Genomic DNA, 43662 nt, shown 5'->3' with positions numbered 1-43662 from the left:
AGGGCAGGATGGGCCTTGCCCAAACCGGCCCTGTTCAGGCTACAAGCGCGGCGGCGATGTCGGCGGCCAGACGCGCGTTGTTGCGCACAAGCGCGATATTGGCCACCAGCGAGCGGCCTTCGGTCAGCTCAAAGATGCGTTGCAGCAGGAAGGGGGTGACGCCTTTGCCCGTCACGCCTTGTTCTTCGGCTTCGCGGGTGGCCTGCGCAATCACCGGGGCCAGATCTTCGGCCGGGATTTCCTCAGAGGCTGGGATGGGGTTGGCAACCAGCTGGCCGCCGGGCAGGCCCATGGCGCCGCGCATTTTATGGGCGGCGGCGATTGCGGCGGCGTCATCCATACGCAGAGGCGCGGTGAGATCGGATTGCGCAGACCAGAAGGCCGGGAAGCTGTCCTGACCATATGCAATCACTGGCACACCATTGGTTTCCAGCACTTCCAGCGTTTTTGGCACATCCAGGATGGCTTTGGCGCCTGCGGCCACGACGGTGACGGGCGTGTGGCCCAGCTCGGTGAGGTCGGCGGAGATGTCAAAGCTCTCTTCTGCGCCTTTGTGCACGCCGCCGATGCCGCCGGTGGCAAAGATGGAAATGCCCGCAAGATGCGCGGCAATCATGGTGGCGGCGACGGTGGTGGCGCCGGTGCGACCCTGCGCCATGATCACGGCCATGTCGGCGCGGCTGACCTTGGCGACGCCTTTAGCCTGTGCGAGTGCTTCGAGTTGCGCGTCAGTCAGGCCGGCGTGCAATGTGCCGTTGATCACGGCCATCGTGGCCGGCACGGCGCCTTTTTCACGGATGTCGTTTTCGACCTGACGCGCCACTTCGAGGTTCTGCGGATAAGGCATGCCGTGGGTGATGATGGTGCTTTCCAGCGCCACGATGGGGGTGCCGTTTTTCTTGGCTTCTGCCACTTCGGGGGACAGGGTGATCAGGCTCATGTGGCGTGTTCTCCAGAGACGTATTTGGCGGCAGCGGTGAGAGCGCGTGCGAGCGCCTCTTCGCGGCTGCTGCCTTGAGATTCGGCCACGATATGTGCGGCCATGAAAGTGTCGCCTGCGCCGGTGACGCGGGTCACCATGACCGCAGGCGGTTGTTGGGTGATCACGCCGTCGGCCGTGCCATCAGAGGCGGCGTTGCCACCATCCGTGACCAGCGCACGGGCCGCGCCACGTTTGAGCAGGCCCTCGGCGGCGGCTTGGGAAGAGGAGAACTCGGTCTGGCACAGGGTGCCGGCCTCTTCGAGATTGACGTAAAGCACGGCGCGGGAATGGCGCAGGAAGGGCATGAGCCGTTCGGCTTTGCCCGGAGATGCCGGGGCCACGCGCAGGTCAGCCGCCGCAAACAGCGTGCTGCGCGCAATCTGATCCAGCAGGCGCTGGGTGAGGTTGCCATCCAGCGCAATCAGCCCGCCATAGGGGGCGGCCTCTGAGCCAAGCGTGCCGTTTTCCAGCGGGGCCAGAATTTTGTCGCCTGCGGCCTCAAGGGAATGGGCATCTGCGATGGCGGCAATCAGCCCGTTTTTGCCTTCTACGGCCATATAGGTGTCGGTGGGCAGATCGGCGGAGCGATAGACATAGTCCATGATCGCGCCCATTTCACGACAGGCGGTCATCAACTCATCGCCTTCTGCATCCTGACCAATGGCCGAAAGCGCGGCGGGACGCAGACCAAAGCGCGCCAGCGTCATGGCGATGTTCCAAGCCACACCGCCGGGCAGGCGGGTGATGCGGCCGGGCACATCAGAGCCCTGTCGCATGTGGCTGGGCGCGCGGCCAATGATGTCCCAGAGGACAGAGCCGATGCAGAGAATGTCGGGACGTGTGGTCATGGAGGCTCCTAGCGCGCAGGCGCGCGGGATCAGGCGGTGAAGGCGGCGTGCAGCTCTTTAAGCTTGGCCACGGGATCTTCGGCGCGCCAGATCTCTTCGCCAATACCAAAGAAATCCGTGAAGGGCGAGAGTTTGGCGATGATCTCAACGTCCAGCGCCCCTTCGGCCACAACCGGCACTTCAATCATCTGCGACCACCATTCAAAGAGGTCTTTTTCGGCCAGCGTACCATCGCCGAGCGCGGTGGCCCCGACGGGGCCGAAGCTGACGTAATCTGCGCCATGTTCACCGGCGGTCATGCCTTCGTGGGACGACGCCCCACAGAAAGCGCCGATGATGGCATCTGCGCCGAGTTCTTTGCGGGTTTTGCCCACCGAGCGCCCGGCATCGGTGAGATGCACCCCATCCAGACCAAGGCGTTCGGAGAGTTGCACATGTTCGTCAATCACAATGGCCACATCACGGGCATGGGCCACTTCGCGCAGGGCATCAGCGGCGCGTGACAGGCGATCTTCGTCGCGGGTGGCCAGCGCCATGCGCACGCAGGCGATATCCGCAGCATCCAGCACGGCAGCAAGTTGGTCGGGGAAACGGGAGAGTTCGATTTCTGGCGGGGTGATCAGATAGATCTGCGGCAGCTCTGTCTCGGACATACTCTGGTTCCTCGTGGTTTGATCGCGCCGCTATAGCGCGGTTTTTTTGGCTTGGCCATCGTGAGTTTCCGACTTTGCGGCGGGCTTTGCAAAAGAGATTTATGCCTCCGGCGGGGATATTTACAGTCAAATGAAGCCGGGGTGGCTTGTTTTGCAGGGGCGGCGGGGGTATCAGCGGGCGGATTTTTCAGGAGACAGCCATGACCACCGCGACACCGCAGCCCGCTTTTGTTCTTGTGCGCCCGCAGATGGGGGAAAACATCGGTGGTGCGGCGCGGGCGATGCTGAATTTTGGTCTTGATAAAATGCGGGTGGTGGATCCGCGCGATGGCTGGCCCAATGAACGCGCGGTGGCCATGGCCTCAGGCGCAGGAAGGGTGCTGGACGGTGCCTTTCTGACGCAGACCACGGCGGAAGCGCTGGAGGACTGTCACTATGTGTTTGCGACCACCGCGCGGGCGCGGGGGCTGACCAAACCTGTGGTGACGCCTGAGACGGCGATGAAACAGGCGGCGGAGCGCATTGCGCGCGGCGAAAAAGTGGCTGTGCTGTTTGGACCAGAGCGCGCCGGGCTTGAGAATGAGGACATTGCGCGGGCCAATGCCATTATCAATGTGCCGGTGAACCCGGAATATGCCTCGCTCAATCTGGCGCAATGTGTGTTGCTGACCGCCTATGAGTGGCGGCGTCAGTCTGCGGATATCGTGCATGAGCGCGTTGATATGACCAAAACCGACTGGGCCAATCACGCCGAGATGGAGGCGCTTGAGCGCCATTATGAAGAGCGGCTGGACGCGGCAGGCTTCTTCTTTCCGCCGGAGAAGGCAGAAGGCATGAAGATCAATCTGCGCAATATGTGGAGTCGTATGCCGATGACCCGTGCGGATGTGCAGATGCTGCATGGGGTGCTGCGACAGATGGTCCGCTGGAAGGAAAAGGGCTGATTTTCTGCCTGTCTTGCAAGGCACTGCAGGTCCGTAGCCCATATCAATTCGTACCCGAGAGTGGTTGAAGCTTCCGCGTGGCCAAATTAGGCTCACGCGCAAGAGCAGGAGTCAGCGATGAGCCAGAAACGCAGCATTTTTGAAGAGGTTGGCAGCGAGGGTCCAAAAGAGGCCCCCAAGGCTGTTGGCGTGATTGACAGCGGAGCCAAGGGCGCGCGGCGGGGCATTCGGCTCTGGCTGATGATCCTCTTTGTACTGGTGGTGCTGATGATCGCCGTGGGCGGGCTGACCCGGTTGACCGACAGCGGGCTTTCGATCACCGAATGGCGCCCTGTGACCGGGGCGGTGCCGCCGATGAGCGCGGCGGATTGGCAAAGCGAATTTGAGAAATACAAACAGATTGACCAATGGGCGATCGACAACAACTGGATGACGCTTGAAGATTTCAAGGTCATTTACTGGTGGGAATGGGGCCACCGTCAGCTGGGGCGTGTGATTGGTCTGGTTTGGGCGCTTGGCTTTCTTGGCTTTGCCGTGGCGCGGCAGATTCCAACCGGATGGACCGGGCGGCTTTTGCTGATTGGGGGGCTTGGGGGCCTTCAGGGCGCAATTGGCTGGTGGATGGTGGCCTCCGGGGTGACCTCCGGTGAAGGGGTCACGACCGTGGCGAGCTACCGTCTGGCGACGCATCTGGGGCTGGCCTTTCTGATCCTTGGTTTCATCACATGGTACATTTTGTTGCTGGGGCGCAGTGAACGGGATCTGATGCAGGCGCGGCGCGGCAAAGAGGCCAAGCAGTTCTCTCTGGCGACGGGGCTTTTGCATGCCACCTATGTTCAGATCCTGCTGGGTGCGCTTGTGGCGGGCATTGATGCGGGGCGGTCTTACAATGACTGGCCTTTGATGGCGGGGCAGGTCTTCCCTGCGGAGGCCTTTGATCTGGAGCCGCTGTGGCGCAATTTCTTTGAGAATGCCGGGCTTGTGCAGTTTGTGCACCGCAGCTGGGGCTATCTTTTGATGATCTTTGCCATTGTTGTGTGGCGGCGCGGGCAGGCTTCGGCGCATAAGGCCACCCGGTTTGCTTTCAATATGTCACTGGCGGCGGTGTTCCTGCAGATGGTGCTGGGCGTTGTCACGGTTCTGACGTTTGCCCATATGCATGTGGCCATCACCCATCAGATCATGGCGGTGATTGTTGTTGTGCTGATCCTGCGGGCGCGCTTTTTGAGCCATTATCCGATTGCCACGTCGCTGCGCGACGCAGCCTGAAACGACAATCCTGAAAGGGGAACAGAAGATGTCTGCATATGAGCAGTTGATGGCCTTTGAACACACCACTCAGGCGCTTGGCCAGGTGGCCGGGCGTCTTGGCTGGGATCAGGAAGCGATCATGCCGAAAGGCGCCGCCGGGCAGCGGGCCGAGGAAATGGCAGCGATGGAAAGCGTGCTGCATGCGCGCCGGATTGATCCCAAAGTGGGGGAGTGGCTGGCGGCGATTGACACAGCCCAGCTCGACGAGGTGGCCAAAGCCCATGTGCGCCACATTGCTAAAACCTATGCGCGCACATCGAAAGTTCCGGCGGATCTGGCGGCGGAAATTGCCAAGGTGACGAGCCGGTCGCAAGGGATCTGGGCGCAGGCGCGCAGTGACGAGGATGTGGCCGGTTTCCTGCCGACATTGCAGGAGGTGGTGAACCTCAAGCGTCAGGAAGGGCAGGCGCTTGCGGCAGGTGGTGACGTTTATGATGCCATGGTGGATGACTATGAGCCGGAAATGACGGCGGCTGAGATCGCGGCCATGTTTGATGCCATGCGCCCGCGTCTGGTGGCGCTACGTGCAGCAGTGCTGGCCGCCGAGGCCCCACAAAAGCTGAGCGGGCATTATCCGGCGGACAAGCAGATGGCGCTGACGGCCAAGCTGGCGGCCTCTTTTGGCTATAATTTTGACCATGGGCGGATTGATTGCGTGACCCATCCGTTCTGTTCGGGCTCCGGTCAGGATGTGCGGATCACAACGCGGACAAGTGAAAATGACCCGTTCAACTGTTTTTACTCCACGATCCATGAGGTCGGGCATGCGGCCTATGAGCAGGGCATTGATGATGCCTATCTGTTGACCCCGCTGGGGCGGGGTGTCTCCATGGGGGTGCATGAGAGCCAGAGCCGGATTTATGAGAACCAGCTTGGGCGTGGCCGTGCCTATACGGGCTGGCTGTTTGAGCAGATGAAAGCGGAATTTGGCGATTTTGGCATTGAGAGTGCTGAGGCGTTTTATGGCACGGTGAACCGGGTCAATGATGGCTATATCCGCACCGAGGCGGATGAGGTGCAATATAACCTGCATATCATGCTGCGATTTGATCTTGAGCGCGCCCTGATGCTTGGGGATCTGGCGGTAAATGATCTGGAGGCGGCCTGGAACGATCGCTTCAAGGCTGATTTTGGCTATGCGGTGGATCGGCCTTCCCATGGCGTTTTGCAGGATGTGCATTGGTCGGTGGGGCTGTTTGGCTATTTCCCAACCTATTCTCTGGGCAATGTCTACGCGGGCTGTCTGAATGAAGCGTTGCGGGCGGCGGTGCCGGGATTGGACGCGCAATTGGCGCAGGGCGATACTTCGGCCGCGACGGGCTGGTTGCGGGAGAACCTTCAGCGCCACGGTGGCCTGCGTGAGCCAGCGGCGACCATTGAGCATGCCACGGGTAAGGCCCCAAGTGGCGCGCCGCTGCTGGATTATCTGGAAGCGAAATTTGGCGAGATCTACGGGCTCTGAGTGTTTGTTGCAGAGTGTGAGTTCAGGGGAGGGCGCTTTGGCGTCCTCTTTTTGTTTGGGGCATGTGCCGTGTTGATCTGAAAAAAATGGGCGCGCCCAGTTGCAGATGGAACGCGCCCAGTTGGCTAGGTAACTTTAGTTGAGCGGCCTAGAAAGAGGGTGAAGGCGCTGAGGACGGACAACTGGGCTTGGGGGCGAGAACCGGGTGTGGGGTATTTTGATACAAAGTCCACCGCTCCCTAAAAGCACCACTGGGGTTGTTGCTGCTATGAAGATCCAGAAACGTATCGCAAGAAAGTCGGGTATTACCGCGCCGTCCTGGACGTAGAGCGACGTCAACGACACGACTGCCATGACCGACCAGAGCGCAATGAGACGGGGCGCAAACCCCAGACCGAGCGAAACAGCGGCCAAAATCATTTGCGCAGTAACGACATGCTTCATCCACTCAGCGCTCATGACTCTGTCAAGCGCGCCAATAACGGATTGTCCTGGAACGTCGAACCAGTAATAAATTACCTGTTCCGCGAGCAATACGACGATGACTATTCTGCAAAACAGAAGAGCAATATTCCTGGCAATCTGCGTGGGGATGGGCTGATCATTCATAATTGCCTCAAATTCAACTAGTTACACTTCGATACAATTTTTTTTGATTTTTATGAATCAATCTTTTCCTTCCAGCGCGCATGTTGCAATCGCAAATTGTGCAGCCATGAAATTGCATTTTTGTCGGTTGCTTAGGGTATTCCCTACTCTGGGTCGGGAAAGGTTGCCTTGCAGGCAGCGCCCTCCTTTTTGAAGGTCGCACGGATCCAATCAGTGACAGCGCGGATCGTTGGATCGGACTTTCGACTTTCGTGAAAACAGAGAAACAGCGGCACTTTCTTGACCATCGTCGGGTTGACGCGCAGGAGTTTGGCCGCATGTTCACGGGCCACCACCCTGGGCAGGACGGTGGAGCTGCCGCTGCTGAACATCATGCGGCTGGCATCGGCAAAGGTGTCAAGATGGTGGGTGGCCGGGCAGCCGAAAATGGTTTCACCGATGTCATCGACATGGAAGGCGTCTTCGGCTTCCCTCCCGGCAATCCAATGCGCGTGCTGTTCAGGCCGGGTGTCTTTGGGGGCGAAGGCTTCCAGTGTCATCTGACCGATGGCCTGTGTCATCAGGCGGCCCTGTTCGGGTTGCACTGATGTGATGATCAGGTCGTTTTGACCCAGTCCGCTGGCGGCTGCGCTGCGGTGCAGGGTGACATTCAGCTCTGGAGCGGATGCGGCCAGGTTTTCAAAATTAGGTAAAAGAATGCCTGTGACGATACATGCGGGGGCCTCGACGCTGATCCGACCGGAGGGGGTGCTGGATCGCTCCTGTAATGTGCTGAGCGCGTGTTCCAGTTGATGATGGAACTGTGCGACCAGCTCCAAAAATTGAGTAAGATCCGGGTTGGGGCGCCATCCATCGACATGTTTGCTGTAAACAGGCAGGCCGAGCGTTGCGGTGAGCCGGGTCATGCGACGCGAGACAGTGGCCGGATCGATTCCAAGCGTTTTGGCGGCCGCGGAGAGGCTTTTGGTGTCAATGACCGCTGAAAGGACACGCAGGTCATCCCAATTCAGGTCGTGTGCGTTCATCATGAAAAAGATACCATTTAAAAAATAATTGCGTGAGTGGTGCTGTGTCGAAGGTCACATATTTTGGTTGGTGCCAAACGCCTTTCAAGCTACCCGAAATTGAGCAGCATAACGAAAAACGGTCTTTGTCCTAGCGATGAAAGTGCTCGGTTTTGAGGGATTGCTGTTTCGTTAATACTGTCAACAATTCACACTTTCCTATGCCTTACATAGGAGTTCATTATGCGTTTTTAAGTCAAATTGTTTTTTAAAGCCGTGCCAGATCGGCGAAAAACAGGGGGATTTCTCCCCCTGTTTGTGCGCTTTACGAAACGTCAGCTCTCGGCTGTGTCGTCTTCATCCTGCTCGGCAATCCAAGCAACGGAGACCACTTCTTCGTTCTTGCCGGTGTTGAACACCCGCACGCCGCCCGCATTGCGGGAGCGGAAAGAGATGCCATCCACAGGCACGCGGATCGACTGTCCGGTGGAGGTGGCCAGCATGATCTGATCGCCCAGTTCGACCGGGAAGGAGGCCACCAGCGCACCACCGCGCATGGCTTTGTCCATGGCGGCGACACCCTGACCACCGCGTCCACGGACCGGATAGTCATGGCTGGAGCTGAGTTTGCCTGCGCCGCCTTTGGTGATCGTGAGGATCAGGTTTTCGGCGGCCGACATTTCGGCGTAGCGCTCTTGCGAGAGCTCTCCTGCTGGGGCGTCTTCGTCATCGCCACCGTCGTCAGTCAGGCCAGCAACCGCGCGGCGCATCTTGAGATAGGCGGCGCGCTCTTCGCTTTCGGCACGGAAGTGGCGGATGATGGACATCGAAACCACCTCATCATCGCCGTTGAGCTTGATGCCGCGCACACCGGTGGAGGCGCGGGAGTTGAACACGCGCACTTCGGTGGTGGGGAAGCGGATCGCCCGGCCAGAGTTGGTGACCAGCATCACATCGTCCTCTTCGGTACAGATGCGGGCGTTGATCAGCTTGGTGTCGGCGTGGTCATCCTCAAACTTCATGGCGATCTTGCCATTGGCTTTCACATTGGTGAAATCAGACAGGCGGTTGCGGCGCACCGTGCCCGCAGAAGTCGCAAACATGATTTGCAGATCGTCCCATTCGTCCTCGGGGCGGTCCACCGGCATGATGGCCGCGACAGAAACGCCCTGTGGAATTGGCAGGATGTTCACGATGGCCTTGCCTTTGGCGGTGCGCCCACCCAGCGGCAGGCGCCAGGTCTTGAGCTTATAGGCCATGCCATCGGTGGTGAAGAACAAGAGTTGCGTATGGGTGTTGGCCACAAAGAGGGTGGTGACCACATCCTCTTCTTTGGTCTGCATGCCCGAGATGCCCTTGCCGCCGCGTTTCTGGGCGCGGAAGTCGGCCAGCGGGGTGCGTTTGATGTAGCCACCGGAAGTGACCGTCACGACCATGTCTTCACGCTCGATCAGGTCTTCGTCGTCCATATCGCCAGACCAGTCGACGATTTCGGTGCGGCGTTCTACGGCGAAATTGTCACGCACTTCGCGCAGCTCATCGCTGATGATACCCATGATGCGCTCACGCGAGCCGAGGATTTCAAGGTATTCCTTGATCTTGGCGGCGAGTTCTTCGAGCTCGTCAGTGACCTCTTTCACACCAATCTGTGTGAGGCGCTGCAGGCGCAGCTCCAGAATGGCACGGGCCTGTGTTTCGGACAGGTTGTAGGTGCCGTCCTCGTTCATGGTGTGGGTTGGATCGTCGATCAGGCGGATGTAGCCCGCGATTTCAGCAGCCGGCCAGCGGCGCGTCATCAGCTTTTGACGGGCTTCTGCTGCATCTGCGGAACTGCGGATGGTTGCCACAACTTCATCAACGTTGGTCACGGCCACAGCCAGACCGCAGAGGATGTGGCTGCGTTCACGCGCTTTGCGCAACAGATAGGCGGTGCGGCGCGCAACCACATCTTCGCGGAAGTCGATGAAAGAGGTCAGGAAGCGGCGCAGAGTGAGCTGCTCGGGGCGACCGCCGTTCAGGGCCAGCATGTTGCAGCCAAAGTGCGTTTGCATTGGGGTGAAGCGGAAGAGCTGATTGAGCACGACTTCGGCGGTGGCGTCGCGTTTCAGCTCCACAACCACGCGCACGCCGTCCCGATCGGATTCATCCTGCACATGGGCGATGCCCTCGATGCGCTTATCCCGCGCGGCCTCGGCGATCTTTTCGATCATCGAGGATTTGTTCACCTGATAGGGAATTTCGTCGATGACGATGGCATAGCGGTCTTTGCGGATTTCCTCGACGCGGGTTTTGGAACGGATCACAACGCTGCCGCGGCCTTCAAGATAGGCTTTACGCGCGCCAGACCGGCCCAGAAGGATGCCGCCGGTTGGGAAATCAGGACCGGGCACATAGTCTATGAGCTGCTCAGAGGTCAGATCGGGCTCGTCAATCAGCGCCAGCGTGGCGTCAATCACTTCGCCCAGATTGTGCGGCGGAATGTTGGTGGCCATACCAACGGCAATACCGCCTGCGCCGTTGACAAGCATGTTGGGGAAGCGCGCCGGGAGCACGGTTGGCTCCTGGTCTTTGCCATCATAGTTGTCTTGGAAATCAACGGTTTCTTTGTCGATATCGGCCAGCAGTGCAGCCGCAGGTTTGTCCATGCGCACTTCGGTGTAACGCATGGCCGCCGGGTTGTCGCCGTCCATGGAGCCGAAGTTGCCCTGACCATCCAGAAGCGGCAGTGACATGGAGAAATCCTGTGCCATGCGCACAAGCGCGTCATAGATCGCGCCATCACCGTGGGGGTGATATTTACCCATCACATCGCCAACCGGACGGGCCGATTTGCGGTAGGCTTTCTCATGGGTGTTGCCGGTTTCATGCATCGCATAAAGAATGCGGCGGTGCACCGGTTTGAGCCCATCGCGCAGGTCCGGAATGGCGCGGCTGACGATCACGCTCATGGCGTAGTCGAGATAGCTGGCGCGCATTTCTTCCTCGATGGTCACAGAAGGACCGTCGTGGATCATCCGCTCATGGGTTTTTTCTTCATCGTTTTCAGGGGTTTTCGGCGTGTCGCTCAAGTCCCGATCTCGCTTCTTATTGGCGGTCAATATGTTGTTAGAACGCTTATATCAGAGGCGACATGTGGGGTGCAATGGGCCTGTCGGGCTTTGTGACATATTCCGGATACCATGCCCGTACCGCCGCCGGTGTGGGCGTCATGATGGGCATGAGGTTACCCCCCCCCCGCTCTTGGGGGGCTGGGTCGTGTTTACGTGCGCTCAGGCGGAGCAGCTCGCGCCGCCCAGAACGCAGAATTTTGCGCAATGCGGGTGATTGAGAAGCACCGGTTTTTCCGCATCCTTGAGCGTCGGGCCGAGATCAAACTCTTCCACATAGGGCAGGAGGGTGCAGGCCACGACGGAGGCATGATCAGAGCCTTTGCGGCGCACCACCATGCGGGAGCTGGCGCACATGATGTCATTGGGGGATTTGTTTAGGATGCCCCAACATTCGGTTGTGATTTCGGGCACTTCCACGGTTTCGTCCATTTCGGGAAACAGCATGGTCTGGCCGGGGTTATGCGCATCAATGGGGAAGTTGTGGGTCTCAAACAGGGCGGCGTAGCCTGCGCGGGAGTCCGCATCGGTTTCGCCCCAGAGGGTGCGGCCGGCGACTTTCATCTGAAAGCCTTCATCGCGCAGCCACTGCATGCCTTCCAGCATTTTGGCAAAAGACCCTTCGCCACGTTCGGCATTATGGTTGTCAGGATTCCAATGATCGATGGAAATGCGGAAGGTGAGTTTGTCACGGTAGGTTTCACGCAGCTCTAGCAGGCCCTGTTGAACGCGTTTGCGCATAAGCGGCTGCATCGCGTTGGTGAGGATCAGCACCTCATAGCCGCGATCCAGAGCGCGGCGGGCGATTTCAATCATTTCCGGATTCATGAACGGTTCGCCGCCGGTGAAGGCAATTTCGCCCACATTCCAATTCCGCTCATCAAGCTGATCAAGGTAGTCGCTGACCTCATCGGCGGTGATATAGAGCAGGGCATCATTGGTTGGTGATGACAGAATATAGCAGTTTTCACATTGAATGTTGCAAAGGGTGCCAGTGTTGAACCAAAGCGTTTGCGGATCACTGAGCTTTACATGGGCCCGTGTGTCGCCTTTTGCCGTGACAAAAGGATTTTCAAACTTGCCGAGATTTGCGTGATCTTTCATGAGACTGCCGATTTTTGGGTACCTCAGCGGTCATACCGAAAGTTTACCGCCATGGCCAAGGTTTGTGTTTATCTTCTGACACAGTTGTGATGCATGGTTGCGATGATATGGTTGCGGTGTTAGGGCTTCGGTAGCGCTAACGGAATACTGATGGCATCCGGCGCGATACGGAGAGCTTAGGCAGCACAGGGCTTAGAGGGCAAAGGGCTTATACGGATGGTGTCTCGTATTATTCCGGTGGAAACATTTGATCTGGTGATTTTTGGCGGCACGGGTGATCTGGCACGGCGCAAGATTCTGCCAGCTTTGTTCAAACGGTTCTGTTCTGGGCAGGTGCCTGATGGCAGTAAATTGATCGGCGCGGCGCGCTCTGATCTTACGACTCAAGCTTACCGCGCATTGGTGGCAGAGGCCCTGCTGGAGTTTGTTGGCGACATCGCCTCTGATGCGGAGACGGTGCGCGCCTTTTGTGAGCATGTGCATTATGTGTCTGTTGATGCGCGTGGAGAGACAGGCTGGTCCGCGCTGGCGGCGGAATTGTCACCGGAGACGGTGCGCGCGTTCTATTTTTCCGTCGGGCCAGGGGTCTATTCAGACCTGGCGCGGGGGCTTGAACGTCATGGTCTTGTGGGGCCTGAGACGCGGATAGTGGTGGAGAAACCCTTTGGTCATGATCTGGAGACGGCGCAGGCGCTGAACCGGGAATTGGCGCAGCATTTTGACGAGAGCCAGATTTACCGCATTGACCACTATCTGGGCAAGGAGACGGTGCAGAACCTGATGGCGGTGCGCTTTGGCAATATGCTTTTTGAGCCGCTGTGGAATGCGCAATACATTGATCACATTCAGATCACCGTGGCCGAAACCGTGGGGGTGGCCGGGCGCGGAGATTATTATGAAAAGTCCGGCGCCATGCGGGATATGGTGCAAAATCATCTGATGCAGCTTTTGTGCCTGATTGCCATGGAGCCGCCCGCGCAGTTTGAGCCCGATGCAGTGCGCGATGAAAAGCTCAAGGTTATTCGCGCGCTGGATGCGGTGCAGCCCCATCACATTGTGCGTGGTCAATATACGGCAGCGGATGGCGCGGCGGCCTATCGCGAGGACGTCGACAATCCACGTTCCAAGACAGAAAGCTTCGTGGCGCTGAAGTGTCAGGTCAACAACTGGCGTTGGGCGGGCACGCCGTTTTATCTGCGCACCGGCAAGCGGCTGCGGGCGCGCGACAGTGAAATCACGGTGGTGTTCAAAGACACGCCGCATTCGATTTTTGGCCCCGAAGCCGGACGGCATCGCAATGAGCTTAATATTCAGTTGCAACCCAATGAGGGCATCACACTGAACGTGACCATCAAGGAGCCGGGCCCCGGCGGCATGCGGCTTGTGGATGTGCCGCTGGATATGAGCTTTGCCGAAGCGCTGGGGCCAAAGGTTCAGGGCTCTTCTGATGCCTATGAGCGGCTGATCATGGATGTGATCCGGGGCAATCAGACGCTGTTTATGCGCGATGATGAGGTCGAAGCAGCCTGGGCCTGGACGGATCCGATCATCCATGGCTGGGAAGCGCGCGGGGATGTGCCCAAACCCTATGATGCCTTTGCCCATGGGCCGGATGATGCGGATCTGATGATGCGCAGGGAAGGGCGTGAATGGAGAGGATTGGACAAATGAATTTCAACACCTACCCGGATGCAGAAATGATGGCCATTGATGTGGCCAATGTGATTGCCGACGATCTGGCAGAGGCGCTGCATCAGAAAGACCGGGTGGTGCTGGCGGTGCCCGGTGGCACCACGCCGGGGCCGATCTTTGATGTTCTGAGCGCAGTGGATCTGGACTGGGACCGGGTGGATGTGGTGCTGACCGATGAGCGCTGGGTGCCGGAAGATCATGACCGCTCCAATTCTGCGTTGGTGAAGGCGCGGTTGTTGACCAATCGGGCGGTGGCGGCGCGGTATCTGCCGCTTTATGCGCCTGCACAGGCGCCAGAAGCTGTGCTTGCCGAGCTTGAGAGCGTGATTGCCGGGGCTTTGCCTTTGGATGTGGCGCTGCTTGGCATGGGGGCAGATATGCATACGGCCTCGCTGTTTCCGGGATCCGATGGCTTGGAAGATGCTTTGGCTGCGGATGCGCCGATCTTGATACCGGTGCGTCGCCATGATTTGCCAGATATTCGTATTACCCTCTCTGCACGTGTGTTAGACGGGGCCATGCGAAAGCATATTTTGATTAAGGGTGCGGACAAGCGCGAGGCGCTGAACGCCGCACAAAATTTGAAAGCGACAGAAGCGCCTGTTAAGGCGGTGTGTTCTGGCGCAGACGTGCATTGGACGGAGTAACGAGGGATGTGGACCACCTTGGATGGGATGCGCGCCGCAGCGCAATCGCGCAAGATTGCCGATTTGTTTGCGCAGGATGCAGAGCGGGCCACAGGGTTTGCCATCACCGCAGAGGGGCTGCGGTTTGATTACAGTAAGACATCCATGGATGCGGCAGGGCGCACAGCCCTGATTGCGCAGGCAGAGGCTGCCGGGCTTGCTCAGAAGCGCGCGGCGATGTTTGCCGGTGAGAAGATCAATGAGACCGAAGGGCGTGCGGTGCTGCATACGGCGCTGCGCAATCTGGGCGAGACGCCGGTGCTGGTGGAGGGGCAGGATGTTCTGCCTGAGATCCGCGAAACCCGTGCGCGCATGGCGCGGTTTGCCACTTCTGTACGTGATGGCAGCTATCCGGGCGATGGGCGGCGCATCACCGATGTGGTCAATATTGGCATTGGCGGATCAGATCTTGGCCCCCTGATGGCGGTGCTGGCGCTGGCCCCTTATCACGACGGACCCAAGTGCCATTTCATTTCCAATGTGGATGGCGCGGATGCGACCGATACGTTGGAGGGGCTGGATCCGCACACCACTTTGGTGATTGTCGCCTCCAAGACCTTCACCACGCAGGAAACCATGATGAATGCGCGCACGGCGCTGGCCTGGGCTGGGGGGGCTGCGGCGTTGGACCGGTTTGTGGCGATCTCTACGGCTGAGGCGCGCTGTGCGGAGTTTGGCATTCCGGCGGAGCGGGTCTTTGGCTTTGAGGACTGGGTGGGGGGACGTTATTCTGTCTGGGGGCCCATTGGCCTGTCGCTGATGTTGGCGATTGGGCCGACAGCCTTTGAGGGCTTTCTGGAAGGCGGGCAGGCGATGGACCTGCATTTTCAGAGCGCCGATTTTGCCGAAAACCTGCCAGTGATGCTGGCGCTGGTCGGGATCTGGAACCAGCAGGTTTGTGGCCATGGCACGCGGGCGGTTCTGCCTTATGAACAAAGGCTGACGCGGCTTCCGGCCTATTTGCAGCAGCTGGAAATGGAGAGCAACGGCAAGGGCGTGGCGATGGATGGCCGCCCGCTTGATCGTGTCGCGGGGCCTGTGGTTTGGGGCGAGCCGGGCACCAATGGGCAACATGCGTTTTATCAGTTGATCCATCAGGGACAGCAGGTTGTGCCCTGTGAGTTCCTTGTGGGGGCGGAGGGCCATGAACCGGCCCTTGGGGAGCATCACCGCGCGCTGGTGGCAAATTGTCTGGCGCAGTCTGAGGCGCTTTTGAAGGGGCGCAGCGAGGCGGAGGCGCGGGCGCAACTGGCAGCCAAGGGGCTGTCAGGGGATGCTTTGGACCAATTGGCAAAGCACCGGGTTTTCAGTGGCAACCGTCCCTCCACGACATTGGTTTACCCAAGGCTGACGCCTTTTGTTCTGGGACAGCTTGTGGCGCTTTATGAGCATCGGGTGTTTGTCGAAGGGGTGATTTATGGCATCAACTCCTTTGACCAATGGGGGGTGGAACTGGGCAAGGAACTGGCCGGAGGACTGCTTGAGGCTGTGGCCAGTGGGCAGGCGCCAGAAGCGGCCTCTGAATCCACAAAGGCGCTTCTGACGTATATTCGCAGCTTTCAGAGCTGAGGTCAGACCGTCAGCTTGAGTTCGGCAATGAGCGGCGCGTCATCGCGGGCCATGGTGTCCAGAATGTCTTTGTACATCCGGCGTTTGTGTTCGCCAAAAATGCCACGCCCTTTGGAGAAAGTGGCGGCGAAAGCCAGCGCAGCCTCCAAGGTGGCCTCGGCATCGGCGGCCGCTGTGAGGACGTGATCTGCTTCCAGCTCGGTTGCGGTTGCGCGACGCCCGGTGAGTTTCAGCTCATTGAAGCGGTATTCTGGAATGGCCTTGCGCACATAGGCAATCATGGAGGGCAGGAAGGGAATATTGATGTCCACTTCAGGGAAGCAGAAATAGCCGCGATCGGCGCGCATGAAGCGGAAATCACAGGCACAGGCCAGCATGGCGCCATTGCCAAAGGCATGTCCGGTGATGGCGGCGATCACCGGCATTGGAAAGGTGAGCAGCCGAGCAAAGACTTCGTTCATGTCATTCATGAAGCCGCGCATATCATCGAGATTGCCCGCCTGTTTGGCGGCCATCAACCAGTTGAGATCCACGCCCTGCGACCAGTTCTTCTCATCACTTGAGGTGATCACCACGGAGCGGATGGATTTGTCCTCTTCGGCTTGTTGCAGGGCCGCGAGCATGGCCTGAGCAAAGGCGGGGTTCTGGCGGTTTTCGCCATTGTTCAGGGTCAGCAGGGCAGTTTTGCCGCGGGTTTCATAGGTGACGATTGACATGGAAGGCTCATTGATTAGGCAATTTGCCTGAAACTTTACCTTCACGTCAGCTATGCGGCAAACATGACCTTACGCAACATCGCGCTGCGCGCCGCGTCGCTTTGGAAATCCGGTATTTGTGGAGGAGGTGGAGCGGGTAGAGGGAATCGAACCCTCACCTTAAGCTTGGGAAGCTCGCATGATACCATTTCACCATACCCGCGCTCTGGGCCGAAGAGCTACTTTTAACCAGAGGGAAGGTCAAGTGGGTCTCTGGGGAATATTTTAGGTACCAATTAAAGGGCGTGCGTTTTGTTGAGATCACGGCAAGTTGGGCGGATCATAGGGGGTGGCTGGGTCGGATTGGCGTTCCGCCACAGTGGGATGGATGTGTGAGCCCGGCGCAATGTAGCGCGGCTGGGCGAGAGGGAGATAATATCCAAGCCAGTCTTTTTGATCGGGATACCGGCTACGGCTGGCACGACGGGGAAAGATCTCCAGAAGGGGCCAGAATTTATGCAATTTCATCTGGCTGTGAAGCGGCGCTTTGGCATCGGGAGGCGAGATTGCGAGCCCCATGCGTTTGGTGACCTCATCCTCTCTGCCCAGCACATAGCGATTGTAGAAAATATCTCGGAACACAAGAGCGCTGTCACTGTCGAGCGCGTCCAACTCCTCGCGCATCCATTGCATGGTGATTTTGGCCAATCCAGCCTCTGTTTCGGGGACTGAGCCAGCCACATCTGTGTGGGTGCCGGCAAACCAGACCTGTTTGACATCTTGATCTGGTGGATCTGATTTCTTTTTGAAGCGGTTGCCATAGTATTTTTGTCCGGGTTTCCAGAACTGATGTCGAAAGAAGCGGCGGGTTTCGTCGATGGCGAGTACATGGCGCACCGCCTTGACGCTGGGATTTTCATCGACGCTCGAATGGCTGCCAAATTCGATCAGGCTGCCCCATCGCAGGCGGATGCGGATCATGGAGCTGACCGTATCCCAGAGGCCAAGAAAGCGGATGGAAGGGTGGCGCATATGAAAGAACTGTTCGGAGATACGCAATGTCGCATAGTCTTTTGAGGTGCTGTCTGTGTGCAGTTTGCGCCAGGCTTTGAAGACCGGACCGACCAGATGCAGCTCATGCGGGGCAACCAGCCCAAAATCATTGATAAAACCTGCCAACACACGCGCGGTATAAGCCCCGCGGGAATAGCCAAAGAAATAAAGCTGATCGCCGTCTTGGTAATTCTCACAGAGAAAAGCATAGGCATGCAGGACATTCTGATGCAGGCCAAGGCCTGCGGCCAGCCCTAAAAGCAGTTTGATTTTTGAAAAATAGCCGCGCGCGAAAGGTCTGGTGGAGAGTGTGCCAACACCGGGCTCGTAGTAGACCAGTTGCTGATTGTCATGTTTGAGGCATTTATAAATACGGAGAATGTTGCTTTCGTTTTTCTCGACTTCGTTGCCCGTGCCGTCCAGACAGATGATCAGTTTGCGCGCCATTCAGTCCACTCCCTCAAGCGCCGCAATCCTAGGGCTGAAGGGGGTGCGGGACAATTCTGGAATGAGATACCTTGCTATCCCCGCGGCCATTAGGCTTGCCGCAGGGATGTAGGTGCCTGTGTTAGCCCCGGCGGCGTCTGCGGCGGCCGCCAGATGCACCTTCGCCGCCGCCGGTGTTGAAGCTGACCTCTGGCAGGGTCACCACCTCGCGCAGGATCGGGAAGGGATCTGCGGAGTTGGGCAGGGCAGAGGCGTTGACAAAATGCTCCTGAAAGCGGGGCTCTACGGCGGTTTCGATTTTCTCAATTTTGCGCACAAGCGTTTCGATGCTGTTGCGGGCGTCTTTGTTGAGCAGGGCGATGCGTGCGCCGGTCCCGGCCGCGTTGCCGGCGGATGTGACTTTTTCCAGCGGACAATCGGGGATCATGCCCAACACCATGGCGTGTTTGGCGGAGATATGTGCGCCAAAGGCCCCGGCCAGCACCACACGATCCACCTCTGTCACACCGCGCTTGTCCATCAGCAGGCGCGCGCCGGAATACAGCGCGGCCTTGGCCATCTGAATAGCGCGGATGTCGCCGTTGGTCACGGTGATGGGCTTCTGGTCGGCGTCGCCCTCCCAGAGGGTGTAGGAATTGGTGCGTCCATCAAGGAAGCAGCGGGCGGAGCCGGTCTGTTCCGCGGAGCCGATCAGGCCAGAAGCATCCACGATGCCTGCGATGCGCATCTCGGCGATCACTTCGATGATGCCGGAGCCGCAGATACCGGTGATGCCGGTGTCTGCAACGGCAGTGGCAAAGCCCTCTTCATCAGACCAGAGCTCACAGCCGATGACGCGGAAGCGGGGCTCTTTGGTGGCGGGATCAATTTCCACGCGCTCAATGGCACCGGGGGCGGCGCGTTGGCCCGCGCTGATCTGGGCCCCTTCAAAGGCCGGACCAGTGGGCGAAGAACAGGCCAGAACGCCGTTTTTGTCGCCGAGCAGGATCTCGGCATTGGTGCCCACATCCACCACAAGCGCGAGGTCTTCGGATTTGTCCGGTGCCTCGGAGAGCGCAACGCCTGCGGCATCCGCCCCCACGTGACCTGCGATACAAGGCAGCAGATAGGCGCGGGTGCCCGGCGCAATGGTGAGGCCCAGTTCAGACGCTGCAAGCGAGAGCGCATCGGAAGTGGCCAGCGCAAAGGGGGCCTGACCCAGTTCAAACGGATCAATGCCAAGGAACAGGTGGTGCATGACCGGGTTCATCACAAAAACTGCATCAAGGATATGCGCGGGGTCGACCTCGGCGTCTTTTGCGATGTCGATCACAAGTTGGTTGAGACCTTCGCGCACGGCCTCTGTCATTTCCAGATCGCCGCCTTTGTTCATCATGGCATAGCTGACGCGGCTCATGAGGTCTTCGCCAAAGCGGATCTGAGGGTTCATGAGGCCCGAAGAGGCGACCACTTCGCCTGTGGCAAGATTGCAGAGGTGGCCGGCAATGGTGGTGGAGCCCAGGTCAACGGCGAGGCCATAAAGCGGGCCTTCAAAATAGCCCGGCCAAAGCGCGATGATGCGCGGGGTCTGTGCCTTGTGATCCTGATGCAGCGCGGCGGTGACTTTCCATCCGCCTTTGCGCAAAATCGGCTGCAATGGGCGCAGCAGGTGAGTGTCTATCTCTATCTCTGCAAATCCCGTGCTGGCCTTGAGCGCAGTGATGAGCCGCTCAAGATCACCAGAGGGTTTGTGCATGTCGGGTTCTTCCACCTCGACATAGGCCAGCTGAACGGTGCTGTTGAGGGTGATGTCGCGGACCTCGGCACGTTTGCGCACCACCTGTTTGTGCACCTGGCTTTCGGCGGGCACATCGATGACCACATCGCCCTGCACGGTGGCCTGACAGCCAAGGCGACGGCCCTTGGTGAGGCCACGTTTGTCATCATAGCGCTGTTCCACCGCGTTCCAGTCGGAGAGCGCGTCTTCGGAGACGGTGACGCCATGTTTGGGGAATTCACCATAAGACGGCGTGATCTGACATTTGGAGCAGATGCCACGCCCGCCACAGACCGAGTCCAGATCGACGCCAAGCTGGCGCGCGGCGGTCAGAATAGGGGTGCCAACCGGGAAATTTCCACGTTTTCCGGAAGGGGTGAAGATCACAAGTGGGTCACTGCTCATCAGTCTGCCTCGGGTCTGTTCGCTTGGTGCTCAACATAGCTGTCTGTCTGGGGAGTTAAAGCCAAAGAGCGGCATGGATTAACACAGGGGCGGCATGAAGGAGATTTTGCCGCAGGGGGTGCGCAGCCATAGCTCCGCCTGTTGCGGTGGGTTTTGCCCCGTCTGGCTGTGCATTTTGCGAAGTTTTTGCCCCTGCGCTTCGCCGGGGGCGGATTAGGGGTTTTCCGCAGGTCAAGGCCGTGCGATAGGGACGTGCCAAATGATGACCCGCAACTGGAGATGTGCGATGGAGATTCGTGAGGCCCTCACTTTTGATGATGTTCTACTGGTGCCGGCGGCGTCGTCGGTGTTGCCGGCAACTGCGGATACGCGCACCAAGGTCACAAAGTCCATTGATCTCAACATTCCGCTGCTGAGTTCGGCGATGGATACGGTGACCGAAAGCCGGATGGCGATTGCCATGGCACAGGCCGGTGGCATGGGCGTGATTCACAAGAACCTGACTGCGGATGAGCAGGCACGCGAAGTGCGTCGCGTGAAACGCTTTGAGAGCGGGATTGTTTATAACCCGGTCACGCTGACCCCCAATCAGACGCTGGCAGATGCCAAAGCGTTGATCGAGCGCTATCGCTTTACCGGTTTCCCGGTGGTGGATGAGCAAGGGCGCGTGGTGGGCATCGTGACCAACCGCGACATGCGTTTTGCCCAGAGTGACGACACGCCTGTTCATGCGATGATGACCACCCATGATCTTGCGATGCTGGCGGAGCCTGCGGATCTGGAAGAAGCCAAGAGCCTGATGCGCGCGCGGCGCATTGAAAAGCTTCTGGTGCATGATGGGCAGGGCAAGCTGACCGGCCTGTTGACGTTGAAAGACACCGAGCAGGCGGTGTTGAACCCGACGGCCTGTAAAGATGATCTGGGACGTTTGCGCGTTGCTGCCGCGTCTTCGGTGGGGGACAGCGGATTTGCGCGTTCCGAGATGCTGATTGATGCGGGTGTGGACATCGTGGTGGTGGACACGGCGCATGGGCACTCCGCAGGCGTGATTGAGGCGGTGAAGCGGATCAAAGCGCAGAGCAATGCTGTGCAGGTGATTGCGGGCAACGTTGCCACCGGTGAGGCCACACGTGCTTTGATTGATGCGGGTGCGGATGCGGTGAAAGTTGGCATCGGGCCGGGCTCGATCTGTACCACACGCATGGTGGCCGGTGTGGGTGTGCCCCAGCTGACCGCGATTGATGACTGTGCGACCGCCGCCGGTGATGTGCCGGTGATTGCGGATGGCGGCATCAAATTCTCCGGCGACTTTGCCAAAGCGATTGCGGCCGGTGCGAGCTGTGCCATGGTTGGCTCGATGATTGCGGGCACCGATGAAAGCCCCGGTGAGGTGATCCTTTATCAGGGCCGGTCGTTCAAATCTTATCGCGGTATGGGCAGCCTTGGCGCGATGGCGCGTGGTTCGGCGGATCGGTATTTCCAGAAAGACGCGGCTAGCGATAAGCTGGTGCCGGAAGGGATCGAGGGGCAGGTGCCTTACAAAGGCCCAGCTGGCACTGTGGTGCACCAACTGGTGGGTGGTCTGCGTGCGGCGATGGGCTACACCGGCAATGCCACGGTTGAAGAGATGCGCAAGAACAGCAAATTTGTGAAAATCACCGGGGCGGGGCTCAAAGAGAGCCATGTGCATGACGTGCAGATCACGCGTGAAGCGCCAAATTATCGTATTGGCTGAATACTTGGCACCTTTGGCGGTGCCGCAGAACGGTAAAAAAGGGCTGGCCCATGTGGGGCAGCCCTTTTGCTTTGCATGTCGCGCTTAGAAGTCTGTCCAAAGCTCCTCTGCAGCATTGCCGTCAGTGACAATTGGCACAGATTTTTGCACCGCTGGTTGTTTTGGCGCAGGTTGTGCCTTTTGTTTGGTGCTGCTGTCCTTTGCCTTGTCCTCATGCCAGTCCTGCTCGGAAACCTCAGGGGCGGTGGCGTTGGTTGGCTTGGCGGCTGTGCGTTTGTCCAGAGTGAAGTGATTGACCAGATCCGTCATGCTGGTGGCATCCGATTTCAGCAGGTGGGTGGCGGCGGTGGCCTCTTCGACCATGGCGGCGTTTTTCTGGGTCACCTGATCAAGCTGAGTCACGCCGGAGTTGATCTCTCCGAGGCCAAGGGACTGTTCAGCGGCTCCCTCGGCAATGTCAGAGACCATCTGAGAGATATGCACCACGCGGTCGACGATTTTGGTCAGCGCTGTGCCGGTCTGCCCCACAAGCACAACCCCACGTTCAACGTGTTTTGAGGAATCGCTGATCAGGGTTTTGATCTCATTGGCGGCCTCAGACGAGCTTTGTGCGAGTTTGCGCACTTCAGAGGCCACAACCGCAAAGCCACGGCCGGCATCGCCCGCGCGGGCGGCTTCAACGCCTGCGTTCAGGGCCAGAAGGTTGGTTTGGAAGGCGATGTCATCAATCACGGAGATAATCTGTGAAATATGAGAAGAGCTGTTCTCAATCTCGGTCATGGCATCAACAGCGTTGCGCACCACTTCGCCGCTTTCTTCAGCCTCCTGTTTGGCCTCCTTCATGGTGGTTTCCACAGTGCGCGCGCCGTCGGCCGCGGCTTTCACCGAAGTGGTCAGATCATCTAGTGCTGCAGCGGTTTCCTCCAGTGTTGCAGCCTGGCCTTCCGTGCGTTGGGACAGCTCATCGGAGGCATGGCTGATCTCTGTTGCGCCGCTGTTGATTGACTTTGCAGCATCCACAACGTCGCTGAGGGTTTCGCTGAGGTTGGTCAACAGGTCGTTGAAGTCCGTGCGCAATTTTTCGTAGGCGGTTGGGAAGGTTGTGTCGATTTTGGCGGTCAGATCGCCCTTGGACAGGGTCGAGAGATGTTCAGAGAGCGTTTGTACAACTGTGTTCTGCTCGGCCGCAGCAGCTTTTTGATGTTCCTCCAGCTCCTTTTGGCGAACGAGTGCATCTTTGAAGACATCCAAAGTGCGGGCCATTTCGCCCAGCTCATTCTTAGACTCTGTGAATGGAATGTCAGAGGCGGTATCCCCTTTGGCCAGATTATCCATGCGTGTGCGCAGTGCGCCCATCGGTCCTGTGACGCTGCGCGTGATGAAAAAGGCCGAAGTTGCGAGTACCACAAGAATGCCTGCAAGAATTACCAGCGCTTTGTTGCGAATTTTCGCCATCTCCGCTTCGATGTCGGACAGGTATGCACCAGTACCAATAATCCAGCCCCAGGGCTCATAGAGATAGGCAAAGCCCACTTTAGCCTCTTGAATATCGCTGTCTGGCTTCTGGAAATGATACACGACGGTGCCACTGCCGTTTTCGACGGCGACTTTTTTCATTTCCTCAAAGATTTTGACGCCATTCACATCCTCCAGCGCCTGCTGGCTTTTGCCGATCCACTGTGGCCGATGCGGATGCGCGCGCATTGTGAAGTCGAGATCAAACGCATACATGTATCCCGATTGGCCGTAAGAAAGGGCCTCCAGTTGGTCGCGGGCCATTTCTTGTGCAGTGTCTAACGAGTATTTGCCTTCCTGCACCCCGGCCTCCAGATTGACCAGCAGCGATGTTGCAGCCTCGGTCAGTTCCAGCAGACCTTTGTTGTACATATTCTCTGCAGTGTTGCGCATGTGGTTCTGCATCAGAACAGTAAGAGTGATGGATAACGCCAGCGCCACGACAGCAAGTGCCGTGATACGGGCAGATATTTTAGTCAGGAAGGCAGGCATAACGAAGGTATCTCTTGATTAATATCGGATCGGACCTGCATCCTTCCGGGCACACACTTAAAGAAACCTTATGGTTGGCGCTTTTCCCTACGGCAGATACGTATTTTTTCGTGTGGTGGCGGGGGAGGCAGGTTGTTTTTGAAAGCTTCTGCTGTATTTGCCTGTTTTTTGTGCGCTGCGGTCTCGCTTGCGGAGGCGTGGCAAGGTGCGGTAGGTGCGGCTGGTGCACATTCAGAGGAAGGTCCGATGACACCAGCAGCACGCGTTCAGGCGGCAATTGAGATTTTGGATCAGGTACAGGCGGGCACGGTTGCGGAGCGCGCTCTGACCAATTGGGCGCGCAAGAGCCGCTTTGCGGGATCAAAGGACCGAGCTGCCATTCGCGACCATGTGTTTGACGCGCTGCGCCAGCGCAACTCTGCGGGCTTTCTGGGCGGTGGGTCTGATGGCCGCGCTTTGATGTTGGGGGTGCTGCGGGCCAAGGGGGAGACCCTGGAGGAGGTGTTTAGCGGTGCAGCTTATGCGCCGGCGGCATTGCAAGCCGGTGAAGCCATTGCCCCAGAGGGCGAGACACCGCTTGATTTGCCGGATTGGCTCATTGACCCGTTACAGGAGAGTCTGGGGGCGGCGTTTGAGCGCACCGCAGAAGGCATGCGGCACCGTGCGCCCATTGTGCTGCGTGTCAATTTGGCAAAGACATCGGTGACGCAGGCGCAACACGCGCTTGAAGCCGAGGGTATTCTCTCCGCACCAATGGCGATGGTGGAGACCGCGCTGGAGGTTATGGAAGGCGCGCGGCGGATCAAGCAATCAACGGCCTTTCTGGAGGGCTTGGTCGAGCTTCAGGATGGGGCAAGTCAGGCGATGGTGGCGGCTTTGCCCTTGCGTGACGGGATGAAGGTGCTGGATTATTGCGCCGGGGGCGGTGGTAAATCTTTGGCTATGGCGGGGCGCGTGCCGCGCGCGACGTATTTTGCGCATGATGCGGATGCCAATCGCATGCAGGATATTGCTCCACGCTCCAAACGGGCAGGGGCAAAGATATGTTTGCTGAATGCACCCGTTGAGGCGGCGCCTTTTGATCTGGTGTTGTGTGACGCACCTTGTTCTGGCAGCGGTACATGGCGGCGCACGCCGGATGCCAAATGGCGCTTTACGGAAGAGGCGTTGCGGGATCTGGTTGCGGTGCAGGCAGAGATCTTGGATGCGGCACAGGCTTTGGTCAAAAAGGGCGGCGCGCTGTGTTATGCCACATGTTCGTTTTTGCGGGCGGAGAACACGGATCAGATCGCCGCGTTTATGCAGCGTCACCCGGAGTTTACGCTGGAATGGCAGCGCAGTTACGGATTTGATGATGGCGGTGATGGTTTTTTTGGCGCTGTTTTGCGGCGCGCGTGAAAAACCAAAGCACTTTTCAGCATTCGTTAATGCGCAATTAAGATAATTCTACGTAAACTACTCGCGAAGAAGATTAAAAGGTGCAGACGTGACCCATCCGTCCGAGGCCGCACGGCCCTTGCCCCGCTTACAAATAGCGCCCTCTCATCACGCAGGAATACTTGCCGTGGCAGCCATTGCCATGGCGGTCACGGCTTTGGTTCTGGACCAGGGCATGCTGCGGCTTGCCATGATTTTGGCCAGTGGCCTTTTGGGGGGCGCTTGGGCTGCCACAGTTTTATTTGCCCTCAAGAAAGCGGCCGGGCGTCGCGCTGTGCTGGACCTGTTGCAGCGTCTGCAGGAGCAGGCGGATGACAAGGTGTTTGCCACCGATGGTGATGGGCGTTTGCTTTACGCCAATAAGGTTGCGCATGACGCAGGTGACGGTGCCCATGACCTTATGATCGATGTGCTGGCCGGGCAGGTGCTGGATGCGGAAACCAAAGTGGCAGATGCCATTGAGGCCTGTAAGACGTCTGGGCGTTTCGAGGAAGAAATTAACCTTCGAAACAGCACGGTGAAGCTCAAAGCTCAAGTGGTTGAGGCAGGGATTCTGGTCTGGGAAGTTCAAAAAGTTCAGGTGGTTTCTGATATTTCCGCCAGCGCTGGGAATACCCGTTTGCCCATGCTGACCGTTGGGCGTTCAGGGACGGTTTTATTTATGAATGCGGCCGCGCGTCAGTTGCTGGGGGAGCGGAAAAAGACCTTGGTGGATATCTTCGGTGCGGGCGCCGATGATCTTAAGGATGCCAATCTGGTGCATACGGCCACAGGGGAGCAGCAGTGCCTTGTGGCAGAATATGATACCACGGCCGGGCGGCGCGAGGTCTATATTCTGCCAACGGAAACGCAGGCAGTGCGCGATGGCGAAGTGCAGTTTGATGAGCTGCCTGTGGCGCTTCTCAAGCTTGAGCCGGAGGGGCGCGTCATTCTGGCCAACCGGGCGGCGCGCAATCTCTTGCAACAGGAGCTCTCCGCAGAAACGGTGATGAGCGATCTGATGGAAGGGCTGGGCCGGTCGATTCGTGATTGGCTGGTGGATGCAGCCGATGGGAAGACCGCCAATCTCAGCGAATTCCTGCGTCTGAAGCGGGAAGACAAAGAGGTGATCGTGCAGGTCAGCCTCAACCGTGTGGTTGAGGGCGGCGACGCGGCGTTGATTGCGGTTTTGAGCGATGCCACGGAGCTGAAGTCACTAGAGGCACAGTTTGTGCAAAGCCAGAAGATGCAGGCGATTGGACAGTTGGCAGGCGGTGTGGCGCATGATTTCAACAATCTGCTGACGGCCATTTCAGGGCATTGTGATCTGCTGTTGCTGCGTCATGATCAGGGCGATGGCGACTATGCTGATCTTATCCAGATCAATCAGAACGCCAACCGGGCCGCCGCGCTTGTCGGGCAGTTGCTGGCGTTTTCGCGCAAACAGAACCTGCGCCCAGAGGTGCTGGACCTGCGCAATACGCTTGCGGATTTGACTCATCTTCTCAATCGGCTGGTGGGCGAGCGTGTGTCGCTCAACCTTAATAATGATCCGGTGCTGCCAGCCATTCGCGCGGACAAACGCCAGTTGGAACAGGTGTTGATGAACCTTGTGGTGAACGCGCGCGACGCGATGCCGGAGGGGGGCGAAATTCAGATCATCACCGAAGGCGTGGAATTGTCTGAACCGCTGGAGCGAGACCGTGTGGTGGTGCCGGTGGGCAAATATGTTTCTGTTGCCGTGCGTGACGAAGGGGTCGGCATTGCCCAAGACAAGATTCAGAAGGTTTTTGAACCCTTCTTTACCACCAAGCGCACCGGGGAGGGCACGGGGCTCGGCCTCAGCACGGCTTATGGCATCATCAAGCAGACCGGCGGCTATATCTTTGTGGACAGCACAGAGGGTGTGGGCACCACATTCACGCTGATGTTCCCGGCTCATGGAGCAGCGGAAGCCTTTGTTGCGGCACCTGAAACAGTGGCGCGCCCGGATTTGCCTGCGGTGGAACACAGCGGTGTGGTGCTTTTGGTGGAAGATGAGGCACCGGTGCGCTCTTTTGCGGCGCGTGCGTTGAAAATGCGGGGGTTTACCGTGCTGGAGGCGGCATCGGGGGAAGATGCGCTCGAGCTTCTGGCGTCGGAAAAACCGCGGGTCGATGTGTTTGTCAGCGATGTGATCATGCCCGGCATTGATGGCCCAAGCTGGATCCGTCAGGCCAGAGACGTTTATCCCGAGGTGCCAGTGATCTTTGTTTCCGGCTATGCGGAGGACAGTTTTTCAGACGATCAGGCACAGATTGAGAATTCAAGCTTCCTGCCTAAGCCTTTCTCGCTTGGGGATCTGACCGAGGCGGTGCAGGCACGGGTTGGCAAAGCCTAAGACGGGGCAATGCCTCTAAGCGCGCCTCCCGCGGCGGCGCGTTTAGAGCAGGCTTTCGTGCAGGTCGAAATCGGCACTGAATTTGCGGCGCAGTTTGCGCTGTGTGTCCAGAGACAATTCCAGATCCATTTGAGGCGAGCGGTTGTGCTCTGCGAGGTTGATGGGCTGATCCAGCCGCTCTTCCAGAAAACGGATCAGGCGGGGCTGATCCTCATAGGGGAAGAGATGGGTGACCTTCACGCCATTGGGGCGCGGTTCCAAGAATTTGGCCTGACTGCCGACATTGGCGAAGGCGGCTTTCTTGTCGCCTTTCATGTATTCTATGACAAACTCTTCGAAGCTTACATGGTGGGTGGCATTGCGATGTCCGCGCATGGCGTCGCGCTGACGATACCGATACCAGCTTGCCAACCAGCTGATCGGTTCGCGCATCACCGCCATCAGCTCCATATCGTCAACGTTGCAGGCACGTTCAAACATCGGGCGGAAGAACCGATTGTAGCGATAGACCGGCGCGTGTTTCAACTCGGGGGGATTCGAAATCACCATATCCGCCACAGGGGCCAATGCGGCCTCGATGGCGGTGGTGCCTGTTTTGGGCACGGAAAGAAACACCAGTTTTTTCTTCCAGAAAACAAGCATCTGCGCAGCCTCATGTGGTTTTAACTAAAGCTATTATTACTTCGTAAACTACTTGTTAACCCACTCAAGCGGAAGATGTTCTCATTCTTTTCTATTGATTTGTTCTTGTTTTGATCTCATAAGGGGTGAGAACAAGAGGTGAACACAGGCAGTGATTGCCGCCCGCGTGCGGGTGTGGAATAAGGAAGCAAGCAAATGGCAACGGCAGATCTTTTGACAATGACCTCCAAGAAATCCTCATCCCCGGACAAACAGAAGGCGCTGGACAGCGCGCTGGCACAGATCGAGCGACAGTTCGGCAAGGGCTCGATCATGAAACTGGGCGCGGACAACCCCGCGCAAGAGATTGAGGCGACTTCCACCGGCTCTCTGAGCCTCGACATTGCTCTGGGCATCGGTGGTCTGCCCAAGGGGCGGATTATTGAAATCTATGGCCCGGAAAGCTCCGGTAAAACCACGCTCACGCTGCACTGTATTGCAGAAGAGCAGAAAAAGGGTGGCGTTTGCGCCTTTGTGGATGCGGAACACGCGCTGGATCCGCAGTATGCTAAGAAGCTGGGCGTGAACCTTGATGAACTGCTGATTTCGCAGCCAGACACCGGGGAGCAGGCGCTTGAAATCACCGATACGCTGGTGCGTTCGGGGGCTGTGAACATGGTTGTGGTCGACTCCGTTGCCGCGCTGACACCAAAGTCAGAGCTTGAAGGCGACATGGGGGACAGCAATGTGGGCGTGCAGGCGCGTCTGATGAGCCAGGCAATGCGCAAGCTGACCGGTTCGATTGCGCGCTCCAACTGTATGGTGATCTTCATCAACCAGATCCGGATGAAAATCGGCGTGATGTTTGGCAGCCCGGAAACAACAACCGGCGGTAACGCGTTGAAATTCTACAGCTCGGTGCGTCTGGACATTCGCCGCATTGGCGCCCTGAAGGATCGTGACGAAATCGTTGGCAACGCAACCCGCGTGAAAGTGGTGAAAAACAAGGTGGCGCCACCGTTCAAGCAGGTGGAATTTGACATCATGTATGGTGAAGGCATCTCCAAAATGGGGGAACTGCTGGATCTGGGCGTGAAAGCCGGCGTGGTGGATAAATCCGGCAGCTGGTTCAGCTATGGCGATGAGCGGATCGGGCAGGGGCGTGAAAACGCGAAAACCTTCCTGCGTGAGAACACCCGCATGGCGCTTGAGATCGAAGATAAGATCCGCGCGGCGCATGGTCTGGATTTTGACATGCCCCCGGGGGATGAGGAGCTTTTGGAAGAGTGATCCCGTCACGTGAAGACTTGATGCGGGCTTTGCCGCATGTATTGGCCGCTCCCAAGGATGGGGCGGCCATTGCGCATCTGTGTTTGCGCCCTGCGCGCAACACGCGGGAATTTGTCGATGAAATCACCCTGACCAAGGCAGGTGGCATTCCGGGGGAACGCTGGATGACGCAGCCATGGATGCGCACCGAAGCGGGGGAGCCGCATCCGGGCATTCAGGTCTGTGTGATCCCCAAACGGGTGCTGGATCTGGTTTGGGCGCCCGATGAAGATGTGTTGCATCCCGGTGATACCTTTGCCGCCGATCTGGATATGACCGAGGCAAACCTGCCAGAGGGGCAGCTTTTGTCCGTCGGCACGGCTGTGTTGCGGGTCTCTGAAGTGTTCAATGATGGCTGCGTGAAATGGAAGGCCCGGTATGGTGCGGATGTCTATGACTGGGTGCGTGCACCAGAGCATCGCAAGTACCGTCTGCGCAGTATTTTGTGCAGCATCGAACAGGACGGTGTTGTGCGCAGCGGGGATGTGATGCGGAAAATCGACCAGATATGAGGCCAATGCTGCCAAGCGGGCTTTGACATGTGGACAGGCGGGCGTGGGGGTTATAAACCCGCTGCGATATCAAAACGCACAGGTTGAGAGACCCCCATGGCCAGCTTAAACGACATTCGGTCGACCTTTTTGAATTACTTCGCCAAACAGGGCCATGAGATTGTGGACTCAAGCCCATTGGTGCCGCGCAATGACCCGACGCTGATGTTCACCAACTCGGGGATGGTGCAGTTTAAAAACCTCTTCACCGGGGTGGAAAAACGCGACTATCAACGCGCGACCACGTCGCAGAAATGTGTGCGCGCCGGCGGCAAGCACAACGATCTGGACAATGTGGGCTACACCGCGCGCCACCACACCTTCTTTGAAATGCTCGGCAACTTCTCTTTTGGGGACTACTTTAAGGAAGAGGCGATCCCCTTTGCCTGGGAACTGATCACCAAGGAATTCGATATTCCGAAGGATAAGCTTTACACCACCGTCTATCACACAGACGATGAAGCCTTTGAGATCTGGAAGAAAATGGGTGTGGCTGAGGATCGGATCATCCGCATTCCGACTCATGACAACTTCTGGCAGATGGGGCCAACCGGCCCCTGTGGCCCCTGCACCGAGATTTTCTATGATCACGGCGAGCACATCTGGGGTGGCCCTCCCGGCTCGCCCGAAGAAGACGGCGACCGGTTCATCGAGATCTGGAACGTGGTGTTCATGCAGAACGAGCAGTTTGAAGACGGCTCGATGAAGGCGCTGGACATGCAGTCGATCGACACTGGCATGGGGCTGGAGCGGATCGGCGCGCTGCTGCAGGGCAGCCATGACAACTATGACACCGATCTGTTCAAGGCGCTGATTGAAGCGTCGGCCAATGTGACGTCGACTGATCCTTACGGCGAGCAGAACGTGCATCACCGCGTGATTGCGGACCATCTGCGCTCCACCTCCTTCCTGATGGCGGATGGGGTGATGCCGTCCAATGATGGCCGTGGCTATGTGCTGCGCCGCATCATGCGCCGCGCGATGCGCCATGCGCACCTGTTGGGGGCAAAAGATCCTGTGATGCATCAACTGGTGCCGTCGCTGGTGCAACAGATGGGCCAAGCTTACCCAGAGCTGGGTCAGGCACAGGCGCTGATCGAAGAGACGCTGAAGCAGGAAGAGACCAAGTTTAAGGCGACGCTGGACCGTGGTCTGAAGCTGCTGGATGATGAGCTGGACGGGCTGGACGACGGCGCGCCGCTGTCTGGTGCGGCGGCCTTTAAGCTTTATGACACCTATGGCTTCCCGCTGGATCTGACGCAGGATGCGCTGCGCGAAAAGGGCCGCGCGGTGGATACCGACGGGTTTGATGCGGCGATGGCAGAGCAGAAGGCCAAGGCGCGTGCGGCGCATGTGGGCTCCGGTGATGTGGCTGAGGATGCGATCTGGTTTGATATTGCTGAGGACAATGGCGCGTCTGAGTTCTTGGGATATGACACTGAAACCGCCGAAGGTCAGGTGCAGGCGATCCTGAAAGACGGCGCGCTTGTGGAGGCGCTGGCAGAAGGCGAAGAGGGCTGGCTGGTGATGAACCAGACGCCGTTTTATGCCGAAAGCGGCGGTCAGGTGGCGGACCATGGTCTGGTGGAGCGTCTGGAAAACCGTGATCACCTTGCGCATGTCTCTGATGTTCAGAAGTTTGCCGACGGCAAGTTGATTGCCCATAAGGTGACAATGTCCCGTGGCAGCATTGCCAAAGGAGATCCGGTGGCGATGATCGTCGATCACAGCCGTCGCACGTCCATCCGTGCAAACCACTCGGCCACGCACCTGCTGCATGAAGCGCTGCGCAATGCGCTTGGCGAGCATGTGGCGCAGCGTGGCTCTTTGAATGCGGATGATCGTCTGCGGTTTGACTTCAGCCACAACAAGGCGTTGAGCGCAGAGGAGCTGAGCAAGGTCGGCCTTGAGGTGAATGCCTATATTCGCCAGAACACCGCCGTGGAAACCCGGATCATGACGCCCGATGATGCGCGCGAAATGGGCGCACAGGCGCTGTTTGGCGAAAAATACGGCGATGAGGTGCGGGTGGTCTCTATGGGGCATGCGCTGACCGGCAAAGGGCTGAACGGCGACACCTACTCGCTGGAGCTTTGCGGCGGCACCCATGTGAAACAGACCGGCGACATCGGTGTGTTTGTGCTTTTGTCTGACAGCGCGTCCTCTGCGGGGGTGCGCCGGATTGAGGCGCTGACCGGTGAGGTGGCTTTTGCCCATCTGGAGCGTGAAGCCAAACGGGTGGCCGAAGTGGCCGGCACATTGAAGGCACAGCCTGCTGACATCGTGGACCGTGTGAAAGCGCTTCTGGATGAGCGTAAGGCGCTGCAAAACGAGGTGGCGACCCTGCGCCGTGAGCTGGCGATGTCTGGCGGTGCTGGTCAGGGCGCGGGCCCGGAAGCCAAAGAGATCAACGGTGTGAAGTTCTTCGCTCAGGTGCTCTCTGGCGTGTCTGGCAAAGACCTGCCGCCGCTGATTGACGAGCATAAGGCGCGTCTGGAAAGCGGTGCGGTGCTGTTGATTGCGGACACAGATGGCAAAGTGGCTGTGGCTGCGGGTGTGACCGATGATCTGAAAGGCGATCTGAGCGCCGTGGATCTGGTGCGCGCGGCCGTGGGTGCCTTGGGTGGCAAGGGCGGCGGTGGCCGTCCGGATATGGCGCAGGGCGGTGCCAAAGATGCCTCCAAATCCGACGAAGCCTTTGCGGCTGCCGAAGCGGTGATCGCAGGCTGACCATTTGGTCAATAATGCTTGGCCTGTGCGGCACTTCGTTTAGAGTGTCGCGCAGGACAACAGAATTGGAGAACCAGATGGGTGCCCTTTGGATTGCACATGTGACCGTGACAGACGCGGACGCTTATGGAAAATATGCTGAGCTTGCGGGGCCAGCCATTGCCAAACATGGCGGTGAGTTCATTGCCCGTGGCGGCAAATTTGTGCAGCTGGAAGGCAAGGAACGCCCCCGCAATGTGGTGGCGAAATTCCCCGATGTGGACACGGCTGTGGCCTGTTACCACAGCCCGGAATATCAAGAGGCGCTGAACCATGCGCGTGGCGCAAGTGAGCGCGAATTGATGGTGGTGGAAACCACCGACTAAGACCAGAGGAGTGAGGCCGCATGTGTCGTTGGGCCGCCTATATTGGGGCACCTTGTTATCTTGAAGATGTTGTCACACGGCCAGATCATTCTCTGATCCAGCAAAGCATTCAGGCGACGGAATGCAAAACCCAGACCAACGGCGATGGCGTTGGTCTGGCGTGGTATGACAGTCGCCCCGAGCCGGGGATCTATCGCGATACCCACCCAGCCTGGTCTGATCCCAATTTGCGATCAATCACAGCACAGGTGAAATCCGGATTGTTTCTCGCACATGTGCGGGCCTCAACCGGTACGGCGACCAGTCGCAACAATTGCCATCCTTTTGCGGTGCGCAACTGGTCTTTCATGCACAATGGGCAGGTGGGCGGCTTTGAACTGTTCCGCCGTCGCGCGGATATGCTGATCCCCGATAGCCTGTATCAGGAGCGCAAGGGCGCCACGGACAGTGAAGTGCTGTTCCTGCTTGGGCTTACGGAAGGTCTTGAGGACAATCCGAAAGAGGCCATGCAGATTGCCGTTGGCATTTTGCAGCGCATGAGCCGGGAGCGGGGCACAACGCCTCATATGCGGCTTGCGGCAGCTTTTTCGGATGGAGAGACGCTGTATGCGGTGCGCTATGCGTCCGATGAGCGGGCACCCACGATCTATCATCGTGAAAGTGACAGCCGCAAAGGCCGCGCAGTGGTCAGTGAGCCGCTGGTGGCGGCAGAGGATGGTTGGGAGGCGATCCCGGCTGGGTCTTTCTGCCGGTTCCACAAAGACGGCAGCTTTGAGATTGAGCCGTTTCGGCCGCTGACATAAAAGCTTTTTTGGTCCGTCTGAGAAAACGGATATCGGTTGTGCCGGGAGCTTCGGACACCTGTTACATGCATACCATTGTCTTCTTTGGATGTTTCCTCGTTTGTGTTACTTGATCGTTATGTTGACTGAGGTTTTTAAGAAACTGGAAAAATCGAAGTGGTTGCCTTGGTTTGGCATAGCTCCCTTCGTTCTCTTTCCCGTAGCAACCATGTTTGGCGGTCAGGTTTCGCGAGGAATTGGTATACTTGCGTTTTTTGCCAGTATGTGGCTGGGCATTTTTATTGGCGGTAAGTTTGCCATCGTCATTTCCACTTACTGTGGGAACATTTCCGAAGATATTGGCAAGCGGCTATCACATGCGTTTAGTGTATTTGGTTTTCTGTTCTGTCCTGTGCTCGTAGGTTTGTTTACAAATGCACACATGGGCACTGACATAGGCCTACAATCTTTTGGCGCTCACTTTTTGTCGGCTTGCTTTGGGGCGGGCGTAATCTTCTGTGTCACACCTGAAGATACCTAGAAACGCAGATAGTCGGGCATTGCTTGGTCCCGCAAATTTAGTCCATACAGACTCGGAACGGCCTGCGCGAAGCGAACCTTCAAAGTTTTCGCAAGCAGCAAAAAGAAAAGCCCCGACGTTTGTCGGGGCTTTCTCATTTATTGGAAGGTTTTGGCCATCCGCTTACGCTCGTGCGGGTCGAGGTAGCGTTTGCGCAGACGCACGTTGTTGGGGGTCACTTCCACCAGCTCGTCGTCATTGATATAGGCAATCGCTTCTTCGAGGCTTAGCACCATAGGCGTGGTGAGGCGCACCGCGTCGTCAGAGCCGGAGGCGCGCACGTTGGTGAGCTTTTTGCCTTTGAGTGGGTTCACCTCGAGATCGTTGTCGCGGGAGTGCTCGCCGATGATCATGCCGGTGTAGACATCCGCCTGTGCGCCGATCATCATCTTGCCGCGATCTTCGAGGTTCCACAGCGCATAGGCCACGGAGGTGCCGTTTTCCATGGAGATCAGCACGCCTGCGCGGCGGCCCGGGATGGCGCCTTTGAATTCTGTCCAACCGTGGAACACGCGGTTCAGAACGCCGGTGCCGCGGGTGTCGGTGAGGAACTCACCGTGGTAGCCGATCAGGCCACGCGACGGCACATGGGCGATGATGCGGGTTTTGCCTGCGCCTGCGGGGCGCATTTCAACCAGCTCGCCTTTGCGCGCACCGGTGAGTTTTTCGATCACCGCGCCGGAGTATTCGTCATCCACGTCGATGGTGGCTTCTTCGACCGGCTCCATGCGCACGCCGTTTTCTTCACGCATGATCACCTGCGGACGGGAGATCGACAGCTCAAAGCCTTCGCGGCGCATGTTTTCGATCAGAACGCCCATCTGAAGTTCGCCACGGCCGGAGACCTCAAAGGCTTCACCACCGGGGGTGTCGGCGATTTTGATCGCGACGTTGGATTCGGCTTCTTTGTAGAGACGATCCCGGATCACACGGGACTGTACCTTTTTGCCGTCACGACCGGCCAGAGGGCTGTCGTTGATGCCGAAGGTCACGGTGATGGTGGGCGGATCGATTGGCTGTGCTTCAAGCGGCTCATCCACGGCCAGCGCACAGATGGTGTCGGCCACGGTGGCTTTCGCCATGCCCGCGATGGAGACGATGTCGCCAGCCTGGGCTTCTTCGATGTCCTGCTGAGCAAGGCCGCGGAAGGCCTGAATTTTGGTGACACGGAACTGTTCGATTTTCTGGCCGATGCGGGAGATCGCCTGAACGGTTGCGCCGACTTTCAGCGTGCCGGATTCCACACGACCGGTGAGGATGCGGCCCACAAAGGGGTCAGAGCCCAGCGTGGTGGCCAGCATGCGGAAGTCTTCATCCTGACGGGTCACCTGATTGGGCGCAGGGACGTGGTTCACGATCAGGTTGAAGAGCGCGTGCAGGTCTTTGCGCGGGCCATCAAGCTCTGCATCCGCCCAGCCATTACGGCCAGAGGCGTACATGTGCGGGAAGTCGAGCTGATCGTCGTTGGCGTCCAGCGAGGCGAAGAGGTCAAAACACTCATCCAGCGCGCGATCCGGCTCGGCGTCTGGTTTGTCCACTTTGTTGAGCACCACAATCGGGCGCAGACCCAGCGCGAGCGCCTTGGAGGTCACAAATTTGGTCTGTGGCATCGGGCCTTCGGCCGCGTCGACCAGCAGAACCACACCGTCCACCATGCTCAGGATACGCTCCACTTCGCCGCCGAAGTCGGCGTGGCCGGGGGTGTCCACGATGTTGATGCGGGTGCCTTTCCATTCCACGGAGGTTGGCTTGGCAAAGATCGTGATGCCGCGTTCGCGCTCCAGATCGTTGCTGTCCATGGCGCGCTCGGCCACTTCCTGGTTTTCACGGAATGCCCCGGATTGCTTAAGCAGCTCATCCACGAGGGTGGTTTTGCCGTGGTCAACGTGGGCGATGATGGCGATATTGCGAAGATCCATAAGGGCAGCCTTTCCTGTTCGCGCCCGCCCTAACGTGGGTTGGTGCAAAAGGCCAGCCCTTTAATGCGCTTTAGTGCACAGCTGTTTTGGAAAACAGGTTGATGACGAGGATCCCGGCAACAATGAGGCCCAGACCGAGCACGGCAGGCAAGTCGAGCTTTTGGCCAAAAGCAAAATAGGCGATCACGGAAATCGAGATGATGCCAAGGCCGGACCAGACCGCATAGGTGATGCCAACTGGCAGAAACTTCAGGGTGAGCGCCATCATGTAAAAGGCCAGACCATAGCCGACCACCACAATGATGGAGGGGATCGGTTTGGTGAATTGCTGACTGGCCTGAAGCGCGGCAGTGCCGATGGTTTCAAACACAACGGCGATCATGAGGATCAGATAGGCTTTGGGCATTGGGCGTCCTGAAAGTCAGCGCGCGATGTAGCGATCGCGCCGGTGATTTGTTGCAATCATGATATTGGTGATTGCCGCACCAATCAGCGAAAAGACGACTGCGTGCATGTCAAAAAACGACAAGGCGAGCGCGAAGACGCAAAAATCAAATCCAAGTTGTACCCATCCGGCTTTGATGCCTTTGGTGTCCTGTAGCCAGACCGCCACGATGCCAACGCCGCCAAGGGTTGCGCCGTGGCGAAAAAGGGCGATCAGACCGGAGCCAGCGGTCACGCCAGCGAGAATGGCAGCGACCAGTGGGGTTAATTGGGAAATGGTCAGAAAACTGGGGATCAGATAGGTCCACAGAGACATGAGCCCCACCGCAAGGAATGTTTTCAGTGTAAAGGCCAACCCCATGCGAATGTAGGCGATGACATAGAAGGGCAGGTTGAATAGAAAGAAGAACGCGGAAAAAGGCACGCCGAGGGCTTTGCTGGCCACCAGAGCCAAGCCAGCGATCTGTCCGGTGAACAGGCTGCTGTTTTGCAGAAAGGTGACCGCGAGCGACACCAGCAGCGTGCCAACGATCAGCCCCTGAATGTCTTCAAACAGGCTGTGATGTTCGGGGGTGGGGGAGTCCAGAAAACTAACCATAAGGAGCATGTGCGACAGCGAGGGGCAGGGTGTCCAGTGCGTGAGGCGCATAGCAGCTATGAGAATATCTCAAAGCTGTGACTTTGACTGAAGTTTGAGCTGGTCGGGGAATAGCGAGGCGCCCGAGAAGGGCACCCTGCATGGACTTCGGACTATAGGCTTAGCCCGCGAGCGCCTTGTTGAGGTTTTCATCGACCTTTTCAAGGAAGCCCATGGTGGTGAGCCAGCCCTGATCCGGGCCAACCAACAAAGCCAGATCTTTGGTCATATGGCCGCTCTCCACGGTTTGAATGATCACATGTTCCAGTGTCTCAGCAAAGGTGCGCAGGGGGGCGTTGTTGTCGAGTTTGGCGCGGTGCTTCAGGCCGCCGGTCCATGCGTAGATGGAGGCGATCGAGTTGGTGGAGGTGGCTTCGCCTTTCTGGTGCTGGCGATAGTGGCGGGTGACGGTGCCATGGGCGGCCTCCGCTTCCACGATCTTGCCATCCGGCGTCATCAGCTGGCTGGTCATCAGACCGAGCGAGCCAAAGCCCTGTGCAACGGTGTCAGACTGCACATCGCCATCGTAGTTTTTGCAGGCCCAGACAAATTTGCCGTTCCACTTCATGGCGCAGGCGACCATGTCGTCGATCAGGCGGTGCTCATACCAGATGCCGGCGGCTTTGAATTTCTCTTCAAACTCTTCCTCATAGACCTTCTGGAACAGATCCTTGAAGCGGCCGTCATAGGCTTTCAGGATGGTGTTCTTGGTGGAGAGATAGACCGGCCAGCCGAGATTGAGGCCGTAGTTGAGCGAGGCGCGGGCAAAATCGATGATCGAGCTGTCGAGGTTGTACATGGCCTGATAGACGCCCGCAGATGGGGCGTCATAGACCTCTTTTTCGATCACGGTGCCGTCTTCGCCGACAAATTTCATGGTCAGCTTGCCCGCGCCGGGGAAAGTGAAATCGGTGGCTTTGTACTGATCGCCAAAGGCGTGGCGGCCCACGACGATGGGGGAGGTCCAGCCGGGCACAAGACGGGGCACGTTTTGGCAGATGATCGGCTGACGGAAAACCACACCACCGAGGATGTTGCGGATGGTGCCATTGGGGCTGCGCCACATCTGTTTGAGGCCAAACTCCTCAACGCGCTGTTCATCCGGCGTGATGGTCGCACATTTGACCGCCACGCCGACCTCTTTGGTTTTTTCGGCGGCGTCGATGGTGATCTGATCTTCGGTGCGGTCACGCTCTTCGATGCCCAGATCATAGTAAAGCAGATCGAGGTCAAGATAGGGCAGGATCAGCTTCTCTTTGATGAACTGCCACATGATGCGGGTCATCTCATCGCCGTCCATTTCGACGATGGGGTTTTCAACTTTGATCTTGGTCATGGGGGTCTCCTGTGCACCGAGTCAGTGAGGGTGTCCTAAGGGAAATTCATCAGAAAGGAAAGTAATGTATGCGATTGCATACCGAAGTGTTGCCCTTGTACTTGACGTTGGCTTACTGATGGTAGGTTAACAACCGATTGCCTGTTTGGAGCGGTGCGATTTCCTGGGGGCGGGGCGGGCGAGAGCGGGTGATGGCTCGACCCCGGTGTCAACTGTCGGTAGGGTTGTGCCAACTGTATATTTTTGAGGATCTTATGGCCCATACTGTTTCTGACGTTTTACAGCATTATAAATTGGCCTGGCGATTGCGGCTGCCGTTTGTGAAGACGCATGTGATCTTCAATATTCTTATGGCTTCGATCTTCGCGCCATTGATGGCGCTGACGGTTTTTGTGGCTTTAAAACTGTCCGGCAAACCTGCGCTGGCGGATTTTGATATTGCCGTGTTTCTGCTGTCGCCTGTGGGGCTGCTCGCTGGGGTGACCATGGCTGGCCTGTTTATTGTGCTTCTGGTTTTGGATGTGTCGTTGATGATGGCGGTTGCACTGCGTGATCATCAAGCCAAGTCGCATGATCTCTGGGACGGTGTGTCTCTGGTTTTGCCGCGGTTGCCTGCGGTTTTTGGGGTTGGGGTGCAGCTTGCGCTGCGCGTCTTGGTGATGGCGGTGCCGTTTCTGGCGATTGCCGGTGCGGCGTTTGTCTATTGGCTGACAGAGCATGACATCAACTATTACCTCAGCCAGCATCCGCCGGAGTTTCGGCAGGCGGTGATGGTGATTGGCGGGGCTTTGGCCGCATTGATTGTTCTGCTGATCTGGCGCAGTCTGGGGTGGGTGCTGTCTGTGCCGCTGGTTGTGTTTGACGGGCTGTCTCCGCGTGCGGCGATCCGTGAAAGTCAGCAGCGCATGCAGGGGCGCAGGGTGCAGTTTCTGGGCAAATTGGTGATCTGGGCCGCGATGGGCGGGGTGATCAGCCTGTTGCTGCTGGCCGCAGTTGGCATGCTGTTGCAGTTGGGGCTTGAATTTATGCCCTTTGGCCTGCGTGGTGTGGCGGTTTTCTTGCTTTTGTCGACAGGTGTATGGGCGCTTTTGAACCTCTTTTTGACTGCTTTCACAACCGGTGCGCTGGCGGTGAGCTTTATGGAAGAGGCAGATTGGCCACGCTCTGGTGTGCAGAAAGCGGCGCGGATGCCGCGTGTACTGCTCATCATGTGTGTGATGCTTGCGCTGGGTGTCAGCGTGCTCGGTGGCTTGGGTGTTGCGGGCGTCATGGCTGTTGACAGCACCCGGCCGGTGGCGGTGATCGCCCATCGCGGGGCCGCTGGTGCGCGCCCTGAAAACACCATGGCCTCTGTGCTCAAGGCGATCGAAGATCAGACGGATTGGGTTGAAATCGACGTGCAGGAAACGCGTGATGGCGCGGTTGTGGTGATCCACGACAGCGATTTTATGAAAGTGGCAGGCAACCCGCTGAAAATCTGGGATGCCACGCTCACGGATCTGGAAAAGATCGACATCGGCAGTTGGTATGACCCCGCTTATGCCGCGGAGCGCACGCCGCTTTTGAAAGACATTTTGCTGGCCGCGAAGGATAAGGCGGGCGTTGTTATTGAGCTGAAATACTATGGCCACGACGAGATGCTGGAGCAGCGGGTGGTGGACATTGTTGAGGAAACCGGGATGCAGGATCAGGTGAAGATCATGTCCCTGAAATATGATGCGGTGCAGAAAATGCGCACCCTGCGTCCGGATTGGACCATTGGCCTGCTGGCCTCGGCCTCGCTGGGAAATATGTGGAAGCTGGATGCAGATTTCCTTGCGGTGAACAGCGCGACCATCTCCACGCGGTTGGTGCGCTCATCGCAGGAGGTTGGCAAGAAAGTCTATGTCTGGACTGTGAATGACGCCTTGTCGATGTCGGGCATGTTGTCCTTTGGCGTGGATGGGCTGATCACCGATGAACCTGCGCTGGCGCGTCAGGTGCTGGCGGATCGGCGCACGCTGAGCGGGGTTGAGCGGCTTGTGCTGGGACTGGCCGGACGGATTGGTCTTGATCTGCCGGAGCGTGATGACAGTGAAAGCTGATCTGGCTGTCTTTCTGGCATGTCTGGGCGTTGTGATGCCTGTGCAGATGGTGTCTGCGGAGGCGCGTGAGGCCCAGCCGCTGGCTGCGAAGGTGGAGATTTGGCGGCATAGCCGGCTGGAAGCCACGCGCACCGAAGCAGGCGTGTCATTGCTGCCGTTCACAACAGATGGCTGTTCCGGCGGCATGTCGGCCGCATGGGAGGCGCTGGCGCTGCAGTTTCCGGGGTTTTATGAGGTGTTTGAAAACCAAGCGCCTTGGCATGACTGCTGTGTGGTGCATGATCGGGCCTATCATCTGGGCGGCGCTGACCCGACGCCGGAGGCAAGCTATTTTGCCAGGCTGACAGCGGATGAGGCGCTGCGTCAGTGCGTGCGCGATGTGGGGGCAGCGGACAGTGCGGCGCTGGCCGTGCAATATGATTGGTCAGAGGCAACCGTGCAGGCCGCAATCAGCTTTACGGCGGATCGCATGTATGATGCGGTACGCCTTGGCGGGTTGCCCTGTTCGGGACTGTCATGGCGCTGGGGCTATGGCTGGCCCCAGTGTTGGTGAGGGATTGCTTGGGCGCGAAGTGAAACTAGCTGCGCGCGGCAAACCAGGTGGCGATGCGGGCTTTCAGATGGTCCCAGATCGCAGGCGCGCCTTTGGCAACTTTCCATCCGACGCGGTCTTCGAGCTGTTCACGTGTGACATTGTATTCCGGCCAAGTGCCGCCATCAGTTTCCAGATTGCCAATCACCGGCTGCACACGGTCGATGGATTTGGCAAAGACGGCATCGTCGCTTTCTGCTGCTTCAAACTCTTCCCAGAGCGCGCGCAGATCCCGGCTTTGATCCTCCGGCAACATGCCAAACAGCCGATCCGCTGCCGCGCTTTCTGCGGCTTCCATGGCAGCGATGTCATGATCGCCGTGGATCGGACTGTCGCCGACGTCAATTTCCACCAGATCATGGATCAACAACATGCGAATGACGCGGTCGATGTTGATGTCGCGGTTGGCATGTTCCTGAAGGATGAGCGCATAGAGCGCGATGTGCCAGCTGTGGCTGCCGCTGTCTTCTTTGCGGTGGCCATCCAGCACTTTTGTGGCGCGATATACGGATTTGAGCTTGTCTGCTTCGGTCAGAAACGCCAGTTGGCGATCAAGGCGGTCTGTCATGGGGTGTCTGTGGCGGCTTTGGCGGCGCGGGCCGCTTTGACTTTGTTGATGAGGAACGCGCGCGCCTTCTCTTCGGACATGCGCACGCGAACTTCTGTGAGATAGGCCTCTTCGAGCGATTGAGAGGACGCAGCCAGAATGTTGCTCACCTCGACGAACAGGCGTTCGTCACCCAGCTCTTTCTGAGCTTTCATGGTGTCTTCGGCAAGCTTGGCGGCCAGCGCCTCCAATGTGCTCATCAGCGGCTGTTCTCCGTCAGGCGGCGTTTCACGTAGTCGGTGACGTGGCCTGTCATCTGGTCCATATGCTCTTCGGTCTCAAAGAAGTGACCTGCACCTTCAATCTCCGTATGGGTGATTGTGATGCCTTTCTGCTCGTGCAGCTTGCCGACGAGATTGTGGGTCTCCGCTGGCGGGGCCACACGGTCATTGGTGCCGTTGAGGATCAGGCCGGAGCTGGGGCAGGGGGCCAGGAAGGAGAAGTCATACATATTGGCCGGAGGCGCAATGGAGATGAACCCTGTGATTTCCGGACGCCGCATCAGCAGCTGCATGCCAATCCATGCCCCAAAGGAGAAACCCGCAACCCAGCAGTGCTTGGAGTTGTTGTTCATGGATTGCAGGTAATCGAGTGCGGATGCCGCATCAGACAGTTCACCAACGCCCTGATCATACTCGCCCTGTGAGCGGCCCACGCCACGGAAGTTGAACCGCAGAACGGTGAAACCCATGTTGTAAAACGCATAGTGAAGGTTGTAGACCACCTTGTTGTTCATGGTGCCGCCAAATTGCGGATGCGGATGCAGCACGATGGCAATCGGCGCGTCCCGCTCTTTTTGTGGGTGGTAACGGCCTTCGAGGCGGCCTTCTGGTCCTGGAAAAATCACCTCAGGCATGTTTGTCGCTTTTCTCCCTGAAAAGATGGCCTGCTATTCTTGACGAATTTGCGTAGTCATCTTAGAACGCTTCTAAATCGTTTCGTGCGGATGCGTGAAACGGGTCTTAGCGACTTAAGCACAGTGATGGCTGAGGTCAATCAATTCGAAGGGGAGTGTGATGAAACTGTCAACAAAAGGCCGCTACGCGGTCGTTGCATTGGCTGATATTGCGCTTCAGCCCCCTGAGAACCTCGTGAGCCTCAATGAAATCTCTAAGCGACAGGACATTTCTTTGCCCTACCTTGAGCAGCTATTTGTGAAGCTGCGCCGTGCGGGATTGGTTGAATCGGTGCGCGGACCGGGGGGAGGCTATCGGCTTGCC

Annotated in this window: 36 protein-coding genes, 1 tRNA gene and 1 pseudogene; 18 read left to right on the top strand and 20 right to left on the bottom strand. The window is 58.0% G+C overall.

All coding sequences use genetic code 11. The features are described from left to right. Positions 1–34 precede the first annotated feature (34 nt). Genes SHM7688_RS15870 through SHM7688_RS15860 form a run of 3 tightly spaced genes read right to left on the bottom strand, consistent with a single transcriptional unit; the run spans position 35 to position 2483 of the window. Positions 35–940, bottom strand: coding sequence for a pseudouridine-5'-phosphate glycosidase (locus tag SHM7688_RS15870; RefSeq protein ID WP_058240892.1), 906 nt, complete (start codon positions 938–940; stop codon positions 35–37). Further along, positions 937–1830 (bottom strand): PfkB family carbohydrate kinase, encoded by an 894-nt coding sequence (locus tag SHM7688_RS15865; RefSeq protein WP_058240891.1) that lies wholly within the window; start codon positions 1828–1830, stop codon positions 937–939. Before SHM7688_RS15865 ends, SHM7688_RS15870 begins: the two co-directional genes overlap by 4 nt. A 29-nt stretch (positions 1831–1859) precedes the next feature. Next, positions 1860–2483 (bottom strand): thiamine phosphate synthase, encoded by a 624-nt coding sequence (locus tag SHM7688_RS15860; RefSeq protein ID WP_058240890.1) that lies wholly within the window; start codon positions 2481–2483, stop codon positions 1860–1862. A gap of 200 nt (positions 2484–2683) precedes the next feature. Here SHM7688_RS15860 and SHM7688_RS15855 point away from each other — a divergent pair, with 200 nt between their 5' ends. The 3 genes from SHM7688_RS15855 (at position 2684) to SHM7688_RS15845 (ending at position 6200) form a co-directional block, all read left to right on the top strand. After that, on the top strand, positions 2684–3427 hold the full coding sequence (locus SHM7688_RS15855; RefSeq protein ID WP_058240889.1) for an RNA methyltransferase: 744 nt from the start codon (positions 2684–2686) through the stop codon (positions 3425–3427). Positions 3428–3544: 117 nt separating this feature from the next. Further along, positions 3545–4696, top strand: coding sequence for a heme A synthase (gene ctaA, locus SHM7688_RS15850; protein WP_058240888.1), 1152 nt, complete (start codon positions 3545–3547; stop codon positions 4694–4696). A 28-nt stretch (positions 4697–4724) separates the two neighbouring features. Next, positions 4725–6200 carry a carboxypeptidase M32 gene (locus SHM7688_RS15845; protein ID WP_058240887.1) on the top strand — a complete coding sequence of 492 codons (1476 nt, stop codon included), beginning with the start codon at positions 4725–4727 and terminating at the stop codon, positions 6198–6200. Between the two features lie 135 nt (positions 6201–6335). On the opposite strand, the gene SHM7688_RS15840 is transcribed toward SHM7688_RS15845, so the two are convergent. The 4 genes from SHM7688_RS15840 to SHM7688_RS15825 all read right to left on the bottom strand — a co-directional run bounded on the left by SHM7688_RS15840 (position 6336) and on the right by SHM7688_RS15825 (position 12024). After that, complete coding sequence (locus SHM7688_RS15840; RefSeq protein WP_058240886.1) at positions 6336–6809, bottom strand: hypothetical protein; 474 nt, start codon at positions 6807–6809, stop codon at positions 6336–6338. A 143-nt stretch (positions 6810–6952) separates the two neighbouring features. Beyond that, on the bottom strand, positions 6953–7837 hold the full coding sequence (locus SHM7688_RS15835; RefSeq protein ID WP_058240885.1) for a LysR family transcriptional regulator: 885 nt from the start codon (positions 7835–7837) through the stop codon (positions 6953–6955). A 311-nt stretch (positions 7838–8148) separates the two neighbouring features. Beyond that, positions 8149–10881 (bottom strand): DNA gyrase subunit A, encoded by a 2733-nt coding sequence (gene gyrA / locus SHM7688_RS15830; protein WP_058240884.1) that lies wholly within the window; start codon positions 10879–10881, stop codon positions 8149–8151. A gap of 201 nt (positions 10882–11082) precedes the next feature. Beyond that, positions 11083–12024 (bottom strand): radical SAM protein, encoded by a 942-nt coding sequence (locus tag SHM7688_RS15825; protein ID WP_058240883.1) that lies wholly within the window; start codon positions 12022–12024, stop codon positions 11083–11085. A 216-nt stretch (positions 12025–12240) separates the two neighbouring features. Between SHM7688_RS15825 and zwf the strand changes: the two genes are divergently transcribed. The 3 genes from zwf to pgi are packed head-to-tail and all read left to right on the top strand — an operon-like array spanning position 12241 to position 15971. After that, positions 12241–13695, top strand: a complete 1455-nt coding sequence (zwf, locus tag SHM7688_RS15820; RefSeq protein WP_058240882.1) for a glucose-6-phosphate dehydrogenase — start codon at positions 12241–12243, stop codon at positions 13693–13695. Further along, positions 13692–14363: a 6-phosphogluconolactonase gene (gene pgl / locus SHM7688_RS15815; protein ID WP_058240881.1), complete on the top strand. Its 672-nt coding sequence runs from the start codon at positions 13692–13694 to the stop codon at positions 14361–14363. Before zwf ends, pgl begins: the two co-directional genes overlap by 4 nt. Before the next feature lie 6 nt (positions 14364–14369). Then, positions 14370–15971, top strand: coding sequence for a glucose-6-phosphate isomerase (gene pgi, locus SHM7688_RS15810; RefSeq protein ID WP_058240880.1), 1602 nt, complete (start codon positions 14370–14372; stop codon positions 15969–15971). A gap of 2 nt (positions 15972–15973) precedes the next feature. On the opposite strand, the gene SHM7688_RS15805 is transcribed toward pgi, so the two are convergent. From SHM7688_RS15805 to SHM7688_RS15790, 4 genes are all read right to left on the bottom strand, one after another. Then, on the bottom strand, positions 15974–16687 hold the full coding sequence (locus SHM7688_RS15805; RefSeq protein ID WP_058240879.1) for an enoyl-CoA hydratase/isomerase family protein: 714 nt from the start codon (positions 16685–16687) through the stop codon (positions 15974–15976). Positions 16688–16815: 128 nt separating this feature from the next. Beyond that, positions 16816–16889, bottom strand: a tRNA-Gly gene (locus tag SHM7688_RS15800). A 98-nt stretch (positions 16890–16987) separates the two neighbouring features. Beyond that, positions 16988–18166 carry a T6SS phospholipase effector Tle1-like catalytic domain-containing protein gene (locus SHM7688_RS15795; RefSeq protein ID WP_058240878.1) on the bottom strand — a complete coding sequence of 393 codons (1179 nt, stop codon included), beginning with the start codon at positions 18164–18166 and terminating at the stop codon, positions 16988–16990. 121 nt (positions 18167–18287) lie between these two features. Further along, positions 18288–20327: an ASKHA domain-containing protein gene (locus SHM7688_RS15790; RefSeq protein WP_058240877.1), complete on the bottom strand. Its 2040-nt coding sequence runs from the start codon at positions 20325–20327 to the stop codon at positions 18288–18290. 286 nt (positions 20328–20613) lie between these two features. On the opposite strand from SHM7688_RS15790, the gene guaB reads away from it, so the two are divergent. Continuing rightward, complete coding sequence (guaB, locus tag SHM7688_RS15785) at positions 20614–22062, top strand: IMP dehydrogenase (RefSeq protein WP_058240970.1); 1449 nt, start codon at positions 20614–20616, stop codon at positions 22060–22062. Positions 22063–22146: 84 nt separating this feature from the next. Here the strand turns inward: guaB and SHM7688_RS15780 are convergent, their stop codons facing one another. Then, positions 22147–23970 carry a methyl-accepting chemotaxis protein gene (locus SHM7688_RS15780; protein ID WP_233486621.1) on the bottom strand — a complete coding sequence of 608 codons (1824 nt, stop codon included), beginning with the start codon at positions 23968–23970 and terminating at the stop codon, positions 22147–22149. A 345-nt stretch (positions 23971–24315) separates the two neighbouring features. On the opposite strand from SHM7688_RS15780, the gene SHM7688_RS15775 reads away from it, so the two are divergent. After that, complete coding sequence (locus SHM7688_RS15775; RefSeq protein ID WP_058240875.1) at positions 24316–25467, top strand: RsmB/NOP family class I SAM-dependent RNA methyltransferase; 1152 nt, start codon at positions 24316–24318, stop codon at positions 25465–25467. A gap of 166 nt (positions 25468–25633) precedes the next feature. Next, complete coding sequence (locus SHM7688_RS15770; protein WP_058240874.1) at positions 25634–27865, top strand: hybrid sensor histidine kinase/response regulator; 2232 nt, start codon at positions 25634–25636, stop codon at positions 27863–27865. Positions 27866–27907: 42 nt separating this feature from the next. Here the strand turns inward: SHM7688_RS15770 and SHM7688_RS15765 are convergent, their stop codons facing one another. After that, the gene (locus tag SHM7688_RS15765) at positions 27908–28507 is read right to left on the bottom strand and encodes a sulfotransferase family 2 domain-containing protein (protein ID WP_058240873.1); all 600 of its coding nucleotides are present in this window, start codon (positions 28505–28507) and stop codon (positions 27908–27910) included. A 195-nt stretch (positions 28508–28702) separates the two neighbouring features. On the opposite strand from SHM7688_RS15765, the gene recA reads away from it, so the two are divergent. The 6 genes from recA to SHM7688_RS15735 all read left to right on the top strand — a co-directional run bounded on the left by recA (position 28703) and on the right by SHM7688_RS15735 (position 34784). Next, positions 28703–29776 (top strand): recombinase RecA, encoded by a 1074-nt coding sequence (gene recA / locus SHM7688_RS15760; protein WP_058240872.1) that lies wholly within the window; start codon positions 28703–28705, stop codon positions 29774–29776. Beyond that, complete coding sequence (locus SHM7688_RS15755; protein WP_144432605.1) at positions 29773–30327, top strand: MOSC domain-containing protein; 555 nt, start codon at positions 29773–29775, stop codon at positions 30325–30327. The genes recA and SHM7688_RS15755 overlap by 4 nt, the downstream gene beginning before the upstream one ends. Before the next feature lie 96 nt (positions 30328–30423). Continuing rightward, on the top strand, positions 30424–33096 hold the full coding sequence (alaS, locus tag SHM7688_RS15750; RefSeq protein ID WP_058240870.1) for an alanine--tRNA ligase: 2673 nt from the start codon (positions 30424–30426) through the stop codon (positions 33094–33096). A 77-nt stretch (positions 33097–33173) separates the two neighbouring features. Further along, the gene (locus SHM7688_RS15745; protein ID WP_058240869.1) at positions 33174–33461 is read left to right on the top strand and encodes a DUF1330 domain-containing protein; all 288 of its coding nucleotides are present in this window, start codon (positions 33174–33176) and stop codon (positions 33459–33461) included. 20 nt (positions 33462–33481) lie between these two features. After that, positions 33482–34264: a class II glutamine amidotransferase gene (locus SHM7688_RS15740; protein WP_058240868.1), complete on the top strand. Its 783-nt coding sequence runs from the start codon at positions 33482–33484 to the stop codon at positions 34262–34264. A gap of 121 nt (positions 34265–34385) precedes the next feature. Continuing rightward, on the top strand, positions 34386–34784 hold the full coding sequence (locus tag SHM7688_RS15735) for a hypothetical protein (protein ID WP_144432604.1): 399 nt from the start codon (positions 34386–34388) through the stop codon (positions 34782–34784). Positions 34785–34921: 137 nt separating this feature from the next. Here SHM7688_RS15735 and typA read toward each other — a convergent pair whose 3' ends face one another. From typA to SHM7688_RS15715, 4 genes are all read right to left on the bottom strand, one after another. After that, positions 34922–36742, bottom strand: a complete 1821-nt coding sequence (typA, locus tag SHM7688_RS15730; RefSeq protein ID WP_058240866.1) for a translational GTPase TypA — start codon at positions 36740–36742, stop codon at positions 34922–34924. 70 nt (positions 36743–36812) lie between these two features. After that, positions 36813–37148, bottom strand: coding sequence for a DMT family transporter (locus tag SHM7688_RS15725; RefSeq protein ID WP_058240865.1), 336 nt, complete (start codon positions 37146–37148; stop codon positions 36813–36815). Between the two features lie 15 nt (positions 37149–37163). Continuing rightward, positions 37164–37793, bottom strand: coding sequence for a YitT family protein (locus tag SHM7688_RS15720; RefSeq protein WP_083499088.1), 630 nt, complete (start codon positions 37791–37793; stop codon positions 37164–37166). Between the two features lie 151 nt (positions 37794–37944). Then, positions 37945–39159: an NADP-dependent isocitrate dehydrogenase gene (locus SHM7688_RS15715; RefSeq protein ID WP_058240863.1), complete on the bottom strand. Its 1215-nt coding sequence runs from the start codon at positions 39157–39159 to the stop codon at positions 37945–37947. 254 nt (positions 39160–39413) lie between these two features. On the opposite strand from SHM7688_RS15715, the gene SHM7688_RS15710 reads away from it, so the two are divergent. Then, a complete protein-coding gene (locus SHM7688_RS15710; protein WP_058240862.1) occupies positions 39414–41243 on the top strand; it encodes a glycerophosphodiester phosphodiesterase family protein in 1830 nt (609 codons plus the stop codon). Further along, complete coding sequence (locus tag SHM7688_RS15705; protein ID WP_223229180.1) at positions 41227–41796, top strand: hypothetical protein; 570 nt, start codon at positions 41227–41229, stop codon at positions 41794–41796. Before SHM7688_RS15710 ends, SHM7688_RS15705 begins: the two co-directional genes overlap by 17 nt. A gap of 25 nt (positions 41797–41821) precedes the next feature. Here SHM7688_RS15705 and SHM7688_RS15700 read toward each other — a convergent pair whose 3' ends face one another. From SHM7688_RS15700 to SHM7688_RS15690, 3 genes are read right to left on the bottom strand one after another with little or no spacing between them, the layout of a single operon-like run. After that, positions 41822–42403 (bottom strand): HD domain-containing protein, encoded by a 582-nt coding sequence (locus SHM7688_RS15700; protein WP_058240861.1) that lies wholly within the window; start codon positions 42401–42403, stop codon positions 41822–41824. After that, a complete protein-coding gene (locus tag SHM7688_RS15695) occupies positions 42400–42642 on the bottom strand; it encodes a hypothetical protein (protein ID WP_058240860.1) in 243 nt (80 codons plus the stop codon). The genes SHM7688_RS15700 and SHM7688_RS15695 overlap by 4 nt, the downstream gene beginning before the upstream one ends. Next, positions 42642–43298, bottom strand: coding sequence for an alpha/beta hydrolase (locus SHM7688_RS15690; protein WP_058240859.1), 657 nt, complete (start codon positions 43296–43298; stop codon positions 42642–42644). The genes SHM7688_RS15695 and SHM7688_RS15690 overlap by 1 nt, the downstream gene beginning before the upstream one ends. A gap of 160 nt (positions 43299–43458) precedes the next feature. Here SHM7688_RS15690 and iscR point away from each other — a divergent pair. Continuing rightward, positions 43459–43662 (top strand): annotated as a pseudogene (iscR, locus tag SHM7688_RS15685) (Fe-S cluster assembly transcriptional regulator IscR); the annotation flags it as partial.

This window comes from Shimia marina (assembly GCF_001458175.1).
Lineage (GTDB): Bacteria > Pseudomonadota > Alphaproteobacteria > Rhodobacterales > Rhodobacteraceae > Shimia > Shimia marina.
This window is presented reverse-complemented; position numbering and strand designations above follow the sequence as displayed.

What these genes read in the sequence shown, in the direction of transcription:
- SHM7688_RS15870 (WP_058240892.1), bottom strand. Translation starts at nt 940, where the DNA reads ATGAGCCTGATCACCCTGTCCCCCGAAGTGGCAGAAGCCAAGAAAAAC.
- SHM7688_RS15865 (WP_058240891.1), bottom strand. Translation starts at nt 1,830, where the DNA reads ATGACCACACGTCCCGACATTCTCTGCATCGGCTCTGTCCTCTGGGAC.
- SHM7688_RS15860 (WP_058240890.1), bottom strand. Translation starts at nt 2,483, where the DNA reads ATGTCCGAGACAGAGCTGCCGCAGATCTATCTGATCACCCCGCCAGAA.
- SHM7688_RS15855 (WP_058240889.1), top strand. Translation starts at nt 2,684, where the DNA reads ATGACCACCGCGACACCGCAGCCCGCTTTTGTTCTTGTGCGCCCGCAG.
- ctaA (WP_058240888.1), top strand. Translation starts at nt 3,545, where the DNA reads ATGAGCCAGAAACGCAGCATTTTTGAAGAGGTTGGCAGCGAGGGTCCA.
- SHM7688_RS15845 (WP_058240887.1), top strand. Translation starts at nt 4,725, where the DNA reads ATGTCTGCATATGAGCAGTTGATGGCCTTTGAACACACCACTCAGGCG.
- SHM7688_RS15840 (WP_058240886.1), bottom strand. Translation starts at nt 6,809, where the DNA reads ATGAATGATCAGCCCATCCCCACGCAGATTGCCAGGAATATTGCTCTT.
- SHM7688_RS15835 (WP_058240885.1), bottom strand. Translation starts at nt 7,837, where the DNA reads ATGATGAACGCACACGACCTGAATTGGGATGACCTGCGTGTCCTTTCA.
- SHM7688_RS15825 (WP_058240883.1), bottom strand. Translation starts at nt 12,024, where the DNA reads ATGAAAGATCACGCAAATCTCGGCAAGTTTGAAAATCCTTTTGTCACG.
- zwf (WP_058240882.1), top strand. Translation starts at nt 12,241, where the DNA reads ATGGTGTCTCGTATTATTCCGGTGGAAACATTTGATCTGGTGATTTTT.
- pgl (WP_058240881.1), top strand. Translation starts at nt 13,692, where the DNA reads ATGAATTTCAACACCTACCCGGATGCAGAAATGATGGCCATTGATGTG.
- pgi (WP_058240880.1), top strand. Translation starts at nt 14,370, where the DNA reads ATGTGGACCACCTTGGATGGGATGCGCGCCGCAGCGCAATCGCGCAAG.
- SHM7688_RS15805 (WP_058240879.1), bottom strand. Translation starts at nt 16,687, where the DNA reads ATGTCAATCGTCACCTATGAAACCCGCGGCAAAACTGCCCTGCTGACC.
- SHM7688_RS15795 (WP_058240878.1), bottom strand. Translation starts at nt 18,166, where the DNA reads ATGGCGCGCAAACTGATCATCTGTCTGGACGGCACGGGCAACGAAGTC.
- SHM7688_RS15790 (WP_058240877.1), bottom strand. Translation starts at nt 20,327, where the DNA reads ATGAGCAGTGACCCACTTGTGATCTTCACCCCTTCCGGAAAACGTGGA.
- guaB (WP_058240970.1), top strand. Translation starts at nt 20,614, where the DNA reads ATGGAGATTCGTGAGGCCCTCACTTTTGATGATGTTCTACTGGTGCCG.
- SHM7688_RS15780 (WP_233486621.1), bottom strand. Translation starts at nt 23,970, where the DNA reads ATGCGCAACACTGCAGAGAATATGTACAACAAAGGTCTGCTGGAACTG.
- SHM7688_RS15775 (WP_058240875.1), top strand. Translation starts at nt 24,316, where the DNA reads ATGACACCAGCAGCACGCGTTCAGGCGGCAATTGAGATTTTGGATCAG.
- SHM7688_RS15765 (WP_058240873.1), bottom strand. Translation starts at nt 28,507, where the DNA reads ATGCTTGTTTTCTGGAAGAAAAAACTGGTGTTTCTTTCCGTGCCCAAA.
- recA (WP_058240872.1), top strand. Translation starts at nt 28,703, where the DNA reads ATGGCAACGGCAGATCTTTTGACAATGACCTCCAAGAAATCCTCATCC.
- alaS (WP_058240870.1), top strand. Translation starts at nt 30,424, where the DNA reads ATGGCCAGCTTAAACGACATTCGGTCGACCTTTTTGAATTACTTCGCC.
- SHM7688_RS15745 (WP_058240869.1), top strand. Translation starts at nt 33,174, where the DNA reads ATGGGTGCCCTTTGGATTGCACATGTGACCGTGACAGACGCGGACGCT.
- SHM7688_RS15740 (WP_058240868.1), top strand. Translation starts at nt 33,482, where the DNA reads ATGTGTCGTTGGGCCGCCTATATTGGGGCACCTTGTTATCTTGAAGAT.
- typA (WP_058240866.1), bottom strand. Translation starts at nt 36,742, where the DNA reads ATGGATCTTCGCAATATCGCCATCATCGCCCACGTTGACCACGGCAAA.
- SHM7688_RS15725 (WP_058240865.1), bottom strand. Translation starts at nt 37,148, where the DNA reads ATGCCCAAAGCCTATCTGATCCTCATGATCGCCGTTGTGTTTGAAACC.
- SHM7688_RS15720 (WP_083499088.1), bottom strand. Translation starts at nt 37,793, where the DNA reads ATGCTCCTTATGGTTAGTTTTCTGGACTCCCCCACCCCCGAACATCAC.
- SHM7688_RS15715 (WP_058240863.1), bottom strand. Translation starts at nt 39,159, where the DNA reads ATGACCAAGATCAAAGTTGAAAACCCCATCGTCGAAATGGACGGCGAT.
- SHM7688_RS15710 (WP_058240862.1), top strand. Translation starts at nt 39,414, where the DNA reads ATGGCCCATACTGTTTCTGACGTTTTACAGCATTATAAATTGGCCTGG.
- SHM7688_RS15705 (WP_223229180.1), top strand. Translation starts at nt 41,227, where the DNA reads ATGACAGTGAAAGCTGATCTGGCTGTCTTTCTGGCATGTCTGGGCGTT.
- SHM7688_RS15700 (WP_058240861.1), bottom strand. Translation starts at nt 42,403, where the DNA reads ATGACAGACCGCCTTGATCGCCAACTGGCGTTTCTGACCGAAGCAGAC.
- SHM7688_RS15695 (WP_058240860.1), bottom strand. Translation starts at nt 42,642, where the DNA reads ATGAGCACATTGGAGGCGCTGGCCGCCAAGCTTGCCGAAGACACCATG.
- SHM7688_RS15690 (WP_058240859.1), bottom strand. Translation starts at nt 43,298, where the DNA reads ATGCCTGAGGTGATTTTTCCAGGACCAGAAGGCCGCCTCGAAGGCCGT.